This is a genomic window from Lentzea sp. NPDC036955, assembly GCF_055608005.1.
Genome location: NZ_JBVJRC010000013.1, coordinates 176,120 through 225,141 on the forward strand (window position 1 = coordinate 176,120; position 49,022 = coordinate 225,141).

45 protein-coding genes and 1 pseudogene (1 of these 46 cut by a window edge) are annotated in these 49,022 nt (G+C 71.8%); 17 read left to right on the forward strand and 29 right to left on the reverse strand.

The genetic code is table 11. The features are described 5' to 3' along the window. From ACZ7CF_RS37165 to ACZ7CF_RS37210, 10 genes are all read right to left on the reverse strand, one after another. Nucleotides 1-986, reverse strand: partial view of a cellulase family glycosylhydrolase gene (locus tag ACZ7CF_RS37165; RefSeq protein ID WP_458432066.1) — the 5' portion only. 505 nt of this gene lie to the left of the window's left edge; only the first 986 of its 1,491 coding nucleotides appear in the window; it begins with the start codon at nt 984-986; its stop codon lies off the left edge, out of view. A 308-nt stretch (nt 987-1,294) separates the two neighbouring features. Then, complete coding sequence (locus ACZ7CF_RS37170) at nt 1,295-1,555, reverse strand: Atu4866 domain-containing protein (protein WP_470371990.1); 261 nt, start codon at nt 1,553-1,555, stop codon at nt 1,295-1,297. 74 nt (nt 1,556-1,629) lie between these two features. Continuing rightward, complete coding sequence (locus ACZ7CF_RS37175) at nt 1,630-2,328, reverse strand: hypothetical protein (RefSeq protein WP_470371991.1); 699 nt, start codon at nt 2,326-2,328, stop codon at nt 1,630-1,632. Between the two features lie 14 nt (nt 2,329-2,342). After that, nucleotides 2,343-3,524 (reverse strand): FAD-dependent monooxygenase, encoded by a 1,182-nt coding sequence (locus ACZ7CF_RS37180; RefSeq protein ID WP_470371992.1) that lies wholly within the window; start codon nt 3,522-3,524, stop codon nt 2,343-2,345. Between the two features lie 177 nt (nt 3,525-3,701). Then, a complete protein-coding gene (locus ACZ7CF_RS37185) occupies nt 3,702-4,688 on the reverse strand; it encodes an NAD(P)-dependent alcohol dehydrogenase (protein WP_470371993.1) in 987 nt (328 codons plus the stop codon). Further along, nucleotides 4,685-5,347 (reverse strand): DUF2306 domain-containing protein, encoded by a 663-nt coding sequence (locus tag ACZ7CF_RS37190; RefSeq protein ID WP_470371994.1) that lies wholly within the window; start codon nt 5,345-5,347, stop codon nt 4,685-4,687. The genes ACZ7CF_RS37185 and ACZ7CF_RS37190 overlap by 4 nt, the downstream gene beginning before the upstream one ends. A 54-nt stretch (nt 5,348-5,401) precedes the next feature. Then, the gene (locus tag ACZ7CF_RS37195) at nt 5,402-6,115 is read right to left on the reverse strand and encodes a response regulator transcription factor (protein ID WP_360388523.1); all 714 of its coding nucleotides are present in this window, start codon (nt 6,113-6,115) and stop codon (nt 5,402-5,404) included. Beyond that, entirely contained in the window at nt 6,112-7,242 is a 1,131-nt protein-coding gene (locus tag ACZ7CF_RS37200; protein ID WP_470371995.1) for a sensor histidine kinase, read from the reverse strand. The genes ACZ7CF_RS37195 and ACZ7CF_RS37200 overlap by 4 nt, the downstream gene beginning before the upstream one ends. 20 nt (nt 7,243-7,262) lie before the next feature. Next, nucleotides 7,263-8,252, reverse strand: a complete 990-nt coding sequence (locus ACZ7CF_RS37205) for a hypothetical protein (protein WP_470371996.1) — start codon at nt 8,250-8,252, stop codon at nt 7,263-7,265. Nucleotides 8,253-8,288: 36 nt separating this feature from the next. Further along, nucleotides 8,289-8,843 carry a TetR/AcrR family transcriptional regulator gene (locus tag ACZ7CF_RS37210; protein WP_360388532.1) on the reverse strand — a complete coding sequence of 185 codons (555 nt, stop codon included), beginning with the start codon at nt 8,841-8,843 and terminating at the stop codon, nt 8,289-8,291. A 91-nt stretch (nt 8,844-8,934) separates the two neighbouring features. On the opposite strand from ACZ7CF_RS37210, the gene ACZ7CF_RS37215 reads away from it, so the two are divergent. After that, on the forward strand, nt 8,935-9,801 hold the full coding sequence (locus ACZ7CF_RS37215) for an MBL fold metallo-hydrolase (protein WP_470371997.1): 867 nt from the start codon (nt 8,935-8,937) through the stop codon (nt 9,799-9,801). A 132-nt stretch (nt 9,802-9,933) separates the two neighbouring features. On the opposite strand, the gene ACZ7CF_RS37220 is transcribed toward ACZ7CF_RS37215, so the two are convergent. After that, nucleotides 9,934-10,620: a type 1 glutamine amidotransferase domain-containing protein gene (locus ACZ7CF_RS37220; RefSeq protein WP_360388537.1), complete on the reverse strand. Its 687-nt coding sequence runs from the start codon at nt 10,618-10,620 to the stop codon at nt 9,934-9,936. A gap of 93 nt (nt 10,621-10,713) precedes the next feature. Further along, a complete protein-coding gene (locus tag ACZ7CF_RS37225; protein ID WP_360388539.1) occupies nt 10,714-11,082 on the reverse strand; it encodes a VOC family protein in 369 nt (122 codons plus the stop codon). Between the two features lie 63 nt (nt 11,083-11,145). On the opposite strand from ACZ7CF_RS37225, the gene ACZ7CF_RS37230 reads away from it, so the two are divergent. Then, the gene (locus ACZ7CF_RS37230; RefSeq protein WP_360388542.1) at nt 11,146-11,598 is read left to right on the forward strand and encodes a MarR family winged helix-turn-helix transcriptional regulator; all 453 of its coding nucleotides are present in this window, start codon (nt 11,146-11,148) and stop codon (nt 11,596-11,598) included. A gap of 58 nt (nt 11,599-11,656) precedes the next feature. Here the strand turns inward: ACZ7CF_RS37230 and ACZ7CF_RS37235 are convergent, their stop codons facing one another. Continuing rightward, a complete protein-coding gene (locus ACZ7CF_RS37235; protein WP_470371998.1) occupies nt 11,657-12,985 on the reverse strand; it encodes an SLC13 family permease in 1,329 nt (442 codons plus the stop codon). 56 nt (nt 12,986-13,041) lie between these two features. Next, nucleotides 13,042-14,148, reverse strand: a complete 1,107-nt coding sequence (locus ACZ7CF_RS37240) for a PrpF domain-containing protein (RefSeq protein ID WP_360388547.1) — start codon at nt 14,146-14,148, stop codon at nt 13,042-13,044. A 268-nt stretch (nt 14,149-14,416) separates the two neighbouring features. Between ACZ7CF_RS37240 and ACZ7CF_RS37245 the strand changes: the two genes are divergently transcribed. Further along, nucleotides 14,417-15,328 carry a LysR family transcriptional regulator gene (locus ACZ7CF_RS37245; RefSeq protein WP_360388550.1) on the forward strand — a complete coding sequence of 304 codons (912 nt, stop codon included), beginning with the start codon at nt 14,417-14,419 and terminating at the stop codon, nt 15,326-15,328. A gap of 65 nt (nt 15,329-15,393) precedes the next feature. Here ACZ7CF_RS37245 and ACZ7CF_RS37250 read toward each other — a convergent pair whose 3' ends face one another. The 5 genes from ACZ7CF_RS37250 to ACZ7CF_RS37270 all read right to left on the reverse strand — a co-directional run bounded on the left by ACZ7CF_RS37250 (nt 15,394) and on the right by ACZ7CF_RS37270 (nt 20,782). Then, nucleotides 15,394-15,660: an early set domain-containing protein gene (locus ACZ7CF_RS37250; RefSeq protein ID WP_458432051.1), complete on the reverse strand. Its 267-nt coding sequence runs from the start codon at nt 15,658-15,660 to the stop codon at nt 15,394-15,396. An 8-nt stretch (nt 15,661-15,668) separates the two neighbouring features. Further along, nucleotides 15,669-16,556: a cytochrome c oxidase assembly protein gene (locus tag ACZ7CF_RS37255; protein ID WP_470371999.1), complete on the reverse strand. Its 888-nt coding sequence runs from the start codon at nt 16,554-16,556 to the stop codon at nt 15,669-15,671. Beyond that, complete coding sequence (locus ACZ7CF_RS37260) at nt 16,556-17,053, reverse strand: DUF2243 domain-containing protein (RefSeq protein WP_360388558.1); 498 nt, start codon at nt 17,051-17,053, stop codon at nt 16,556-16,558. Before ACZ7CF_RS37260 ends, ACZ7CF_RS37255 begins: the two co-directional genes overlap by 1 nt. Nucleotides 17,054-17,161: 108 nt before the next feature. Next, the gene (locus ACZ7CF_RS37265) at nt 17,162-19,858 is read right to left on the reverse strand and encodes a ricin-type beta-trefoil lectin domain protein (RefSeq protein ID WP_470372000.1); all 2,697 of its coding nucleotides are present in this window, start codon (nt 19,856-19,858) and stop codon (nt 17,162-17,164) included. 261 nt (nt 19,859-20,119) lie between these two features. Then, a complete protein-coding gene (locus ACZ7CF_RS37270; protein ID WP_470372001.1) occupies nt 20,120-20,782 on the reverse strand; it encodes a hypothetical protein in 663 nt (220 codons plus the stop codon). Between the two features lie 127 nt (nt 20,783-20,909). Here ACZ7CF_RS37270 and ACZ7CF_RS37275 point away from each other — a divergent pair, with 127 nt between their 5' ends. Then, complete coding sequence (locus tag ACZ7CF_RS37275) at nt 20,910-22,085, forward strand: thiolase family protein (protein ID WP_470372002.1); 1,176 nt, start codon at nt 20,910-20,912, stop codon at nt 22,083-22,085. Between the two features lie 2 nt (nt 22,086-22,087). Continuing rightward, complete coding sequence (locus ACZ7CF_RS37280) at nt 22,088-22,570, forward strand: PaaI family thioesterase (RefSeq protein ID WP_360388569.1); 483 nt, start codon at nt 22,088-22,090, stop codon at nt 22,568-22,570. Here the strand turns inward: ACZ7CF_RS37280 and ACZ7CF_RS37285 are convergent. After that, on the reverse strand, nt 22,545-23,027 hold the full coding sequence (locus tag ACZ7CF_RS37285) for a winged helix-turn-helix transcriptional regulator (RefSeq protein ID WP_360388572.1): 483 nt from the start codon (nt 23,025-23,027) through the stop codon (nt 22,545-22,547). The two genes, ACZ7CF_RS37280 and ACZ7CF_RS37285, sit on opposite strands and share 26 nt — an antisense overlap. Nucleotides 23,028-23,036: 9 nt before the next feature. After that, nucleotides 23,037-23,909 (reverse strand): alpha/beta fold hydrolase, encoded by an 873-nt coding sequence (locus tag ACZ7CF_RS37290; protein ID WP_470372003.1) that lies wholly within the window; start codon nt 23,907-23,909, stop codon nt 23,037-23,039. A 108-nt stretch (nt 23,910-24,017) separates the two neighbouring features. Here ACZ7CF_RS37290 and ACZ7CF_RS37295 point away from each other — a divergent pair, with 108 nt between their 5' ends. From ACZ7CF_RS37295 to ACZ7CF_RS37315, 5 genes and pseudogenes are all read left to right on the forward strand, one after another. Beyond that, nucleotides 24,018-24,725: a hypothetical protein gene (locus ACZ7CF_RS37295; RefSeq protein WP_470372004.1), complete on the forward strand. Its 708-nt coding sequence runs from the start codon at nt 24,018-24,020 to the stop codon at nt 24,723-24,725. 27 nt (nt 24,726-24,752) lie between these two features. Then, nucleotides 24,753-25,304, forward strand: a pseudogene (locus ACZ7CF_RS37300) (class I tRNA ligase family protein); the annotation flags it as partial. 692 nt (nt 25,305-25,996) lie between these two features. Next, the gene (locus ACZ7CF_RS37305; RefSeq protein ID WP_470372005.1) at nt 25,997-27,808 is read left to right on the forward strand and encodes a class I tRNA ligase family protein; all 1,812 of its coding nucleotides are present in this window, start codon (nt 25,997-25,999) and stop codon (nt 27,806-27,808) included. A gap of 119 nt (nt 27,809-27,927) precedes the next feature. Then, nucleotides 27,928-29,007, forward strand: coding sequence for an NAD(P)H-dependent amine dehydrogenase family protein (locus tag ACZ7CF_RS37310; RefSeq protein ID WP_470372006.1), 1,080 nt, complete (start codon nt 27,928-27,930; stop codon nt 29,005-29,007). After that, nucleotides 29,004-29,498 (forward strand): carboxymuconolactone decarboxylase family protein, encoded by a 495-nt coding sequence (locus ACZ7CF_RS37315; RefSeq protein ID WP_470372007.1) that lies wholly within the window; start codon nt 29,004-29,006, stop codon nt 29,496-29,498. Before ACZ7CF_RS37310 ends, ACZ7CF_RS37315 begins: the two co-directional genes overlap by 4 nt. A gap of 16 nt (nt 29,499-29,514) precedes the next feature. On the opposite strand, the gene ACZ7CF_RS37320 is transcribed toward ACZ7CF_RS37315, so the two are convergent. The 3 genes from ACZ7CF_RS37320 to ACZ7CF_RS37330 form a co-directional block, all read right to left on the reverse strand. Continuing rightward, nucleotides 29,515-31,053 (reverse strand): GMC oxidoreductase, encoded by a 1,539-nt coding sequence (locus ACZ7CF_RS37320; RefSeq protein ID WP_470372008.1) that lies wholly within the window; start codon nt 31,051-31,053, stop codon nt 29,515-29,517. Between the two features lie 209 nt (nt 31,054-31,262). Then, complete coding sequence (locus tag ACZ7CF_RS37325) at nt 31,263-31,640, reverse strand: sunset domain-containing protein (RefSeq protein WP_360388589.1); 378 nt, start codon at nt 31,638-31,640, stop codon at nt 31,263-31,265. A gap of 8 nt (nt 31,641-31,648) precedes the next feature. After that, entirely contained in the window at nt 31,649-32,614 is a 966-nt protein-coding gene (locus ACZ7CF_RS37330) for a hypothetical protein (protein ID WP_360388591.1), read from the reverse strand. Between the two features lie 211 nt (nt 32,615-32,825). Here ACZ7CF_RS37330 and ACZ7CF_RS37335 point away from each other — a divergent pair, with 211 nt between their 5' ends. After that, a complete protein-coding gene (locus ACZ7CF_RS37335) occupies nt 32,826-33,053 on the forward strand; it encodes a hypothetical protein (RefSeq protein WP_470372009.1) in 228 nt (75 codons plus the stop codon). 19 nt (nt 33,054-33,072) lie between these two features. On the opposite strand, the gene ACZ7CF_RS37340 is transcribed toward ACZ7CF_RS37335, so the two are convergent. Together ACZ7CF_RS37340 and ACZ7CF_RS37345 are read right to left on the reverse strand one after the other, a co-directional pair. Continuing rightward, entirely contained in the window at nt 33,073-34,194 is a 1,122-nt protein-coding gene (locus tag ACZ7CF_RS37340; RefSeq protein WP_470372010.1) for an FAD-dependent oxidoreductase, read from the reverse strand. 182 nt (nt 34,195-34,376) lie between these two features. Then, nucleotides 34,377-37,271, reverse strand: coding sequence for an ATP-binding protein (locus ACZ7CF_RS37345; protein WP_470372011.1), 2,895 nt, complete (start codon nt 37,269-37,271; stop codon nt 34,377-34,379). 136 nt (nt 37,272-37,407) lie between these two features. On the opposite strand from ACZ7CF_RS37345, the gene ACZ7CF_RS37350 reads away from it, so the two are divergent. Both ACZ7CF_RS37350 and ACZ7CF_RS37355 read left to right on the forward strand, forming a co-directional pair. Beyond that, the gene (locus ACZ7CF_RS37350) at nt 37,408-38,979 is read left to right on the forward strand and encodes a S8 family peptidase (RefSeq protein WP_470372012.1); all 1,572 of its coding nucleotides are present in this window, start codon (nt 37,408-37,410) and stop codon (nt 38,977-38,979) included. A gap of 21 nt (nt 38,980-39,000) precedes the next feature. Beyond that, nucleotides 39,001-40,548, forward strand: coding sequence for a S8 family peptidase (locus tag ACZ7CF_RS37355; protein ID WP_470372013.1), 1,548 nt, complete (start codon nt 39,001-39,003; stop codon nt 40,546-40,548). Between the two features lie 211 nt (nt 40,549-40,759). Here ACZ7CF_RS37355 and ACZ7CF_RS37360 read toward each other — a convergent pair whose 3' ends face one another. Beyond that, nucleotides 40,760-42,577 (reverse strand): trypsin-like serine protease, encoded by a 1,818-nt coding sequence (locus ACZ7CF_RS37360; protein ID WP_470372014.1) that lies wholly within the window; start codon nt 42,575-42,577, stop codon nt 40,760-40,762. 211 nt (nt 42,578-42,788) lie between these two features. Between ACZ7CF_RS37360 and ACZ7CF_RS37365 the strand changes: the two genes are divergently transcribed. The 4 genes from ACZ7CF_RS37365 to ACZ7CF_RS37380 all read left to right on the forward strand — a co-directional run bounded on the left by ACZ7CF_RS37365 (nt 42,789) and on the right by ACZ7CF_RS37380 (nt 47,068). Further along, nucleotides 42,789-43,160: a hypothetical protein gene (locus tag ACZ7CF_RS37365; RefSeq protein WP_360388607.1), complete on the forward strand. Its 372-nt coding sequence runs from the start codon at nt 42,789-42,791 to the stop codon at nt 43,158-43,160. A gap of 153 nt (nt 43,161-43,313) precedes the next feature. Further along, a complete protein-coding gene (locus ACZ7CF_RS37370; protein ID WP_470372021.1) occupies nt 43,314-45,506 on the forward strand; it encodes a catalase in 2,193 nt (730 codons plus the stop codon). Next, nucleotides 45,503-45,901 (forward strand): ankyrin repeat domain-containing protein, encoded by a 399-nt coding sequence (locus tag ACZ7CF_RS37375; RefSeq protein WP_470372015.1) that lies wholly within the window; start codon nt 45,503-45,505, stop codon nt 45,899-45,901. Before ACZ7CF_RS37370 ends, ACZ7CF_RS37375 begins: the two co-directional genes overlap by 4 nt. A 276-nt stretch (nt 45,902-46,177) precedes the next feature. After that, a complete protein-coding gene (locus ACZ7CF_RS37380; RefSeq protein ID WP_360388616.1) occupies nt 46,178-47,068 on the forward strand; it encodes a hypothetical protein in 891 nt (296 codons plus the stop codon). A 153-nt stretch (nt 47,069-47,221) separates the two neighbouring features. On the opposite strand, the gene ACZ7CF_RS37385 is transcribed toward ACZ7CF_RS37380, so the two are convergent. Next, on the reverse strand, nt 47,222-48,577 hold the full coding sequence (locus ACZ7CF_RS37385; RefSeq protein ID WP_360388617.1) for a maltokinase N-terminal cap-like domain-containing protein: 1,356 nt from the start codon (nt 48,575-48,577) through the stop codon (nt 47,222-47,224). Then, nucleotides 48,574-49,022: alpha-glucosidase C-terminal domain-containing protein (locus ACZ7CF_RS37390; protein WP_470372016.1), on the reverse strand; the 449-nt coding region annotated here is incomplete at its 5' end. The genes ACZ7CF_RS37390 and ACZ7CF_RS37385, both read right to left, overlap by 4 nt.

The window sequence follows — 49,022 nt, forward strand, 5'->3', positions numbered from 1 at the left end:
CCGAGGGTCTTGTTCCAGTCGCTGGCGATCTCCGGGTACGGCTCGTTGAACAGGTCGAAGACCACGGCGTCGTTGCCCTTGAACGCGGTGGCGACGCCGGTCCAGAACTGCGGGGCGTACTGCGCGTCCGGCATCGGCTTCTGGCACACCGCGTGCTCGTCCTTGCAGTGCCAGTCCGGGCCGTTCGGGTAGGCGCCCCAGGTCCAGTGCAGGTCGAGGATCACGTTGATGCCGTTCGACACCAACAGGTCCACGTACTCCTTCACGGCCCGCTGGTAGGCGACGCCGCCGGGCGAGCCGTGGACGCCCAGCCAGCACTCCTCGTTCAACGGGATCCGCACCGCGTGGACGTTCCAGGTCTTCATCGCGTCCACCGACGCCTGGTCCACCGGGCCGCCGTCCCACATGCCCTTGCCCTGCACGCAGGCGAACTCGCCGCTGGACCGGCTCACCCCCAGCAGCCGGTACGGCTCGCCCTGCGCGGTGACGATCCTGTTGCCGGAGACGCGCAGCTCCGGTGCGGAACCGTCGGGCGGCGGGGTGGTCGTGGTGGTCGGCACGGTGCCGGTGCAGTCGGTGCCGTTGACCGCGAAGTCCGTCGGCTTGGCGTTGCTGCCGCTGTAGGAGAAGTTCGCCCCGGCGCTGACGCTGCCGCCCGCGGGGACGGTGGCGTTCCAGCTCATGCTGGTGACGGTGACCTTCTTGCCCGACTGGGACCAGGTGCCGCTCCAGCCGTGCTGCAACGTCTGGTTGCCCGCGTGGGTGTAGGTCAGCGTCCAGCCGTCCACCGCCGCCGAGCTGACGTTCGCGATGGTCACGTCGGCCTTGAAGCCGCTGCCCCAGTCGGTGGTCGTGTAGTCGACCCGGCACCCGAACGGCGCCGCGCTCGCGCCACCCGCGACCGCCGTCAGAGCCGTGCACGCGACGGCCACCGCCGCCCCCAGCACCGCGAGCACGGTACGGCGCTTCTTGGCTGTTCCCGACATCAGCACTCCTTCGTGCGCGTCACGGACAGGCCGCCACCCCAATTCTGGGAGCGCTCCCAGAGCCGACCGTAGCGAAGATGCCGCGGCACGTAAAGAACCGATGTGTGGGAGGTGTCAGTCCAGGAGGCCGAGGCCACTCCTGCTCGTCGATCGACCGAACCCTCCGATGACTTCGTCCTGTCGTCTCCCGCACCTCGGTCTCGGACTGGTGCGGGTGGTCCGGCACGCCCGGCGGCAGGGCGAAACCCAGTGCCGAGTGGACGACTTGGCGCACAGCGGGAACCCAGGCCGCGAAGACCACGCCCTGCTCACGTGCCAGCCGCCGGCTCCCGGTACAGCACGAGGTGCTCGTGGTACAGCACGCCGTCGCGGATGTCGCCGGTCGCGGTGAACCCGGTGTCGTCGACGTAGTCCAGGTGCGCGCCGGTCACGGAGTAGGACCCGGTGTAGGCGCTGCGCCGGGTGCCGCGGGCTTCGTCGTAACGGCCGTCGGCGTGCAGCTCCTGCCGGATGTGGCCGTCCGCCGTGACCCACATGCCCACCACGTCGATGTTGTCGTCGTTGCTCATGACGTCGAGGATCGGCCACTTCTCGCGTCCCGGGCAGGACGCGGTGGTCCTGGGTGTGGCACACCCAGGACTCGTCACTTCGGCGCGGTGTACCCGCCGCAGACCTCGGCGCTCGCTCGCGGGTCGCTGTCGCGCAACGTCGCGATGATGTGCTCGGCCTGGCGTTCGACGGGCTCCTCGGTCACGGGGAACCGCAGGACGAACTGCTTGTGCTCCAACGACTCGCGGGTCGTCCTCCAGCGCTTGTCGACGACGTGCCGCGGTGGCGAGGTGAACGTGACGTCGACCTGGTCGCGGGTGCCGGGGAAGGACTGCGCCCAGTCGACGCCGCTGTCCCACCGGTCCAGCACGGCGGGGTGCTCGCGCAGCCCGTCGCGCACCAGCCGCGCCACCTCCCGGCCGGGCCACTCCCAGAACCGGTCGCGGTCGGCGCGGGCGAGCTCGGCCTCGTACTGCGCCAGGTCGAAGCGGACCTCCGGCAGGGACAGCCCGTTGTCGTCGGGGTTGCGCCACCCGTCCCAGACGACCTCGCCGCCCTCGCGGCGGACGCGGACGAACACCGCGCCGCAGCACCCCCACGTGCAGTCCGCCTCGGCGATCATCACCTCACGCGGCTCGTCACCGGGCAGCAGCGGGCTGGTGGGCCCCAGCAGCACGTCGGGGTCCTCCCGCGGTCCTTCGGAGAACACCGGTTCGACCGGGTCTCGGTCGTCCACCAGGAGCTTCAGCTCGGTCCTGCCCCAGGCGGAGTGCTCCGGCGCAACGACGGACACGCGCAGCAGGCTCGTCACTTCGCCGGCTCCAGAAACGGGTAGTCGGGCAGTTCGACGCCGTTGATCGCGCGGTCGATCAGGGCGGTGAACGCCTCCATGTCCGGTTCGGGGGCGGGCTCGGTCTGCGGCAGGAGGCTGTGGACGTGCATGCGGCCGATCTCCTGGTTGGCCTCCACGAACGGCCGCATCCGCTGCTCGTAGGCCGCGAACCCGGCCTCGGGGTCCCAGCCGGCGGTGGCGAGCTCACCGGCCAGCAGGTGGGCGCCGACCAGCGCCAGGCCGGTGCCGCCGCCGGACATCGGCGACGAGCTGAACGCGGCGTCACCGATCAGCGCCACGCGGCCGTGCGACCAGCGGTCCATGACGACCTGGGCGACCTGGTCGAGGTAGAAGTCCGGGGTGTCGTCGAGGTGCGCGAGGATCTGCGGCGTCACCCAGCCCATGCCCGCCATCCGTTCGCGCAGCAGGGTTTTCTGCGCCTCCACGTCGCGGTGGTCGACGGTGAAGTCGGCCGCGGGGAACGACAGCATCGCCATCGCCCTGGTGTCGTCACCGATGGGGCGCAGGCCGGCGGAGCGGCCGGTGACGCGGTCCTGGTGGTCGATCATCCAGCGGTCCACGCCGAACTCGTTGGGCACGCTGTAGAACGCCAGCACCAGGCCGAGGTGCCGCAGGAACCGCTCGCGCGGCCCGAAGACCAGGGCGCGCAGCGACGAGTGCAGGCCGTCCGCGCCGACCACCAGGTCGAAACGGCGCCGGGTGCCGCTCGCGAACGTCACGTCCACGCCGTCCGCGTCCTGGGTGAGCTCGGCGATGCGGTCGCCGAAGACGTACTCGGCGTGGTCGCGGGTGTCGTCGTGGAGCACCCGGGAGAGGTCTCCGCGCAGGATCTCGATGTCCGCGATGTAGCCGTCGCCGCCGTCGTCCTCGGCGCGGTAGGTCTCCAGCACGGTGCCGTCGGCGTCCACGGTGTGCGCGCCGGCGGTGTCCGTGCGAGCCGCGCGCACCGCGTCCTCCAGGCCCATCCGCCGGATGACCTCCTTGGCGACGCCGCGCGCGTCCACGGCCTGGCCGCCCGGCCGCAGCGCGGGTGCCCGTTCCACGACGGTCACCTCGGCGCCGCACCGGTGCAGCCAGTGGGCCAGCGCGGGTCCCGCGATGCTCGCCCCTGCCACCAAGACCTTGTTCCCGCTCACCGCAGCCCCCATCGTCCAGTCAGGATGGTCCGGAGTATAGGAATGCGGCCGGGTGGCCGCGCGGGGTTTCGGCACCGGAGCGCGGGAGGTCCGGTGAATCCTCGTCGCCCGGCTGCCCGGCACCGCCGGTCCGGCGATCACGGCGGTCACCGAGGCGGTCGCGGCGGCGGGCGGGCTTTAGACAGTGATCACGACCTTGCCGCGGGCGTGCCCGGTTTCCACGTACCGGATCGCATCGGGCGCCTGAGCGAGCGAGAACGTGCGGTCGACGACCGGCGTGACGGCACCGGACTCGGCCAGGCGCCGCAGCTCCGCGAGGACCGTCCGGTCGGGCGCGGTGGTGAGCACGTGCAGCCGGTCGCGGACGAACGCGGACCGCAGCTTCGCCTTCAGCAGGAGCCGCAGCGGACCGACGAGGCTGCCGCCCTCGAACACTCCCCCGCCCGACAGCACGACCGTCCCACCGGGACGGACCACGCGGCGCAGTCCTGCCAGCGGGTGGTTGCCGACCAGGTCGAGGACGAGGTCGTACCGCGTGCTGCCGGTGGTGAAGTCGGAGCCGGTGTAGTCGATGACGTGGTCGGCGCCCAACGAGGTCACGAGCTCGGCGTTCCGCGTCCGGCACACGCCGGTCACGGTGGCGCCCACCGACTTCGCGATCTGCACGGCGAACGTCCCGACGCCGCCGGACGCCCCGTTGACCAGCACGTGGTGACCGGGTCGCAGTCCCCCGCTGTCGCACAGGCCCTTCCACGCGGTGAGCCCGGCCAACGACAGCGCGGCCGCCTGCTCGAAGCTCAGGCAGGCGGGCTTGGGTTCGACGAGGTCCTCGGCCACGCGCAGGTACTGTGCGAAGGCCCCGTCGGCGGGACCGAGGTCGCCGAACACCTCGTCGCCGGGGCGGAAGCGCCGCACGTCCCTGCCCACCGCCTGCACGGTTCCGGCGAAGTCGCGGCCGCGGATCTTGGCGCGGGGAGCGGTGAACCCGATCCCGGTGAGGCGGGCGAGGTAGGGGTCTCCGCGCATGATGTGCCAGTCGTAGGCGTTGACGGCGGCGGCGTGCACTCGCACGAGCAGCTCGCCGCTGCCGGCCGACGGCGGTTCCACGTCACGCAGCGCCAGCACGTCCGGTGAGCCGTACCGGTCCTGGACGATCGCCTTCACCGCGTCACCCCGAGGGCGAGCGCGGGGCGGGCGGACCGCACCGGGCGGCGGACGACCCACTCGGCCACGGCGAGGTTGACGAGCCAGGCGGCGAGCATCAGCACCGCCTTGGTGAGCTGGTCGAGCGGGCCGCTGAAGGCGATCCAGGGTCCCATCAGCACGGCCTGCGTGCCGGCGCTCAGCCCGATCGCGAACGCGCGGACCATCCACGCGCGGTGGCCGGCGAGGTCCCTGCGCAGGGCCGCGGCGACACCGAGGACGAGGAACACCGCCCACGCGGTGCCGAACACCAGCCGGGAGCCGGTGAGCAACGCGCCCACGTCGGCCGGTTTGGGGTAGAACACGGTCATCCACAGCCCCGACAACGCCCCCAGGAGTCCACAGAGGACCAGAATTCGGCCGGAGACGCGGTGCCACCCCGGTCTGCGGCGGCGGAAACCGGGAGCGAACTGGAAGGCGCCGAGCACGCTGTAGACGCTCACCGTGACGGCGTGCACCACGACGGGCACGGGTGAGGCGAAGAACCGCGCGTTGTCCGGCGTGATCTCCGCGCCGGTTCCGAGCTCGGTCAGCCGCAGTGCGCCGCCGAGCACGGGGACGAGGCTGAACAGGATGATCGCGGCCGGGACGAGCAGGTCCCGCCGGGTGGTGGAGGTCATGCCCCAGATCGTGGCGCGGGAGGCGGGGCCGGCTCATCGGGAGAAGGTCTTCGGTCATCCTGGCCGATGGTCGGGTGCGGTCGTCGTACTTTCGGCTGACCGCTGCCGGAGACCGCCGCGCACGCGCCTGGTCTCGTAGGCCCAGATGGCGATCTCCACCCGGTTCCTGGCGCCGATCTTGGCCATCAGGCTGGCGATGTGGGACTTCACGGTGCTGAGCGTGATGTGCAGCTCGGCGGCGACCTCGCCGTTGGTGCGCCCGCCCGCGACGGCGGCGAGGACCTGCTCCTCCCGTTCGGTGAGCGGGTCGGCGAGCTGCGCGGCGGGACCGGCGGGACCGGTGTCCGCGAAGGCCTCGATCAGCCGGGCGGTGACGCTGGGGGCGATCAGGGCGTCACCGGCGGCCGCGGCGTGGACGGCCTGCGACAGCAGCGCGGGGCCGGCGTCCTTGAGCAGGAACCCCTTCGCGCCCGCCCGCAAAGCGGCGTAGACGTAGTCGTCGAGGTCGAAGGTTGTGATCACGACGACGGCGAGCGGGTCGGGGACACCGGGGCCGGCGAGGAGGCGGGTGGCCTCGATGCCGTCGATGCCGGGCATGCGGATGTCGAACAGGCACACGTCGGGCCGCACGTTCCTGGCGAGCTCCACGGCCTGCCGCCCGTCCGGTGCCGCACCGACGACCTCGATGTCCGGCTGAGCGTCGAGGATCATCGCGAGTCCGGTGCGGACGATCTCCTGGTCGTCCGCGACGACGACGCGGATGCTCATCGGGCGGCCCCCGTGAGCGGCAGCACGGCGGTCACGGTCCAGCCGCGGCCGGGGTTCGGGCCCGCCGCGCAGGTGCCGCCGAGCAGGTCCGCGCGTTCCTCCATGCCGATCAACCCGTGTCCGCGGGTGGTGCGTGCGGTGACCGGGTCGCCGTCGTCGCTGACCCGCAGCCGCACCGCCGAGCCGCCGACGTCGACGTGCACCTCGATGCGGGTGGCGTGCCGGGCGTGGCGGCGCGCGTTGGTGACCGCCTCCTGGCTGAGCCGGTAGACCGCGGTTCCCACCGACTTCGGCAGGTCGTCGGCCGCCCCCTCGATCAGCACGGCCACCTCGGGACCGGGCCGGCCGGGGCTCGCCAGCAGGGCGACGTCGGCGATCGCGGGGCTGGGCGCCAGGTCCGCGGAGTCGGTGCGGCGCAAGGCCCGCACCATCGTGCGCATCTCGGTGAGCGCCCGTGAGGCCTCCGACTCGATCAGCACGAGCGCCTCGGTCGCCGCCTCCGGGCGGGTGGCCGCCGTCGCGAGCCCGGCCTGCGCCCGGATCGCCATGGCCGACACGTGGTGGGCCACCGTGTCGTGCAGGTCGCGGGCCAGCCGTTCCCGTTCGAGCAGCTTGACCTGGTCGAGCTCACGGGCCCGCGCCCGTCCCCGGTAGCGCGCCGCGGCTCCGAGCGCACACGCCGCGGCCAGCACGGCACTGCCCGCCACCGCGTCCCCCGCGCCGAGGAACCCGAGCGCCACCGACAGGCCGACCTTGCCGAGCATGACCGCCAGCCCGACGACCGCCTCCCGCCCCGATCCCCAACGGAACAGGGCGAACGGGAACAGCAGCAGGAACACCAGGGTGTTGAGGTCCGGCTCGCCCCAGAACACCAGCGACGCGACCGCGGCCACGCCGAACGCGGCACCGGCGGCGAGCAACGGCCTGCTGCGGCGCACCAGCAACAACGGCAGCAGCACCACGGCCAGCACCACCGAACCGGCCCGCCAGCTCAGGTCCGGCCGCAGCACCGCCTCCAGCACCGCGACCGGCAGGAGCACGGCGACCAGCGCCCAGTCCCACCACAGCCGCGCGGCCCCGCGCACCGGCCGGGGCTCGTCCCACACCGACCGCAGAAGGGCGAACACGGCGTCATCCTACGAGTCGGCTACTGCATGTTCGTGACGTGCCGGTGCGCCGGGAAGTCGGCGCAGGCGTAGAACTGCAGGTTGTAGCTGCGGCCGATCGACAGCATCGTCGGCTCGTTGTCGTGCGGGAACAGCGCACCGCCGGCGTCGGCGTCCTCGACCGGCCGCCAGCTCGTGGTGCCGTCCCACTCGCTGGTGGCGAGGGTCAGCAACGGCGTGACGGCCCCGCCGCAGTCCGGGCAGGACAGGGGGAACGGGTCGGAGAAGCTCCACGGACCGTGCCCACCGGCCTTGCAGCCGGAGGACACGGACAGCGCGTACTGGTAGTGCTGGTCCTCCTGCTCCTCCCACCGCCGCACCCGTTCGCGGAGCTCGGCGGGCAGGCAGTGCGGGGCCGGGTACTCGGTGACCTCCTCCGGGTGCAGCACGCACGGCTGCGGCAGGTAGTGCTCCTCGACCGCGGCCGGCTGCGGGGCCTCGGCCAGCGGGTCGGTCACCTCGGCCGCCTTCCGCCACCGCAGCGCGGTGCGGGGCGCGCACCCCTCGTCCTCGTGGTCGAACGGGCACCACAGCACCTGCAGCAGATCGGCACCGTCCGGGCGGGGCAGGCCGGGGACGTCCCGCGCGTACAGCTGGGCCACCGGCACCATCGGTGCGGGCCCGTCCTGCGCGATCCCGGTGCCGTGGTCGACCCCGTCCACGACGACCTTCTCGTCCGCTGTCAACAGGTTCACGCCCTCGGCCCGCGGCCGTGCCCACGCTTCGGTCAGAATCCGCCGCCGTGCGAACACGTCCGCCACGCTCGCACCGTGCAGCTCGGGGCCGGCGTGCTCGGCGCAGGCCGGCCACTCCTCCCCCGCGGGCCACAGCAGCGGGCCGCCGATGGAGCTGTCCGCGGCGGTCGGTGCGCCGGGGCGCGGGTGCAGTCGCACGGCGGTGCGGGCCAGCGGTGCGAGTTCGGGGAAGTGCGCCGTGACGTCGACGGGACGCGGCGGAGTGGTGCGGACCATGGCCGAAGATGGTATTCGCGGCGACCGGGCGTTCCCTCAGCTCCGCAGGAGGTCGTCGACCAGTCCCTCGGCGTAGCCGGGACCGATCGCGGTGGGACGGCACAGGACCCGGTACACGATCGGCGCGACCACGCGGTCGAGCACGGTCTCGGTGTCGACGGCCGGTTCCCCGCGCGCGGCGGCACGGCCGAGGATCACGCTTATCTGGTCGGCCGCGTAGTCGGAACACCGCAGGGCGTTGACGCCCGGATCGCCGATGAGCGCGTCACGCAGGTAAGCGCGGCCGGGTGCGGACGACATCTCCTCCAGGAACTGCCCCGCCCACGCCCGCAGGTCCGCGATGAGGCTCCCCCGGTCCTCCGGAGGCGAGTCCGGCCGGAGGCGTTCGACCGCGATGTCCGACAGGAGCGCCTGCAGGTCGCCCCACCGGCGGTAGATGGTCGAGGGCGTGACACCGGCCCGCGCGGCGACGAGCGGAACGGTGAGCTTCTCCCGTCCCAGCTCGGGTTCCAGCTCTCGCACGGCGGCGTGCACGGCCTCCTGCACGCGGGCGCTCCGGCCACCCGGACGTGCTGTCCCTCTGCGGTCCACGACACCAGCCTAAAGCAAAGATGTTGCTTTAACGCCGATGCCAAGACTACCGTCCGCTTAACGCGAAGAATTAGCTTCAGGAGGTCGGCCTGTGCCCACCTGGACCGTCGGGGACCTGACCGTGCACCGGGTCGACGAAGCGATCGCACCACCGGAGACCGGACCGTGGCTGCTCCCGGCGGCGACGCCCGACCTCGTCCGGCGCCACGACTGGATGCACCCCGACTTCGCCGCGGCGGACGGCGCCTTGCGGCTCGCGACCCACAGCTTCGTCGTCGTCGGCAACGGCAGGCGGATCGTGATCGACACCGGTGTCGGCAACGGCAAGCAGCGGGCCAACCCCGCGTGGCACGACCTGCGCACCGGCTACCACGACCGGCTGGTGGACACCGGGACCACGCCCGACGCCGTCGATCTCGTCCTGTTCACCCACCTGCACACCGACCACGTCGGCTGGAACACGCACCTCGTGGACGGCGAGTGGGTGCCGCTGTTCCCGAACGCGCGGTACGCCACGTCGAGGCTGGAGCGCGAGTTCTGGGCCGGGCAGGTGCTGGACGAGCCGCGGCAGCAGGTGTTCCGCGACTCCGTGCACCCGGTCGAGGACGCCGGCCTGCTGGACCTGGTCGAGGTCGGCGCGCACGGCGCAGAGGTGGCCGAGGGGGTGCGGCTCGTCCCGACGCCGGGGCACACGCCGGGGCACGTCGCGGTGGAGCTGACCAGCGGCGGCGAGACCGCCCTGGTCACCGGCGACTGCCTGCACCACCCGGTGCAGGTCGCGCACCCGGAGGTGACCAGCTGCGCCGACGTCGACCCGGTCCAGGCCGAGGCCACCCGGCGCGCGCTGCTCGAGTCGCTCGCGGACACCGGCACCCTCGTGCTGGGCACGCACTTCCCGCCGCCGACGGCCGGCCGGATCGTTCGCGGGCCGGACGGCCTGGTGCTGACGGTCAGGTGAGGAGCTCCCGGATGACGGCGGTGGCGGCGGTCCCGCCGCTGTCGGCCTGGACCGCGGCGGCTCTGAAGAGCACCACCGTCGAGCAGCACCGGCTTGCCGGGACGGCCCCCGCCGGAGCCGTCCCGGCGGCAGTCAGACGCCCTCGCGCAGCAGGGCGACGAGGGCGTCGGCGGCCTCCGCGGACGAGGCCGGGTTCTGCCCGGTGATCAGCAGCCCGTCCCGCACCACGTAGGAACCCCAGTCCGGGCCCTTCGAGTAGTCGCCGCCCTTGGCCTTCAGCTCGTCCTCCACGAGGAACGGCACCACGTCGGTCAGCCCGGCACCGTCCTCCTCGCCGTTGGTGAACCCGGTGACCGACCGCCCCTTCACCAGTGGCTCACCGTCCTCGCCGGTCACGTGCCGCAGCACGCCCGGCGCGTGGCACACCAGCGCGACCGGCTTCCCGGCCCGCAGGGTGTCCTGGATGACCCGGATCGAGTCGGTGTCCTCCGCGAGGTCCCACAGCGGCCCGTGCCCGCCGGGGTAGAACACCGCGTCGTAGTCGGCGGGGTCGACCGCGCTCAGCGCGACGGTCGAGCTCAGCGCTGCCTCGGCCTCGGGGTCCGCCGCGAACCGGCGGGTGTCGTCGGTCTGCGTGTCCGGTTCGTCGCTCTTGGGGTCCAGCGGCGGCCGGCCGCCCTTCGGGGACGCGAGCGTGAGCGTCGCACCGGCCTCCTTGAGCCGGTAGTACGGCGCGGCGAGCTCCTCCAGCCAGAAACCCGTCTTGCGGCCCGTGTCCCCCAGCTCGTCGTGCGAGGTCAGAACGATCAGCACGTTCATCGCGGAACCCTTCCGTCGTCGTGGGGCCTTGAGGGTCAAAGCCGGTCCGCCCACCACCCTGGACGACGGGCCCGCTCCCGGCGACTCGGGCGGTCAGCCGCGGTCGTGCAGCGTGATCCGGTACCCGTCGGGGTCGGCGAAGGTGAACGTCCGCCCGAAGGGACCGTCGACCGGCGCGGCGACGATGGTGTGCCCGTCGGCGGCCAGCGCGTCGTGGATGTCCTGGACGTCGGTGGCGTGCAACCAGATCGCGGCACCGATGCCGGGCTGGGCGACGGCGTCGAGGTCGGTGCCGGGGACGACGTCGCGGAGCGCGAACGCGATCGGCTTCGTCTCGAAGACCACCGCGTGCGGCGGCCCGGCCGGCGAGCGGACGAGACCGAGGTAGCGCTCGTAGAACGCTTGCGAGGCCGTGAGGTCGCGGGCCTGCAGCGAGATGAAGTCGGGTCCGGTGACGGGCATGGCGTGGCTCCTCCACTACGTGTCAGTTTTCTGACACGCACCACGTTATGTCAGAATACTGACATGAGTCAAGACGACGCGGGCATCGACCTCGACACGTCACTCGGCTACCTGCTGAAGGAGGCGTCGAGCGTCCTGCGCGCGGCCATGGAGCAGGTGCTGCGCCCGCTCGGGATGACCGTGACGCACTACTCGTGCCTGGAGCTGCTGGCCCAGCGGCCGGGCCTGTCGAACTCCGAGCTCGCCCGCCGCGCGTTCGTGACGCGGCAGTCGATGAACGTGCTGCTGCAGAACCTGGAGCGGGACGGGTACGTGACCCGGCCCGCGGCGGCGCCGGTCGGGAAGGTGCTGCCCACGCGGCTCACCCCCCGCGGGCGGCGGAGCCTGGAGAAGGCGTCGGCGGCGGTGCGGGCGGTGGAGGTCAGGATGCTGGCGGGGCTCACCGAGGGCGAGCGGGCGGAGGCGTTCCGGGTGCTGCGGAGCATGGTGCACGCGCTGCGCGACGAAGGCGCCTGAACCGGGCAGCCCTCGGGGCGGACGCCGTGGTGACGTCCGCCCCGAGGGCTGTTCCGGTTCAGAACGAGCCGGGCAGCACCAGCACCGCCCACGCCGCGATCGGCCCGAGGCCGACGATCACGCAGGTGTAGGAGATGACCTGGCGGTAGAACCGGGTGCGGTCGACGCCGCGGGCGTTGGCGAGGACCAGGGCGCCGTTGGTGGAGAACGGGGAGACGTCGACGATCGTGGTGGAGATGGCCATGGCGGCGACGACGCCCGCGACCGGCAGCGCGTCGGTGAGCAGCAGCGGGATCGCCATCGGGATGGTGGCGGTGAGGATGGCCGTCGAGGAGGCGAACGCCGAGGTGACGCCGACGATGACGCACAGCACCAGCGCCACGAGCAGCGGGGCGCCGAGGCCGACCGCGCCGTGGGCGACCCAGTCGATGGTGCCGGAGTGCTCCAGCACGCCCACGTAGGTGACCATGCCCGCGACCAGCAGGATCGTCGGCCAGCTGATGCCCTCGACGGCCTTGCCGAGGTGCTCGCGGTCGAGCAGGGCGAGCACGGCTCCCGCGGCCAGGGCGAGGAAGCCGATCTGCAGGTGGAACGCCAGCGCGCCGATGACGAGCACCACCAGGGCAGCGAGGGTGGCCCGCTGGCGCCAGGTCACCGCCACCGCCTCCGGGCGGACCGCCGTGGCGACGCCACCACCGGTCGGCTCCGCCACCCCGCCACCGGACACCCCACCACCGGACACCCCGCCGCCGGAGGCCACGTCGTCCGGGCGTTCGACGAAGCTCTCCTCACCACGGCGGCGCAGCATCACGTAGGTGACGGCGGCCAGCAGCACGTTGAAGCCCAAGCTCGCGAAGAACAACGCGGCGTGCGAGATCGTGAGACCGGACTTCGCAACGATGCCGTAGACCAGCGCGCCGGACACCGCCATCGGCGAGAACGCGCCGGCGTGAGCACCGCAGATCACCATCATGCCGATCATCAGCGGGCTGATGCGGTAGGCGAAGGCGAAGCTCATGCCGATCGGCACCAGCAGTGCGACCGCGGCCGGGGTGAACGTGCCGAGTGCGGTCAGCGTCGCGGCGACGGCGAACAGCACCCAGGGCACGAGGATCGCCCGGCCGCGCACCAGCCGGATCCCGCCCTCCACCAGCAGGTCGATCGTGCCGTTCAGCTTGGCGACGGAGAACAGGTAGGTCACGCCGACGACGGTGATGAACAGCGAAACGGGGAAGCCCTCGAAGATCTCCTTGTCCTCCAAGCCGAACACGAACGTGCCGACGAGGAAGGACGCGACCAGCGCGAGGATCCCGATGTTGACGGGCAACACGGTGGCGATGACGAACATGCCGCCCAGAACCAGGATGGCGATCAGCTGTGATGACATCATTGTCCTCTTGGGTCATGCGGCCCCGACGGTTCCGCCCGGGCAGGACGGTCGGGTCAGGAGGCCGACAGGGCGGCCAGTTCCGTGAGCGGGAGCTCCAGCGGTTCGTCATCGGGCAGGACCAGGGTCGCGTCGCCGATGCGGCGCGTCGTCCGGGTGACCCCGATGGCGAGCTGTCCGTCGCGGGTGTCCGCGCGGGTCGTCACGACTCCGGCCGGGGTGTCCAGGCGCAGCACCTCCTCGTCACCGGCGGTGAACCGGGACAGGACGGTACCCGCGGTGCGGGCGGCGGCGGTGAGGGCGACGCTGCCGGTGACGGCCAGCGCGGGGTGGGTCCGGCCCATGGACATCATCCGCACGGTCACGTCCGAGCGGCCGGGGCGGCCCTCGCTGACGAGAGCGATCTTCGGGGTGGCGCGGGCGGCCTGCTCGGCCTCGGCGGCGAGGCCCATGCGCACGGCGGCGGTGCGGCGGATGCGGTCGAGCCGGTCCAGCAGGTCCGGCTGGGCGTCGAGCGCGGCCGGGGACGCCTCCCCGTTCGCGCCGAGCTCGTCGGCGGGCACGAGGACGACCGGTGCTCCGGCGTCGAGGAGCGTGACGCGGACGCCGTCCACCACGTCGACGGCGTTGCCGGTGGGCAGCAACGCGCCGGTCGTGCGGCCGGCCGGGTCGACGAACCACAGGTGCACGCCGAGACCGGGCTGGGCGACACCGGGGATGCGGTCGGTGCCCTGTTCGGTGACGCGGCCCGCCGGCGTCGGCACGTCGACCACGATCAGCTGGCCGGTGTTGGTGTTGTTGATCCGCACCGTCGTCACGTCTCCGGTGGGCGTCACCCAGCCGCGGCGCAGCGCGTACGGGCCGACGACGGCCGAGCAGTTGCCGCAGTTGCTCGTCCAGTCCACGCGCCCGTCGGCGATGCCGATCTGGGCGAACGTGTACTCGACGTCGATGCCCGGCCGATCGCTCCGCGCGAGCACCACGGCCTTGCTGGTCGTGGACGTCGCCCCGCCGACACCGTCGACCTGGCGCGGGTCGGGGCTCCCGTACAGCCGCAGCAGGACCTCGTCCACGCTGCGACCGGGCACCGCCAGCACATCGCGCTCGAACACCCAGCACTTGCTGGTGCCTCCGCGCATCCACGTCGCCGGTATCTCTCGCACAGCCACTCCTTCGCGGGCGGTGGCAACACCGCCGTGACAACCGGGGAATGACGGCAACCGTGACGTGCACCGAGGTTGAACACAATCACGAGAATCTGCACACCCGTGAAGCCCTCCTTCACGCTCAAACAGCCTAATCAATGCCCATGGATCAGCATCGAGGCCGAGAAACGCTGTTCAATGGCTATGGCTAGCCTGAAGCACAGCTGTACGGAAGTCATCGCACAGTGAAACGACCGCATCGAACTTTTCTGCCGAGGAGCGCCCCATGCTGGACGTCCGACGCCTCGCACTGCTCGCCGCCGTGGTGGACACGGGCTCGATGACCGCCGCTGCGGAACAGCTCGGCTACACGCCGTCGGCGGTCTCCCAGCAGCTGCGCCGGCTGGAGGTGGAGGCCGGTCAGCCGCTGTTGCACCGGCAGGCCAGGGGCGTGCGGCCCACCGAGGCCGGAGCGGTGCTGGCCGGTCACGCCCGCCACGTGCTGCGCCGGCTCAGCGCCGCCGAGGCCGACCTCGCCGAGCTGGCGGGCCTGCGCCGCGGCACGATCGCGGTGGGCGTGTTCCCGACCGTCGCGAGCGCGCTGCTCCCCCAGGTCGTCAGCCGGTTCCGCCGCCAGTACCCGGACCTGCGCCTGGACGTGCGCAGCACGCGGTTCGACGAGCTGGTCGAGCTGCTGGAGAACGGCACGGTCGGCATCGCGCTGCTGTGGGACTACGCGTGGAACCGGGTCGACGTGCCGGACATCTCGCTGACGCCGCTGCTGGACGACCCGACCGTGCTGGTCGTCGCCGCCGACCACCGCCTGGCGCGCAAGAGGTTCACCACCATGGCGGAGCTCGCCGACGAGGAGTGGATCGTGCGCGCCCACGACCACCCGGTCGCCGAGGTGCTCGAACGCAGCTGCCGCGCGGCCGGGTTCACCCCGCGGATCGCGTTCGAGGCCAACGACTACCAGGAGGCGCAGGCCATGGTCAGCGTCGGCCTCGGCGTCGCGCTCGCCCCCAGGACCGCGGTGCGCAACCCGAACCCGGACGTCCGCGTCCTCGCACTGGGCAGCGACGTGCCGGCCCGCCGGGTGCTGCTCGCGCACCGCCAGGACCGGCTCCGCGCACCGGCCGAGCTCGCGATGCACCAGTTGCTGGTCGACGTCGCCCGCGAGTACCAGACCAAACCCTGACGCCGCCGCCTCACGAGGCGGTCAGGGCTGCGCGCCGGTCACGCCGAAGGTGCCCGGTCGCGGGCTCAGACCGTGATCAGGCACCCGTGGTCGTCGCGGGCGGCGGCGTCCTCGTCGTCGAACCAGTGGCCGTCGGAGCCGAGGTAGCGGAAGCGCAGGGTCGTGCCCCGCGGGACGACGACGGCGGCGGTGCGGCGGCCGTTGGACCGGGCGCGCAGCTCGGTCACGCCCGGCGTCCAGCCGTTGAAGTCGCCGACCACGCTGACGGGTCCTGACGGCTCGTGCCGGGGCAGCGCCCAGGTCACCCGCACTTGCTGGTCCTTCGCAGGCACGATTCGGATCATCGAGACGTCGGTCCTCTCAGGCTTTCCGGTCTTTGTGCCGTGACAGCCTGTCGAGGAGTGCCGCGTCTGACGAGCCGACGCGCCCGAGTGGACAGTCGCTGGATCGGGTGGTTCGTCCGCCGGGCACGGCGCTCGCCGAGCAGCGGTGTGATCATCGCGGCGAGCAGCAGCTCGGCGATGTCGCCGCCGTAGTACATGATCTCCGCACCGGTGCGGACCTCGGCGGCGGGTGCGTCGACCCGGGTCCAGAAGCCGCCGTAGAGCAGCTGGGAGACCACGGCGTGCACCGCGATGGCGCAACCGAGGTAGACCAGCCGGGTGCGGACGCCGGGTCGGGCCGGAGCGGGGTCGGGGCCGGCGATCACGTGGGCGAACAGCAGCCCGGCGGCCAGGAAGTGCGCGTGCAGCAGCCAGTGCCCCGCCGGGTCGGCGGTGATCACGTTGTACAGCGACGTGAAGTAGAGCGGCACGAGACTGCCGGTGCTCAACAGGAACGCGACCGCCGGTCGTGCCGCGAAACGTGCCGGCGGGCTGTGCAGCACCGCGACGAGCCGACGCGCCGCACGGACCGGCAGCGTTCGCAGCAGCAGTGTGACCGGTGCGCTCAGCACGAGTGCCAACGGCGCGTACATGCCGATCAGCAGGTGCTGCGCCATGTGGCCGCGGAAGTCGGTGTGTGCCCATGGTGCGACCGGCGGCAGCAATGCGACGGCCAGCAGGGCGATGCCGCCGAGGAACCCGGCTGTGCGCCACGGGCTCCACCCCAGGACCGGGTTCGACCGTCGAGCGCGGCCGACGAGCAGCAGGTAGACGACCGCGCACGACAACAACGGGACGATGGGCAGCCACGCGCCGATGCTCGGGCCGTGAGCGTGGTGGTCCATCAGGAGTCACGCCGACTGCGTTGCAGCAGATAGCCGCCCACGACCAGAACCGCGCCCAGGGCCAGGAACGCGAGGTCCCACCACAGCTGGTGCGGCCCGCCGCGCACGTGGTGCACGCCGAGGAGGTGGTGGTCGAGCACGCCCTCGACGAGGTTGAACGTGCCCCAGCCGACCAGGACCCACCCCCACAGCGCGCGGGAGGTCCACGTCCCGCGCCGGTTCTCGGTGACCCTGGAGTGCAGGACGGCCAGCCCCAGCAGGACCGCCAGCCAGCAGACCGTGTGGAAGATGCCGTCCCACGCGGTGTTCATCCGCAGCCCGGAGACGGTGTCCGGGTCGTAGAAGTCGATTCCGGCGTTGTCGGTGTTCGTGCTGCTCAACATGTGGTGCCACTGCAGGAGCTGATGCAGCAGGATGCCGTCGGCGAACCCGCCGAGGCCCACCCCGAGCAGGATTCCGGGGGCTTTCAGGCTCGTCCGCTGTTCGACGGTGGTCACCTGGGCCGTCCGTTCGACCGGGCTTCTTCGTCGAAGATCGGTGCTCTAGTCATGGCTGCCACTCTGGTGGCCCCCCACGCCGCCGCGTAAGGGGCCACTTCGAGCCGGTCAGGAACGCAGGCTCCACTGCTGGTTCGCCGCACCGTTGCAGGTCCAGAGGATGATCCTGGTGCCGTTCGCGGTGGCCGCGCCGTTGGCGTCGAAGCACAACCCGGACTGCACGCCGGTGATCGTGCCGTTCGCGTTGACGTTCCACTGCTGACTGGTCTGGTTCGCGCAGTCCCCGATCACGACCGCGGTGCCGTTGCCGGTGCCGCCGCCGCTCGCGACCAGGCACTTGGTGCCGTACACCTGCAACTGCTTGGCCGAGGTGAGGGTGAAGCGCTGGTTGGTGTTGCCGTGGCAGTCCCACAGCTGGGCCGCGGCACCGTTGGCCGTGCTCGCGCCGTTGATGTCGACGCACCGGCCGGACTGGCCGCCCACGATCGTGCCGCTCTGCTGGCTGCCACCGCCCTGGCGCCGCACCAGCGACTTCGACTCGGCCGACCGCACGCCCTGCGCGTCCACGACGAACAGCCGGTAGTCGCCGTTGGTGGCCGGGACGTCGATGGTCGTCGCCGTGCCACCGGCCCTGGTCATCGTCGGTCCCACCGCGAAGTTCGTGGTGCCGGAAGGCGCCAGCCACACGGTCCTGGTCGCGTCACCGGTGCTGCGGATCGAGATCGAGGCCGTGCCCGCGCCGACGAACGTGCTGGCGGGCAGCGCGTAGTCGGGCCGGGAGAGGTTGGCGGCGGGGACGATGTCGCGGTAGGCGTCCTCCAGGCCGGAGCGCACGGCGATGCCGTAGGCCGCGGCCGGCCACACGTAGTCCGAGGACACCAGGATGTCGTGGATGGTGCTGTTGGGCAGGACCTTCTGCGAGACCTTGTTGATCGGCCCGTAGGTCTGCGTGATGCTCAGGTCGTGCTTGCGGCCGAAGTCGTCGGAGTTGACCAGCCAGGTGACGTTCTTGTCGACGCTGAGCACGTTGTCGCGGAAGGTCATGAAGGCCGACCCCTCGTCCGGGTGCAGGCCGTACTTGTGCCCGGACGGGACGCCTTGCAGGTAGTTGTCCGTGATCGTGGTGCCCGGCTGGCTGCCCAGCGTGTAGATGGGCGCGGTGTCGTTGAGCCGCTGCACCGTGTCGATGATGTGGTTGTGGCTGACGGTGTTGTTGCGGGCCGTGGTCGTCGGCCGGTTCGGCGCGATGGAACCCGATGAGCCGTCGAAGTTCCACCAGCCCCAGCCGAGCGTGATGCCGTTCCACGGCGCCTTCTCGATGCGGTTGTGCTGCACCGTCAGCGTGTCCGCGAAGTAGGCGGAGATCGGGCTGTGGCCGTTGAACAGCACCGCGCTGTCGTAGAGGTAGTTGTTCTTGATCTCGATGTTCTTCGGCAGGCCCTCGGCCTGGGCGGTGTACTTCTCGCGGTTGGACGAGGTGTGGTCGCCGATGTAGACGTGCTGCGGGTGGCCGACGACGATCGCGGACCCGGCGACGTCGTTGGTGACGTTGCCGACCAGCTGGGTGTTCAGCACGTCGTTGACCATGCTGATGCCGTCGACGCCGGTGTGCTGGACCCTGTTGCGCAGCAACGCGATGCCTTCGGCGTTCTCCAGCTGCACGGCGCCGGGTGCGGTGTCGACGTTGCGGTAGTAGTAGACGTGGAAGTTGCCCTTGGCGTAGGCGGTGTTGCCGAGGTTGCCCTGCTGGGCCTGCTTGAACGACGACCCGGCCACGGTGAACAGGTTCCAGTCCGAGTGCTGCACGGTGATGCCGGAGAACGTGATGTTGCGCGCGCGGTTGGCCGTGGAGGTGCCCGCGATCCGCAGCAGCGTTGAGACGTTGTTGGGCGCGAAGATCGACGCGGTCGCCATGTTGTCGGAGTCGGCCTTGTAGTAGAACACCGTCTGGCTCGACCGGTCGAAGTAGAACTCGCCCGGAGCGTCGAGGAACTCGTAGGCGTTCATGAACTTGTGGCTGCCGCCCGACTGGAAGTTGCCGTTGAACGCGCCCTGGGCGATGGCGCCGCCGGGCTGCTGGAACAACGCCACCCGGCTCGCACCGTCGCTGCTCGTGGTGATCTGGCGGACGCCGGCGATGGCCGTCGTCCACGTCGTGGCGGTCTCGATCTCGATGTCGGCGGGGTTGCGGGTGATGGCGGGCAGGTCGCCGGGGTTGTAGCGGGCGCCGTCGCACTGCGAGCCCGACTCCCACGCCCACGGCGCCTGCCCTGCGGTCACGGTGTAGGTGCCGTAGCAGCCCTGCGAGCTGATCGTCTTGGTGGCCATGAAGGCGCGCTTGTCGTTGACGTACAACGCCCGCAGCTTGTTCGCGCGGCTGAGCGGCGCCTTCCAGATGTTGCCGCTGTGCTGCGTCCAGCCGGTCACCGGCACGCCGCCGCTGAGCACCGGCACCTCGTCCTGGTACGCGGAGTACAGGACCCGGTGGCCGTTCGTGCCCGAGTCGCCCGGCGTGAACTCGACGGTGCTCGTGACCGGGTAGTTCCCGCCGCGCAGGTGCACCTGGATGTCGCCGGACATGTTCGCGTTCACCGCGCGCACGGCGTCCCGTGCACGCGGCAGCGTCCGGAACGGCGCCGTGAGCGTGCCGGGGTTGGAGTCGTTCCCGTCCGGTGCGACGTAGAACGTCTCCTGCACGGCGGCGGAGGCGCGGAGCTGACCTGCCGAGGCCGGCAGCAGTGCGGCGGACACCAGCACCGCGAGGGCGACCAGCGACCTCGCGGCGTTCACGGCTGTGCTCCCCATGCTCTCCCCTTCGCTCACCCCGCGAACCGGCCGGGAGCCACCCGCGGATCACCGCCACCTTCCAGCACGCCGGGCGCGGGCGGGCAGCCGATGGCAGATATCTGCCACGATTGTGAGCGCTAACGTTTTAGCAAGGGCCGGATGGAGCACGGCACCGCGCTAGTGGCTGTTGAGCAGGCGAGATCTGCGCAACAGTTTCGATGTGAGCGTTGTGCAACCCGGTGGTCCGCCGTCGCTGTGGCGGACCACCGGCGCGTACGGTCACGCCTTCGCGAACGTCTCCGCGAAGATCGGCACCGCGGAGGTCAGCTGCGCCTCGGCCGCCGCCTGCGTCGGGCCGAACGCCACCACGACCGTGATGAGCGTGCCGCGGCCCATGACCGCGTGGCACGACCAGTCGATGAGCGCGGGGTCCTCGGTCGTCTCGCAGTAGGCGTAGAAGTCGTCGACGCCCTGCGGCTTGGTGAGCGGGAGCTCGAGCTTGATCTTGTCGGCGCCGCGGTACTGGGTGCACTGCTGCGCCCAGGTCCGCACCCGCTCGACCAGCGTGGCCGCCGGGCGATCGGCCGTGGCGTGAACCCGCTGGAACAGGTCCACCCGCCCGTCCCAGGTGCGCGTCCGCGAGACCGACATGCCGTCGGCGAACAGCTCACTGGTCTTGCAGACGAAGGTGACCGGCTCGCCCTCCAGGCCGGGGTCGGTGTCGGTGGCGGGTGTGCTCGACCCGACCTTGCCGCCCAGGGCGTCGAACGCACCGGGCGGGGCGATCGCCGCCTTGGCGCGCAGGTCCAGCTCCGCCGCGGTCGGCGGCGCCGTCGTCGTGGTGGTCGTCGTGACCGGCGGCGCCGCAGCCGGCTCACCACCGCAGGCGGTCGTGGCCAGGGCGGCGATCGCCACGACGGCAGCACAAATGCGCTTCTTCAACTTGTTTCCCCCAGGAGTCACGCGCCCGGCAACGGGCGCACGGAGATGATCTAACCAAATCCGGCACAGCGGTTTTCCCTCGCAACCTGGCTTGGCTTGAGCACAGTCAGGGGGTAGCGTCCTGACTATGCCTTCCACTAGTCAGGCTGTCGTCGTCGACGCCGTCCGCACCCCGCTGGCCAAGGGCAAGCCCGGTGGCGCGTACTCCGAGATCCACCCGGTGGACCTGCACAGCGCGGTCCTCAAGGCACTCGTCGACCGCACCGGGCTCGACCCGGCCGCGGTCGACGACGTCATCAGCGGCGCCGTCGGCCAGGTCGGCGAGCAGTCGGGCAACACGGCGCGGTGGGCGGCGCTCGCGGCCGGGTTCCCGGAGTCGGCGCCGGGCGTGACCGTGGACCGGCAGTGCGGGTCGAGCCAGCAGGCGCTGCACTTCGCGGCGCAGGGGGTGCTGGCCGGCGCCTACGACGTGGTGGTCGCGTCCGGGGTCGAGTCGATGAGCCGCGTCCCGATCGGGTCGCAGGCGCTGGGCAGGGACTTCCTCGGGACGAAGGTCGCCGCGCGCTACCCGGAGGGGCTGGTGCCGCAGGGCATCAGCGCGGAGCTGATCGCGCGGAGGTGGGGCCTGTCGCGGGCGCGGCTCGACGAGTTCTCCGCCGAGTCGCACCAGAAGGCCGCCGCGGCGTGGAAGGACGGGCTCTTCGACGCGCAGGTCGTGGCGGTGACCGACCTGGCGGTGGACGAGACGATCCGCCCCGACACGACCGCCGAGGTGCTGGCCGGGCTGCGACCGGCGTTCCGGGCAGAGCACTGGGAGACGCGGTTCCCCGAGCTGGACTGGCGGATCACCGCCGGCAACAGCTCACCGGTCAACGACGGCGCCGCGGCCGTGCTGGTCACCAGCGAGGAGGCGGCGGCGCGGCACGGGCTGCGGCCACGGGCCCGCGTGCACTCGTTCGCCGTCGCCGGCGACGACCCCGTCCTCATGCTCACCGGCATCATCCCCGCCACGCACAAGGTGCTGGCCCGCGCCGGGCTCACGATCAACGACATCGACGTGTTCGAGGTCAACGAGGCGTTCGCGCCGGTCGTGCTGGCGTGGCAGGCGGAGACCGGCGCGGACCCGGCGAAGGTCAACGTCAACGGCGGCGCCATCGCGATCGGGCACCCGCTGGGCGCGTCCGGGGCGCGGCTGATGACGACGTTGCTGAACACCCTGGAGCAGACCGGCGGCCGGTTCGGGTTGCAGGTCATGTGCGAGGCGGGCGGACTGGCCAACGCGACGATCATCGAGAGGGTCTGACGGTGGACCGGACCCGCACCTACGGCTGGAGCGACCCGCGGCTGCTCGCCCGGGCGGCGAGCGAGCTGGACGGCGCCGAGTTCCTCAAGAAGATCGGCAGCGGCGACCTGCCCGCTCCCCCTGCCGCCGAGACCACCGGCCTGAGAATGGCCGAGATCGGTGACGGCTACGCGCGGTTCGAGCTGACACCGGCCGAGTGGCACTACAACCCGATCGGCTCGGTGCACGGCGGTGTCCTGTCGACGCTCGCCGACACCGCGCTCGGATGCGCGGTGCACAGCAGGCTGCCCGCGGGCACCGGCTACACCTCGCTGGACCTCACGATCAAGTTCACCCGCCCGGCCACGCTCGGCAGCGGCACGCTCACGTGCGAGGGCCGGGTGGTGTCCAGCGGGCGCCGCACCGCCACGGCCGAGGGCCGCGTCACCGACGCATCCGGCCGCGTGATCGCGCACGCCGTCACGACGTGCCTGCTCCTCGGTTGATCCGCACCTGCAACCCCTCCGGCGTGAGCGACCCGGCGCCGGAGGGGACGACGTGCACGCTCACCGGTTCACCGGTCTCGGCGGCCACCACCTGCAACGGGCCGTCCTCGCGCAGGTAGGTGTCGCCCCACTGCATGAGGGCGACGACCACCGGCAGCAGCGCGTTGCCCATGTCGGTCAGCACGTACTCGTACCGCGTGCGCGCGCCGGGCTCCCGGTACGGGCGTTTGGCGAGCACGCCGGCCTCGACCAGTTCCTTGAGGCGCTTGGCCGCGACGGCCTCGGTGATGCCCACGCGCCGCACGAACGCGTCGAACCTCGTCGTGCCGTAGAAGGCCTCGCGCAGCAGGAGGACCGCCGACTTCGTGCCGATGACGTCCAGCGCCAGCGCGATCGAGCACCGGTCCGGCTGCCACTGGTCCAGCGCGGCCAACGGGCCCTTCATCTGCATGGGCATGCAGGGAGCCTACACCTGGCTAGTGTCGGACATACCCAGCTCGGCGGGGCGGTCCGCCAGCGTCGCGACCAGGAACGGCAGGCACAGCGCGAGGACCTCGTCCGGGGTCTGCACGTGCGGGTAGTGGCCGGCACCCTCGATGACGGCCAGCTCACCGCGACCCCGGGGCAGGCCGGCGAGCACCTTCTCCCCCTCGGCCCGCGGGTCGGCCCAGTCGGGGTCGGCGTCGCCCATGACGACGAGCACCGGGCAGGTGACGTCGGCCAGCCGCGCACCGGCGTCGGCGGGGCTGGTCTTGCACATGGCCCGCAGCACCCCCATCCGGCCGGGTTCGCCGAGCTTGGCCTCGATGCGCGCGAGCTCCGCGGTCCAGTCGGCCGGCTTCACCGGCACCGCGAGGTCCAGGTACCTCGTCCAGCCCGGCAGGCTGCCCGCGATCATGACCTTCGCGAGCTGCGCGTACCCGGCGCGGAAGCGGCGCACCCGCAGCAGCCCGCCCACGTCGAAGGACTGCGCGCGGGTGAACGGCGCGAGCTCCACGACACCGGCGACGACGTCGGGCGCGGTGGCGGCCGCGATCGTCGCCGCACCGCCGCTGATGGACTGACCGATGATCACCGCCGGGCCGCCCAGGTGGCGGATGACGGCCACCAGGTCCCCCGCGATGTCGGTGCGGCTGTAACCGTCCCAGCCGACGCCGGAGTCACCGCAGCCGCGGAGGTCGACGTTCGCCACCCGGTACCCCCGCGCGGCCAGTGCCGGGGCGAGGAAGCGGTAGGAGTGGCGGCTGTCGCCGATGCCGTGGGCGAGCACGACGAGCGGCCCCTGCCCGATCAGGTCGTAGGCGAGGGTGTTGCCGTCGATCTCCAGGTGCTCGGTCACGCTGTTCTCCAGAGCCTCGGCTAATGTCGTTAGCCAAAAGCTAATGCCATTAGCCTGCGTTGTCAAAACCCGGCGGTCCCGGCCTGCTTCGTCGACTACGCTCCGCCCGTGAAGCGACTCATCGCGGCCGTCCTGTGCCTGGCAGCGGCTGCCTGCACCACCCCGGCTCCGGACGCCACACCGCCTTCGACCGGGGCGTCCAGCGGCGCGCCGACGACCGTGCCGACGACCGTGCCGACGTCCGCCGGTGATCCGCAGGCCATCTCCGCCGCCTTCGAGACCTACCGGGAAGCCGCGCTGGCCAAGGACGGCGCCGCCGCCCTCCCCGTGCTGCTGAGCAACACCTTCAAGATCTACGACGGGATCAGGCGGGAAGCGGTCACCGGCACCGAGCAGACGGTCGCGACCCAGCGGCCGAGCGCCCGCCTCCTCACGTACGCGATGCGCGCCGAGCTCGACCACGCCGTGCTGCGCACCGGCTCGCCGCAGGACCTCGTGAAGACGATCATCGACCGGGGTCTGGTCAACGCGGACGACGCCCGCGACATCGCGCTGAGCCGGCCGACGATCCACAACGGCGTCGCGCTGGCCCGCTACGCCGTCCGGGGCGAGCAGGCGTCGGGCATGATCGGCTTCGGCCTCGAGGACGGTGTGTGGAAGTTCGACCTGCCAGCCCTGTTCGACCTCTCCGACCTGGCGTTCAACCAGCAGAAGAACCGCGAGGGCCTGACCTCCGAGCAGCTGGTCGACCAGCTGCTGACCACCAGGTACGGAGCAGCCAGGGCCGCGAAGCTCCGCACGCCGCTCGGCGCCTGACCGCGCGACTGGAGGATCATGGCCGGCATGAGCGAGAACGCCCGCCCGCTGCCGTCCAAGGTGGACCTCGGTGACCTGGACCGCCGGATCATCCGGTGGTGGCAGGACAACGACGTGTTCGCCCGCAGCGTCGAGCAGACCGCCCAAGGGCCCGCGTGGGTGTTCTACGAGGGACCACCGACCGCGAACGGCATGCCGGGCACACACCACGTCGAAGCGCGCGTGTTCAAGGACGTGTTCCCGCGCTACCGCACGATGAAGGGCTGCTCGGTGCCGCGCAGGGCCGGGTGGGACTGCCACGGGCTGCCGGTGGAGCTGGCGGTCGAGAAGGAGCTCGGACTGTCCGGCAAGCCCGACGTCGAGCGGATGGGCGTCGCCGAGTTCAACGCGCACTGCCGGGAGTCCGTGCTGCGGCACGTCGGCGCGTTCGAGCAGCTCACCGAGCGGATGGGCTACTGGATCGACCTGGCGCACCCGTACGAGACGATGACGCCGGAGTACGTCGACAGCGTCTGGTGGTCGTTGCAGCGCATCCACGCCGACGGCCGGTTGGTCGAGGACTTCCGGGTCACGCCGTACTGCGCGAACGACCAGACCACGTTGTCCGACCACGAGGTGGCGCAGGGGTACGAGACGGTGACGGACCCGTCCGCCTACGTGCGACTCCCCCTCGTCGAGCCGCTGCACGGCATCGACGGCGCCGAGCTGCTGATCTGGACCACGACGCCGTGGACGCTGGTGTCCAACACCGCGGTCGCCGTGCACCCGGAGGTCACCTACGTGGTCGCGCGCACCGGGGACGGCGTGTTCGTGGTGGCCGAGCCGCGGGTCGAGGCCGTTCTCGGCGACGCCGAGGTGCTGGCGGCGCTCACCGGTGCGGAGCTGGCCGGGCTGCGGTACGAGCGGCCGTTCGAGCTCATCGACATCCCCGACGCGCACCGGGTGGTGCTCGCCGGCTACGTGACGACCACCGACGGCACCGGTCTGGTGCACCAGGCGCCGGCGTTCGGCGCCGAGGACCTGGCCGTGGCGAGGGAGAACGGGCTGCCGCTGGTCAACCCGGTCGGGCGGGACGGGCGGTTCCTGGCAGAGGTGCCGCTGGTGGGCGGGAGGTTCTTCAAGGACGCCGACCCCGTGCTGTCGAGGAGCTGCGCCGGACCGGCCGGCTGTTCCGCTACGAGGACTTCGAGCACCCGTACCCGCACTGCTGGCGTTGCCACTGGCCGCTGCTCCACTACGCGCAGCCGTCGTGGTACGTCCGCACGACCGAGGTGCGCGCGGAGCTGCTGCGGGAGAACGAGGCGACGAACTGGTTCCCCGAGCACATCAAGCACGGCCGCTACGGCGACTGGCTGGTCAACAACGTCGACTGGGCGCTGTCGCGGACGCGCTACTGGGGCACGCCGCTGCCGCTGTGGCGCTGCGACGGCGGGCACGTCACGGCCGTGGGCTCGCGGGCGGAGCTGGGGCGGCTGGCCGGGGCTGATCTGTCCACACTGGACCCGCACCGGCCGTTCGTGGACGCGGTCACGTTCGCCTGCCCGGACTGCGGCGAGGTGGCCACGCGGGTGCCGGAGGTCATCGACGCCTGGTACGACTCGGGCGCGATGCCGTTCGCCTCGCTCGGCTACCCGCACCTGCCCGGCAGCGTCGAGGCGTTCGAGGCCACCTACCCGGCGCAGTACATCTGCGAGGCGATCGACCAGACCCGCGGCTGGTTCTACACGCTGATGGCGATCGGCACTCTGGTGTTCGGCAAGTCGCCGTACGAGAACGTCGTGTGCCTGGGCCACATCCTGGCCGAGGACGGCCGCAAGATGAGCAAGCACCTGGGCAACATCATCGAGCCGATCCCGTTGATGGACACGCATGGCGCGGACGCGTTGCGGTGGTTCATGGCCTGCTCGGGCTCGCCGTGGTCGGCACGCCGCGTCGGTGCCGGGCCGCTGGACGAGATCGTGCGCAAGGTGCTGCTGACGTACTGGAACACCGCCTCGTTCTTCAGCCTCCACGCCTCGGGTGCCACGTGGACCGCAGGCTCCGACCGGCCGGTGCTCGACCGGTGGGTGCTCTCCGAGCTGCACGCGCTCATGGCCGCCGTCGACGTTGCGATGGAGCAGTACGACACCGCGCAGGCCGGCCGGTTGCTCGCCGGGTTCGTCGACGACCTGTCGAACTGGTACGTGCGCCGGTCGCGGCAACGGTTCTCGCGCGGCGACGAGAACGCGCTGGCGACGCTGCACGAGTGCCTGGAGGTGCTCACCCGGCTGCTGGCGCCGTTCGTGCCGTTCATCACCGAGGAGGTCTGGCAGCGGGTGATCAGGCCGCACGACCCCGCCGCCGCGGACTCGGTGCACCTGGCCACGTGGCCCGTCAGCGATCCCGCCCGCGTCTCCCCCGAGCTGTCCGCGCAGGTCGCGAGTGCCCGCGTGGTCGCGGAGCTGGGCCGTGCCGCGCGCAAGTCCGCGGGTCTGCGCATCCGCCAGCCGTTGAGCCGCGCGCTGGTCAGCGTTCCGTTGCCGCGGGAGCTGCTCGACGACGTCGGTGACGAGCTCAACGTCAAGGTCGTGCTGCCGCTCGACGCCGCGAGCGAGGTGGTCGACATCGAGGTGCGGCCGAACTTCCGCGTACTGGGCAAGCGGTTCGGCAAGCGCACCCAGGAGGTGGCGGCGGCGATCACGGCCGCGGACCCCCGCTCGTTGGCGGAGGCCCTGCGCGCCACGGGTGCGGCCGAGCTGGCCGGGTCCGTCACGCTCTCGCCGGATGACGTGCTGGTCACCGAGGCGCCGCGCAGCGGTTGGGTCGTGGGTGCGCAGCAGGGCGTGACGATCGCGCTCGACACCGCGCTCACGCCGGAGCTGGAGGCGGAGGGCCTGGCGCGGGACGTGGTCCGGCTGGTGCAGCAGGCCCGCAAGGACTCCGGGTTCGACGTCTCCGACCGCATCGAGGTCGTCCTGACGGCACCCGAGGACGTCGCGGCGGCCGTTCACACGCACCGCGATTTCGTCGAACGCGAAACGCTGGCCGTGTCCCTTCTCCTGCACCCAGGCAAGGAGCTGACCGTCCAACTCCACAAACCCTAGCCCCACCCCGCTTGTTGCAGATGCCGTGGAAGGCAGGGGGTTACGCCCTGCGGGTGGATTTGGGAGCGGGAACGGGACTGCACTAGAAACTGGAACGTGTTCTAGTTAGGCTACAGCGCATGATCGCCACAGTGGTGTGGGGCACGGGCAACGTCGGGCGTGCGGCAATTCGGGCCGTGGAGGCCCATCCTGGGTTGAAGTTGACCGCGGTGGTCGTACACGACGCCAACAAGGTGGGACGCGACGCCGGTGAGCTTGCTGGAACCGGTTACAACACAGGGATCGTCGCGACCGACGACATCGGCGCGGTGCTCGCCACGGGTCCGCGGGCCGTCGTCTACGCGGCCTCGGGTGACGTGCGGCCGGCCGAGGCGCTCGCCGACATCACCAGGGCGATCGCGGCGGGCGCGGTGGTGGTGACGCCGTCGCTGTACGCGCTCTACGACCACCGCAGTGCGCCGCCGGAGCTGCGCGACCCGGCGCTGAAGGCGATCGCGGACGGCGGCGGGTCGCTGTTCGTGTCGGGTGTGGACCCCGGCTGGGGCAACGACGTGCTGCCGTTGCTGATCAGCGGACTGGGCAGCCGGATCGACGCGGTGCGCTGCCAGGAGATCTTCGACTACTCGACCTACGACCAGCCCGACGCGGTGCGGTGGCTGATCGGCATGGGCCAGCCGCTCGACTACCAGGCGCCGATGCTGATGGCGACGGTGCCGACCATGGTGTGGGGCGGCCAGATCCGGCTGATGGCCAGGGCGCTGGGCGTGGAGGTCGACGAGATCCGCGAGACCGTCGACCGGCGCGCGCTCGACGAGACGGTGACGACGCGGACCATGGGCGAGTTCGAGGCGGGCACGCAGGGCGCGATCCGGTTCGAGGTGCAGGGGGTCGTCGGCGGCGAGCCGTTGATCGTGATCGAGCACGTCACGCGCATCCACCCGTCCTGCGCGCCGGACTGGCCGATGCCGCCCTCCGGCGACGGCGCGCACAAGGTGATCATCGAGGGCCGGCCGCGCATCGAGGTGTCCGTCGAGGCCGACGACGAGGGCGAGAACCGGTCCGCGGGCGGCAACGCGACGGCGGTCGGGCGGCTCGTGAACGCCATCGACTGGCTGGCCGCGGCGGAACCCGGTCTCTACGACGCGTTGGACGTGCCGCTGCGACCGGTGGCGGGCAAGCTGGGGAGGAGTGCGCGGTGAACGTCGACATCCCGCAGGGCAAGGACCCCATCGGGTACGTGTGGGGCGAGATGGTGCCGGGCATCGGTGTCGCCGCGGCGAACTTCTCGCTCGCTGTCTACCAGCACACCACGCTCGGGCTGCGCGAGTTCGAGGCGGCCCGGCTGCGGACCGCGCAGATCAACGGGTGCCTGTTCTGCCTCGACTGGCGGACCGAGCGCGACGGGCAGAAGGTCGAGGACGGGTTCCTCGACGCGGTGACCCAGTGGCGCACCACCGACGCCTTCGACGACCGCACCAGGATGGCCGCCGAGTACGCCGAGCGGTACGCACTGGACCACCACGGTCTCGACGAGGACTTCTGGTCCCGCATGACCGCGTCGTACAGCCAGGTGGAGATCGTGGAGCTGACCATGAGCATCGGCGCGTGGCTCTCGTTCGGCCGGTTGAACCACGTGCTCGGGCTCGACGCGGTCTGCGTGCTGCCGAGTCAGCTGGGAGCGTCCACGTAGGACTTCACAGACCCGGTCACAGGTCCGTGGCGATGATCTTCTCGATGTTGCGTTCCGCGAGCGCGGTGATGGTGACGAACGGGTTCACCACGGTCGTGCCGGGGATGAGCGACCCGTCGATGACGTACAGCCCCGGATAGCCGCGCAGGCGGCCGTAGGCGTCGGTGGCCCTGCCCAGGACCGCGCCGCCGAGCGGGTGGTAGGTCAGGTGGTCGCCCCAGATCTTGTACACGCCGAACAGGTCGGTCCGGTAGATCGTCCCCTCCTTCGCGTTGATCTTGTCGAAGATCGTCTTGGCGGCGGTGATGGACTTCTCCTTCCACACCGTCTGCCAGTTGAGGTCGACCTTGTTCGCGGCGGCGTTCCAGGAGAACTCGGCGCGGTGCGGGGTCTTGGTGATCGACAGGTAGAACGAGGCGTAGGTCTCGATCCCGGTCGGTAGCGGCGCCACCTCCGCGAACGCTCCCCCGGCCGCCCAGTTGTCGATGCCCAGCGTCGGGATGGACGACTGCAGCGCGCCCGTGGCGTCCCACATGTGGTTGGCCCGGCCGCACATGACGTTGCCGTTGTCGCCCCAGCCCTTGCCGACCTCGCCGTTCAGGTTCGGCAGCGCACCGGTGGCCCTCAGCTTCACCAGCAGCTTGCTGGTGCCGACGCTGCCCGCTGCGAAGAACACCTTCGCCGCGGTCACCGACTTGGTCGCGATGACGTCACCGGTGGTGTTGAGCTGCTCGACGGTGACCGCGTAGCCGCCGGTCGTGGGCCGGACCGAGGCGACCCGGTGCAGCGGCGAGATGGTGACCCGCCCGGTCGCCCTGATCTTGGGCAGGTAGGACTTCTGCAGGGACTTCTTGCCGTGGTTGTTGCCGTAGAGGATCTCGCCGGCCAGCGCGGACTTCGGGACGGTGCCCGCCGCCTCCTGTTCCATGTAGCCCCAGTCGTACACGGTGGGCACGAACACGTACGGGAAGTTGCTGCGCTGGGCGTGCTTGCGGCCGACCCGCGCGTACTGGTAGCACGCGGTGCTGTCGAACCAGGCCGGGTTGACGAGCCCGGCGCCGAGCTCGGCGTTGGCCCGCGGGTAGTAGGTGCCGTACATCTCGTCGGCGTTCACGCCGGGCAGCACGTCGCCGAAGGTCTCGCGCCGGGGCGTGACGGCCATGCCGCCGTTGACGAGCGAGCCGCCGCCGACACCGCGGCCCTGGTAGACGGTGATGCCGCCGAACTCCTCGGCGTCGAGGATGCCGGTGTACCTCGGGATCGCCTTATCGATCGGGAAGCCGAGGAAGTTGCTCAAAGGCTGTTTCGTCCTGGTGCGCAGCCAGAACGAGCGCTGGTCCGGCGTGGTCGTGTTGGCGAAGACCTTGCCGTCGGAACCGGGCGTGTCCCAGGCCATGCCCATCTCGACCATGTGGACGTCGACACCGGCCTGGGCCAGGCGCAGCGCCGCGACGCACCCGCCGTACCCGGTGCCGATGACGAGCGCCGGAACCACCGCCGCGTCGGCGATCGTGCTCGCCCTGGCCGCCGGTGCGAGACCGGCACCCAGGGCCATGCCACCTAAAATAGAACCTGTTCCAGTCAAGAACGAACGTCGAGAGGGACCCTTGAAACCGTTATCACACGTCATTGTGTGGTTCATGTGATCATCCTCACTCTTGCCGCATGAGAACAAGTTATACCTGCGCTTGTGCGGCAAGTCACTACCTGCTAGTCAGATCGACGGGGCCTTCCTCGACGTCGGAGGGGTCTGGAGAAGTGCGATCAGGCCTTCACGCGGGCCTTCGTCGTCCACATCCGGTACCCGGCCTTCAGCGCCTCGGTCTCGGTCCCGAACATCACGTCGCCCTTCATCCGCCGGTAGTACGGCGAGTCCGGCGTGTGGTAGACCATCGTTCGCGAGTTCCCCTTGACGGGCAACGCTTCCTCGTCATCGGCGGGCACCGTCACCACGGGTTCGTCCGCGACCTGGAGCAGCGGCTGCTGGCGCACGATCGGGTTCTCGGTGCGGGGTGCGGGCAGGGCGAGGCGGGGCTTCGGGGACTCGGCGTGGCGCTTGCGCACGGCCAGCCAGGTGAGCAGGCAGCCGGCGGCGAAGGACGCCAGGCACAGCAGGAACATCTGCGAGAACAACCAGAGCACGGGAACTCCTAGCGGACTACGACGTCGACCTGGCGGGTGGCCGGGTCGTACTCGCCGTCGGGGGCGGGGCGGGTCTCAACGGCGATCAGGGCTGGGGAGACGCCCTGGCCCACGAGCTCGTCGCGGACCATCTGGCCGCGTGTGGTGGCCGTTACCGGGTCGGTGCCGTGGGCGACCAGCGTGACGGAGGCGCGGGGTGCGACCAGGAGCATGCGGCCGACGCGGTGCACGAGCACCGGGCCGTGGCCCTCCCAGGCGGTGGTGCCCTGCACGAACCGGATCGCGCCGTTGCCGTTGACCATGCGGCTGATCGAGTCGTGCAGGGCCGCGACGTCCAGGTCGCCGGCGGTGGTGGACGGGCCGACCTCGACGCGGTCGGTGACCCGCAGGCCGTTCGCGGCCTGGCGGATGGCCTCGCGGACCGCGGTGGCACGTTCCTCGTCCGGCACGCGGGCAGCCACGGCGACATGTCCACCGTGGACGGTCGTGGTCACCTCGGACACCCTGGCGGACAACGCGGCCGACACCAGCCGGCCGACCACCGCGGGCGGGATCGGCAGGGTGCCTCCCAGGCGCAGTGCCGCGGTGACCCGGTGACCGGGGGTCTGGACGGCGTCGACCAGCGCGCGGCGTTCCGCGTCGTCGGCGACCGCGCCGGACACCAGGACCTCCGCGCCGCGCACGGCCACGAGCAGTTGCTCGGGGCCGGCCGCGCGGATCTCGGTGGTGGCGACACCGTCCACGTCGGACACCACGGCGCGCACGGCGTCGGCCGCGCGCGGGGCCACCTCGCTGACCACCACCGACCGCCCGTCCACCGCCACGACGCCGTGGTAGCCGGCCTTGGTCAGCGCCGAGCGGACATCGGCGTCGAGCGACCGTTCGACGCCACTGCCGTAGACGAACACACCGGTGGCGGCGAGCAGGGCGGGCACCAGCAGCCCGCCGACCCAAACCGCGTGAGGCAAACGCACGCCGGAGGGCTTACCGGACCGCGCGGCCGAAAAGCCAGCCGCTGCCGTCGTTCGAGCGGAACTTCACCCGGTCAGGTGGCCGAAACGGGGTGGTGGACTCCGCGCACGTCGCCGGTCGTGAAGACGTGCTCAGCCGGTGGCGCGGGCGTTGCACACCGCGGTGCGGTTCGTCCACTTCGGACGTTGAGCGGCTCCTGCTACCGTCGGCGGCGTGTGCCGGTACGCGTTCGCGGGCCACGACTTCACGGCGCCGCGGCGCACGGAAGACTCCGGGTGGAGGGCCGTGGCCGCGGCGCTGGCGGCCGGGCTGCGCTACGAGGGCTTCGAGACCTGCGGGTGCGACCGGCGTTCCGGCCGCGCACGGCAGGTCCGGGGACGGCGGCTCGGCGTGGCGGACGCGGAGGCGCTCGCGGCCCGTGCCCCGGCGGACCTGGTCTGACGGACCGGCTCCTCGTGGGTCAGGATGCCTGGTGCTCGGCGAACAGGTCCACCAGGTTCTGCGGCGCGTTCTCCCCGAACAGGCTTTGCAGCAGCTGCTCCTCGTCGACGCCCGCCTCCACGCGCCCGAACATCTTCCGCTCGTACTCCGCCAGCGCCGCCTCGACGTCGTGCGGGTGCGCGGCCAGTGCCTGCGCGAGGTCGGCGCCGTCGAGCATCGCGAGGTTGGCGCCCTCGCCGTCCGGTGCGGCGACGTGGGCGGCGTCGCCGACGAGCGTCACGCCCGGCACGCGCTCCCAGCGGTGGCCGGAGGGCAGGCCGTAGTGGGGCCGCCACAGCGGCGGGGTGTCGGTGTCGGTGATCAGCGCGACCAGTTCGGGGGCCCAGCCGTCGAACTCCCGCGCGAGCGCGGCGGTGGCCGCGGCGGGGTCGGTGAAGTCGAAGCGGTCGAACCACTCCTGCGCTTCGGTGAACATCACGTAGACGTGCAGCGTGCCCCCGCGTTCCCGGTGGGCGTGGATGCCCTTGTTCGGCGCGGCGGCCATCATCATGCCGCCGCCGACCAGTGCGGCGGCGCCCGGGTGGCGGGTGTCGGCGTCGAGCAGGAAGGTCTCGACGGACGACGTGCCCGCGTACTCGGGGGTCGCAGGCGTCAGCAGCGGGCGGATGCGCGACCAGGCGCCGTCCGCGCCGACGAGCAGGTCGGTGGCGATGACGGTGCCGTTGTCGAACGTGACCTCATGGCGGCCGTCGTCGAGGGTGCGCGCGCTGCTGACCTTGTGCCCCCATCGGACAGTGCCTTCGGGCAGCGAGTCGATGAGCAACGTGCGCAGCTCGCCGCGTTGCACCTCCGGGCGGCCACCGGTGCCGTCGTCGGCCTTGTCGATCAGGACGGTGCCGTTGCGGTCGACGACGCGCATGGCCTCGCGGCCCTCCAGGACGATGGCGCGGAACTCGTCCATCAGCTCGGCGGCGGTGATGGCGAGCTGGCCGTTGTAGTCGTGGATGTCGAGCATGCCGCCCTGGGCGCGGGCGGTCGGTGACGGCTCGGCCTCGTAGACCGCGGCCTCGATGCCGTGCACGTGCAGCACGCGGGCGAGGGTGAGGCCGCCGAGACCGGCGCCGATGATCGTGACGTGCATGGGGTGGACTCCTGATCAGCTCTGGGGTGTTCGCCCAGAAGGCTGGTGGGAGGCGCTGGCACCGGGCGCACGTGCGACTGGCAGGGCCTGACAGCCGCTGACGGGCCCTGTCAGCGGACGACCGCGACAGCATGGCCAGGGCGTGCGCCAGGCTGCTCGGCTGAACACCACCGCGCAACCGGTCAGCCCAGGTCCTCCGCCTGCAGCTCCGCCCGCGACGACACCCCGAGCTTGCGCAGCACCCTGGCCGCGTGCTGTTCCACGGTCCGCGGCGACAGGAACAGCACGTCGGCGATCTTGCGGTTGGTGTGGCCGGCGGCGAGCAGGCGGGCGACCTCCTGTTCGCGCGGGGACAGCTCGTTGCCGTAGCCGCGGCGGCCGCGGCGGGACGGTTTGCCGCCACCGATGCTGCGCAGCAGGTGGCGGCACCGGGCGGCGTCGCGGGTCGCGCCCAGCGCGTCGAAGGTGTCCACCAGGGCGGAGAGGACCTCGGTCGCCTTCTCGTGGTCGGTCGGGAGCAGGCAGACGGCCTCGCGTTCGGTCACCAGGGCCGTGAAGTACGGCGCGGGCAGCGCCGCGTAGCGGTCGGCGGCTTCCCGGTAGAGCGTCATGGCGACGTCGAGCTGACCGCGGGCCTCGGCGAGGCGGGCGCGGCACTGGGCCAGTGCGGCCACCGCCATCGGTGCGTCGCGGCCCTCGATGCCGCGGGCGATGTCGGCGATCAGGGTCTCGGCGTCGGTTTCGCGGCCGGCGGCGAGGAACGTGGCCACGGCGACCGGGCCCAGCTCGGTGGCCCACACCCAGACGCCCTTGGCGCGCACGACGGCGAGGCCGCGGTCCACGTCCACGCAGGCGCGGGTGACCTCGTCCTGCGACAGCACCGTCCACGCCAGTGCGGCGCAGCCGGCGATGGCGACCGGGGCGATCGACTCCTCCGGGGCGAACGCGCCGGTCTCGGTGAGGTGGCTGGTGGCCTCCGCCCACTCGCCGCGCGCGGTGGCCAGCGAGCCGAGCACCAGGTTCAGCTCGCTGGCCACCGGGAACAGGTCGCGGTACTCGTCGAGCAGGGTCTGGGCGCGGTCGGCGAGGCCGTCCCAGCGGCCGGTCAGCCAGTCGAGGCGGACGCGGGTGGCCTGGGCGGTGCTCACCACGAACGGGGCGCCGCACTCGGCGGCGAGGCGCAGGCCGTCGCGCAGCAGGTCACCGCACAGGTCGAGGTGGCCGGTGGTGGCCAGCGCGTCGGCGAGGTTGCAGTGGGCGCGGGCGAGCTGGCGCAGTTCGCCGGGGGTCGTGGCGGGGGTGAAGTCCAGCTCGCGCAGCACGGACGGGTCGCCGGTGTGCATCTTCGAGCCGAGCTGGTTGGCGTAGAGCGACAGCCGCAGCTCGGCGTCGCCGGTCGACGAGCGGTGCTCCTCGACGAGGTCCAGCCACGGCATGCACTCGCCGACCGGGGTGGTGCCGAGGTAGGGCAGGCCCAGCACGGCGGCGCCGCGGGCGGCCAGGTCGGGGCGTTCGCCCAGGTCGGCGACGGCGCGTTCGATCTCGACGCGGGCTTCCTCCAGGCCGCCGGCCTGGCGGATCAGCAGCAGGCCGCGGAACAGGCGCACCTCGCCGCGCGCCGAGACGGACAGCCGCCGGTCGGACAGCAGGCGTTCCAGCGCCTCGGTCGGGGCGTGCTGGTCGAGGCCGCGGTGGGCGACCTCGCCGAGCTTGATCGCGAGCCGGTCCACGTCGGCCGCGGGCACGGCCGGGTCGAACAGCAGCCGTTGCAGCAGGGCGGTGGCGGTCCCGGCCTCACCGCGCTCGGCGGCCCGGTCGGCGGCGGCCTCGCCGAAGCGCAGCCACTCAGCGGTGTGACCAGCGCGTTCGCTGTGCTCGGCCAGCTGCACCAACGGCAGCGGCTCGACCTGCGACAACGCCTCGACGGCCCGGCTGTGCAGCTGCTGGCGGTCCGGTCCGCTCAACGTGTCGTACACGGCCTGGCGTGCCAGCGCGTGGCGGAAGCCGTAGGTGCGTGCGTCGGCCTCGTGCAGAACGTGGCCCGTCAGCGCGTGGGTCAACGCCGTGCGCACCCGGTTCTCCCCGATGGCGGCCACCGCACCGAGCAGCTCGGCCGTCGCGGGTACCCCGAGCACGGCCGCTGCCTGCACCAGCCGGGTCGCGGTCACCGGCAACGCGGCCAGCCGCTCGGCCATCGCGTCGCGCAGCAGCACCGGCACGTCCACGTGGTCGAGCAGCCGCCGCGCCGTGGCACCGTCGGCGTGCACGGCACCGGCCGGGTTCCGCAGCGCGCGCAGGGTCTCCTCGACGACGAACGGGATGCCCGCCGTGCGTTCGTGCAGCTTGGCCGCGAACTCCGCGGACACCGGCTCGCCGTCGAGGATGGCCGAGGTCAGCGCCCGCACCTCGGCCACGTCGAGCGGCTCGAGCTCCAGCACCGCGCTGGTGGTCCCACCGGGCGGCCGGTACGCCGACCCCAGCGGCACCCCGCCGGGCACGTCCTCGCGCCGGTAGGTGACCACGATCGAGAGGTTCGCGGGCGGGTCGCCCATCAGGAACCGCAGCAGCTGCCGCGACCCGTCGTCGGCCCAGTGCAGGTCCTCCACGACCAGCAGCACCGGCCCGAGGACGCTCACCAGCTCCCGCACCGCGCGGAACACCCGGTGCCGCTCGGCCCGCGGGTCCCCGGTCGGCGGCGGTGGCGGCGGCAGGTGTTCGGCGATCTCCGGCAGCAACGCGCCCAGCACACCGGTCACGGGGCTGAGCCGCGGACCGCGCGCGAGCCGTTCGGCGCAGTCGCGCAACGCCTCCAGCACCGCCCCGTACGGGAACGGCTCCCCCACCGGCTGGCAGTGCCCGATCAGCACGGCGATCGGCCCGAGGTCGGAGTCGAGCAGCTCGCGGACCAGGCGGGACTTCCCCACACCGGCCTCGCCCTCGACCATGACCACGGCGGGGTGCCTCGGCACGGCGGCGCGCAGCGTGCCGAGTTGGTCCCCCCGCCCCACGAGCACCGGGGAGCTGGTCCGCACCAGTGCGGCGGGGCCGGGCCGGCGCTGGCTCGGTGTCCGACTCATCCGGACTGATCTTAGGCGAAAGACGGGTATCCCTACGTAGCGATATCCGGATTGTTCGCGGTGCGCACGCGACCGATGGTGATCCGCACGTGGCCGCCCACTCCCTGCCGAGGCGGCCCAGAACGGAGAACCTCAGATGCGACTCGATCGCACATCCCGCCGGCTGGTCACGGCCGGACTCGGTGTGGCCGCCCTGTGCGCCGCGGCTGCGGCGGCGACCCCCGCCTTCGCCCAGCAGGCCGAGGTCAAGGCGGTGGCGCAGCCCGTCGCAGGCAGCTACATCGTGGTGTTCAAGGACGGGGCGAGCGACGCGCCGACCACGAACGCCAAGGCACTCGACCTGGCCCGCAAGCACGGCGGCAAGGTCAGCAACACCTACGTCGCCTCCGTGCGCGGTTTCGCGGTGAAGCTCGACGAGGCGGCGGCCCGGCGGCTCGCGGCCGACCCGCAGGTCGCCTACGTGCAGCAGGACGGCTGGGCGCGCATGTCAGAGACCCAGACCAACCCGACCTGGGGCCTCGACCGGATCGACCAGGCGAACCTGCCGCTCGACCAGCGCTACACCTACCCGAACACCGCCTCCAACGTCACCGCGTACATCCTCGACACCGGCATCTACAAGGCTCACCCGGAGTTCGAGGGACGTGCCAAGGACGGCTACGACTTCATCGACAACGACCCGGACGCCTCGGACTGCCAGGGCCACGGCACGCACGTCGCCGGCACGGTCGGGTCGAAGACCTACGGCGTGGCCAAGAAGGTCAACCTCGTCGGTGTGCGCGTGCTCGACTGCTCGGGCAACGGGCAGTACTCGCAGATCATCAAGGGCATCGACTGGGTCGCCCAGAACGCGAAGAAGCCGGCCGTGGCGAACATGAGCCTCGGCGGCGGCGCCGACTCCACTGTGGACAGCGCGGTGAAGCGGGCGATCGCGGCGGGCGTCACGTTCGGCGTGGCGGCGGGCAACAACAACGGCGACGCCTGCCAGACCTCCCCCGCCCGCACGCCGGAGGCCATCACGGTGGCCGCCAGCGACTCGGCCGACAAGCGCTCGATCTACACCGGCGGCCAGGCCTCCAACTGGGGTTCGTGCGTCGACATCTTCGGGCCCGGCTCGAACATCACCTCCACGAAGAACGGCGGCGGCACCACGTCGATGGGCGGCACCTCGATGGCCACCCCGCACGTGGTCGGCGCGGCCGCGCTGTACCTCTCGGCGAACCCTTCTGCCACCCCTGCCCAGGTCCGCGACGCGCTGGTGAACAACTCGACGCCGGACAAGATCTCGGACACCAAGGGCTCGCCGAACAAGCTGCTCAACATCTCCTTCATCGGTGGCGGCGGCCCCGACCCCGAGCCGTGCGCGGCGGCCACCAACGGCGACGACGTGTCCATCCCGGACACCAACACCGCCGTCTCCTCCTCGGTGACCGTCTCGAACTGCACCGGCAAGGCGTCCACCACCACCAAGGTGAAGGTGGACATCAACCACCCCTACACCGCTGACCTGGCCATCGACCTGGTCGGCCCGTCCGGCGCGAAGTACGGCCTCAAGAAGGCGGGCGGCGCGTCGTCCACGACCGGTGTGCACGAGACCTATACCGTCGACGCGTCCGCGGAGGACCGCAACGGCACGTGGAAGCTGCAGGTCACGGACGTGTGGAGCTACGACAGCGGCACCATCGACTCCTGGACCCTGACGTTCTGACGACGCCCGGAAGGACCTGTCATGCAACGCACCGCTCTCGGGCTCGCCGTGCTGGCGTCGCTCTCGGTCATCACCGCCCCGGCGGCGCACGCCGCTGAGGCCGACTTCGTCCGGGCCGAGCACCCCGCCCCCGGCGACAGCTTCATCGTCTCCCTCAAACCGGCCGGCGGCATCTCGCTGGCCGGTGTCCAGGCCGCCTCCTCCACGCTGGTCCAGCGCTACGGCGGCACCCTCGACACCGTGTTCTCCCGCGCCATGCAGGGGTTCCAGGTCACCGGCCTGAGCTCGCAGCAGGCCCGCAGGCTCGCGGCCGACCCCGCGGTCAAGGCCGTCTACCAGGACGGCACGGCGCGGGCCACCGAGGTGCAGAGCAACCCGACCTGGGGCCTGGACCGGATCGACCAGGCGAACCTCCCGCTGGACAAGAGGTTCAGCTACCCCGACGGGGGCGCGTCGAACGTCACCGTCTACGTCACCGACACCGGCATCAAGACCGGCATCGCCGACTTCGAGGGCCGTGCCACCGTCGGCGCGGACTTCATCGAGGACGGCCAGAACGGCCAGGACTGCTCCGGCCACGGCACGCACGTGGCGGGCACGGTCGGGTCGAAGACCTACGGCGTGGTCAAGAAGGCGAAGCTGGTGTCAGTGCGGATGCTGGGCACCAGCTGCACCGGCAACGGCCCGGACTCCGCGGGTGTCAAGGCGATCGAGTGGATCACCGCGAACGCCCGCAAGCCCGCGGTGGTCAACGCCTCCTGGACGTTCGACACCGCCGACATCGGCAATGACGCCATCGCCGGCATGGTGAGCTCGGGCGTGCAGATGGCCGTCGCGTCGGGCAACAGCTCGACCGACGCCTGCTCCACCGGCCCCGCGAAGATCGCGGCGCTGATCACCGTGAACGCGACCTCGTCGAACGACGCCCGTGCCTCGTTCTCCAACTACGGCACCTGCACCGACATCTTCGCGCCGGGTGACAACATCACCTCGCTCGGGCTGAACGGCGGTGCCACGAACATGTCCGGCACGTCCATGGCCACCCCGCACGTCGCGGGGGTCGCGGCCCTGTACCTGTCGGCCAACCCGTCCGCGAGCCCCCAGGCCCTGCGCGACGCGCTGGTGAACGGCGCCACGAGCGGCAAGGTCACCAACCCCGGTTCCGGTTCGCCGAACAAGCTGCTCCACAGCGGGTTCATCGGCGGCGGCCCGGCACCGGAGTGCGGCCCCGGCACGAACGGCGAGGACGTGTCCATCCCGGACAACGGCACCGCGGTCTCGTCCTCGGTCACGATCTCGGGCTGCACCGGCAACTCCACGGCCTCGGCAACCGTCAAGGTCGACATCAACCACACCTACACCGGTGACCTGGCCATCGACCTGGTCGGCCCGTCCGGCCGGTCCTACGTGCTCAAGAAGGCCGGCGGCGCGTCGTCTTCGGCGGGGGTCCACGAGACCTACACCGTCGACCTCTCCTCGGAGACGCGCAACGGCACGTGGAAGCTCCAGGTGAAGGACGTCTACACCTACGACGTCGGCACCATCGACTCCTGGACTCTCACGGTCTGAACACCCGGGGCCAGAAGTCTTGTCCGCCCCTCCCCTCCTTGCTTGCCCAAGGCGTCTGCAAGTACCAGTTGGTGGTACTTGCAGACGCCGGCAGAGCCAGGGGCGGGAACTCGGGGGCGAAGGCACGACAGCTGGCAACCTGCTCAGCAGCGAGAACACGTGTGGGGTGTGACCGCGGGAAGCGGTCACACCCCACACGTCGTTGTTGCTGCTAGCGGGTGACGGTCAGCGTGAACGTCGTCGTGCCGGTCTTGCCGTCCGCCGAGGTGGCCTTGACGGTGATCGGGTAGGTGCCGGGCGGGGTGGAGAAGTTCGTGAAGATCCAAACGTTGCTGCTGCCGTTCTGGCCGATGGTGGCCGGGTTGAACGACAGCTGCGCGCCCGCGGGCACCCCGGACGCGGTCAGCGTGAGGTTCCCGGTGCCGCCGGCGGCCTTCACCAGGGTCTGCGCGAGCAGGCCCTGCTTGACGGTCGCTGACGACGGCGTCGCGGTGACGGTGACCTCACCGGTCGGCGGTTCGGTGCCCTCGACGGTGAGCGAGACCGTGGTGGTGGCGGTCTTGCCGCCCGCGTCGGTGCCGGTGACCGTGATCGACGAGGTGCCGGCGGCCGCGGTGGTGGAGACGTCGAGCGTCAGCTTGGCCGCGCTGCCCGCGGCGATCGACGACGGCTGGAAGGCCGCCTTCACGCCGGTGGGCACGCCGGAGGCTGAGAGGGTGATGGTCTGGCCGTCGCCGGTGCTGCCGACGGTGGTCGAGACGTACTTGCCCTTGGCCGCCTTCACGCTGCTCGGGGTCGCCGCCAGGGTGAAGTCGCCCGGCTGCGGGTCGCCGCCGCCGGTGACGGTCAGCGAGTACCTGCCGGACGCGGTCTTGCCGCTCGACGTGGTGCCGGTGACGGTGATCTCGTAGGTGCCGTTCGGAGCGGTGGTGCTCGCGTCGAACGTGACCTTGCCCGAGCCACCGGTGGTGACCGACGTCGGCTGGAAGACCGCCTTCACGCCGCTGGGCAGGCCGGAGGCGGACAGCGTCGCGTTCTCCGCACCACCCGAGCCCGCGGTCGTGTTGACCGCGGCGGACAGCGCCTTGCCGGCGGCGACCGAACCGCTGCCCGGCGCGACGGTCAGCCCGAAGTCACCGACCGGGGGCTGCTCGCCGACCTCGGTCTTCACCCAGTCGCCCATGTCGTTGTCGAGGCGGCCGTAGATCGAGTACCACTTGAAGTCCGACCGGCTCCACGACGCGACGCCGTAGACCTTGCCGTCGACGACCAGCGGGCCACCGCTGTCACCGGGCAGGATCGTGGTGCGGCCGTCGGAGTAGCCGGCGCAGATCATGGTCGCCGACTTGAAGCCCGCGCCGACGCCCTGGCAGACCCGGTCGCCGTCGACGACCGGCAGGCTCGCCTTGTCCAGCGTGACGTCCTGCGAGGTGTCGTTGAAGTCCTTCTTGCCGTAGCCGAAGCCCTGGCCCGTCTTGCCCGGTGCCGCGCCGCCGGCATCCGCCGAGGTGGCGAACTTCGGGTAGGCCGCCCCGCCCTTGAGCGCGATGTCGCGGTCGACGGTCACGACCGCCACGTCGTAGCCCTGGTCGAAGTTGACGTACCGCGGGTGCTTCTTGTAGCTGACGACGTTCACGGCGAACCCGGAACCGGCGCCGCCCCGGTAGTCCTTGAGGTCGTCGAGGCCGTAGACGAACTTCTTCTCCCCCTCCGCGTCCGCGCAGTGCGCCGCGATGAGGATCTTGCGCGGGGCGACGACCGTGCCGGTGCAGGTCTGGCCCTCCGGCCGGGAGCCACCGGCGCGGATGCCCGCGACGATGCCGGGGAACTCGCTCACCGTGGCGTTCTGGCCGCCGGCGAACATGGGCGAGACGTCACCGAGGTTCGCAGGGACGGTGTCGCCGAGGTAGGTGGCCGCCGGGGCGGTCCGCTGGGCGTTCTCCGGTGCCGCGTGCGCGGTGCTGACCGGGGCCAGCGCCGCCGCGGCGACCAGGGCCAGCAGACCCCAGGACCGTGGTGTTCTGTTCACTTCAGTTCCTCTCGGATCAGGAACGCTCGCCTTCAGGCAGGGACGGCGGCAGTTCACTGCCGATCACTGTCAGGCGGTGTCCGGTGAGGAACAATCAGGGTCCGCATCCGTAGGGGTACGGCACTTTATCGGCCGGTCGCCCGGATCGCGGGACTGAGAACCGCAGCACGTTCACACCCCTCGCGGCCGGTCGGTGGGTAGAACTCAGGGCATGACGCCCAAGATCACCGTCTGCCGGGGGTGCTGCTGCGGTACCGCGCGCAAGCACCCCGACGTCGACCACGACCACCAGCTCGCGGTCCTGCGTTCCCGCCTGTCCGGTGTCCGGGTCGCCGACTGCCTGGACGCGTGCGAGGTGTCCAACGTCGTGGTCGTGCTGCCCGGCGCGCGGGAACGGGCCGCGGGCGCCCGGCCGGTGTGGGTCGGGTCGGTGCTGGAGGACGAGGTGGTGGACGGCGTCGTCGAGTGGGTCGAGGCCGGTGGACCGGGGCTGGCCGCCGCGCCACCTGCGGTCGCGGAGCGGATCGTGCCCGCGCCCGCCGCGAAGGAGAAGAAGGCGAAGGAGAAGAAACGGCGGCGCTGACCAATACTCGGACGGGTTGTCACGCATAGATGGCGTTTAGGCGGGTACTGCCTGGCTGACGTTCAAGCTCCGAGGAGGAAGCAAGTGGCGACCCAGAAGCCGGGCAAGCGCGTGAAGGCGGCGTTGGAGAAGGCGGTCGACAAGGTCACCGAGATGGTGAACCCGCCGATCCCCGGCGTGCCGAACAGCGAGCCGCCTTCGCTCGAGGAGCCGACCGAGCCGCGGGGCCCGTTGCCGCCCAAGCAGGACCAGACCGGTCCGGAGACGGTGTCACCGACGGGAGCGCCCACCGGTGCCCCGAAGCTCGCCAACGGTCAGCAGGGCGAGTTCCTCACCACATCGGCCGGCGCGCGGCTGTACGACACCGACCACTCGCTCAAGGCCGGTGACCGCGGCCCGACGTTGCTGCAGGACCACCACCTGCGCGAAAAGATCATGCACTTCGACCACGAGCGCATCCCGGAGCGCGTGGTGCACGCACGCGGCTACGGCGCGCACGGCGTGTTCGTCGGCTATGGCACGGCCGCCAACGTCTGCAAGGCCGCGTTCCTGGGCGACGGCGTGGAGACGCAGGTGTTCGTGCGGTTCTCGACCGTGCTGGGCTCGCGCGGTTCGGCCGACACGGTCCGCGACACCCGCGGGTTCGCGACGAAGTTCTACACCCAGGAGGGCAACTTCGACCTGGTCGGCAACAACATCCCGGTCTTCTTCATCCAGGACGGCATCAAGTTCCCGGACATCATCCACGCCGGCAAGCCCCACCCGGACCGGGAGATCCCGCAGGCGCAGAGCGCGCACGACACGTTCTGGGACTTCGTGTCCACCCACACCGAAGCCACCCACCACGTCCTGTGGAACATGTCCGACCGCGGCATCCCCCGCTCGTACCGGACGATGGAGGGCTTCGGCGTCCACACGTTCCGGCTCGTCAACGCCGAGGGTGAGACCGCGCTCGCGAAGTTCCACTGGAAGCCGAAGCTGGGCGTGCACTCCCTGGTGTGGGAGGAGGCGCAGATGGCCAACGGCTTCGACCCGGACTTCCACCGCCGCGACCTCGCCGACGCGATCGAGTCCGGCGCGTACCCGCAGTGGGAGCTCGGCCTGCAGATCTTCCCGGACACCCCGCGGCAGACGTTCGAGGGCATCGACCTGCTGGACTCGACGAAGATCGTGCCGGAGGAGCTCGCGCCGGTGCAGCCGGTCGGCCTCCTGACGCTCAACCGCAACACCATGAACTTCTTCGCCGAGACCGAGCAGGTCGCGTTCCACCTCGGCAACCTGGTGCCCGGCATCGACGTCACCGACGACCCGCTGTTCCAGTCGCGGCTGTTCTCCTACCTGGACACCCAGCTGACCCGGCTGGCAGGGCCGAACTTCAACCAGATCCCCATCAACCGCCCGCACGTGCCGGTCAACGACATGTTCCGCGACGGCTACCACCAGCACGCGGTGCACGCCGGGGTGGCGCCGTACCGGCCGAACACGCTTGACGGCGGCAACCCGTTCACCGCGGGCGTGGAGGACCGGGCGTTCGTCGAGGTGGCGCAGCCGCTGCCGAAGTCGGCGAAGGTGCGGCAGTCGCCCGTGTCGTTCGCCGACCACTTCACGCAGCCGCGGCTGTTCTGGCTGAGCCTGTCGCCGGTGGAGAAGGAGCACGTGGTGCGCGCGTTCACCTTCGAGCTCGGCAAGTGCTACGAGCAGGCGATCAAGGAACGCCAGCTGCGGGTGCTCGCCAACGTCGACCCGACGCTGTGCGCGGAGGTCGCCCGCGGCCTCGGCCTGCCCGCGCCCGAACCCACCGTGCGGCCGAGGAAGGTCACGCCGAGCCCGGCGCTCTCCCAGGTCGGGAAGACCTGGCCGACCGACGGCCGCCTCATCGGCATCGTGGTCGACCCGGCCGACCTCGACGGCGTGCGGACCGTCCGCGAGACGATCCTGGCCGGCGGGATGGTGCCGTTGCTGATCGCGCCGACCGGTGGCCCCATCGGCGACTCCGGCCTGGTCGCGCAGCGCACGTTCCTCACGGCCCGGTCGATCGAGTTCGACGCCCTGCTGCTCGCCGCGGCTCCCCCGCCCGGCCCGGACGCGGTGCCGGCCAGGGACGCGAAGGCGGGCGCGCCGGGCACGACCGTCGACCCGCGCGTGCTGCTGATGGTCGAGGAGTGCTTCCGCCACGCCAAGGCCATCGGCGCGTGGGGCACCGGCCGCGCTGCCCTGGAGGCCGCCGGGATCACCGGTGCCGCGGGCGTGGTGGCCGGTGAGGACGCGACGAAGGTGTTCACGGAGCTGATGACGCTGCTCGGCGCCCACCGCGTGTGGGAACGGTTCCCGGCGACGATCGCATGACCGGGGCGCTGACGGAGGAGGAGCTCGCGTTCCTGCAGTCGATGTTCGACCTGGCCCGCACCGGCGACACCGAGCGGCTGGCCGAGGCACTCGACGCGGGCGTGCCGGTGAACCTCACCAACGGCGCCGGTGACTCGCTGCTGGTCCTGGCCGCGTACCACAACCACCCCGACACCGTCGCCGCGCTGCTGGAGCGCGGCGCCGACACCGGGCGGGTCAACGACCGCGGGCAGACCGCGCTCGGGGCGGCGGTGTTCCGCCGCTCCGAGCGCTCCGTGCGGCTGTTGCTGGAGGCCGGGGCGGACCCGGCACTCGGGCCGAGGTCCGCGCTCGACGTGGCGCGGTTCTTCGACCTGCCGGAGATGCTGGAACTGCTGGGGTCCCGGACGGCCTGAGCCGGGTCGGCCGGGAGGTCGGCGGCGGTCGTCCCCCGGGGAGATGACCGCCGACCTGCCGTCATCGGGGTTGCGGGTGCTCCAGCTCGCGCGTTCTTCAGGTCGTGTCCGGTCAGCCGGACACGACCTGAAGAACGCGACCTCGCCGCCCCTGTACGGCGCCTCAGCGGCAGGGCGCGGACCCACGTCCGGGTACCGGAATCCGGGAAGGCGTTTGACGAACCCCGGGAGGGGTAAGTGATCACGGGATCGCGATCACCCCCGTCGGAGGCACTGATGTTGTTGCCCACCGCCCGAGGACCGTTGAGCGCCGGCGTCATCGCCGCACTGCTCGACGTCCGCACGGCACCCCCCGCCCTCACGGCGGTCGACGAGCCGGCGCGGCTGGTGGCCGACCCGGACTTCCAGCTGGCCCTGTGGATCGCCCTGCACGAAGGCGAGTTCGACGGCGTCGGCGCCGAGCGCGCGGCCGAGCCGGAGGTCGTGCGGTGGCGTGCGCTGCTGAGCGAGCGGTGGCTGGCCGCCCTGCGGGAGATGACCGCGCCGATGGTCAGGGACGCGGGCGGTGACACCGCCTCCCCCGCCCGCATCGGCGACCACCTCATCAGCCTGATGCGCAGCAGCCACACCGCGCTGTACACGTTCATCGAGACCAAGGCCACCACCACGCAGCTGCGCGAGCTCGTCACCGCGAAGTCGCTGCACGAGCCGCAGCCCGCGATCGACCGCGTGCCCGCCGTCGCCATCGCCGCCCACAACACGATGAGCGCACTGGCCCTCTCCACCGCCACGGCCATCGGCCACCGGACCGCGGCGGCGGGCATCGCGCTGCTGTTCGACCGCCGCCTCACCGCGGGCCTGCACCGCGTCGGCGGCCGCCCGGTCCGGTCCGTCGCGGAGGCGCCGGACGAGCGCTGGGCCAGGATGCTGAACGAGAGCCGCGAACACCTGTCCGCCCACCCCGGCCGGACCCAGGACCTCCTGCACGCCGCTGCCGCCGCGATCGCCCTGGAGGCGTCCCTGTGCCGGCACCTGCTGCGCAGCTGGACCCAGGCCACCCCGGTGCTCGAACCGGTGCGGACGACGGCGGTGCCGTTGATCGGCACGGACGCGACCGTGGGCACCCAGCGGCGGGGCGACACGCAGAACCTGCTCAAGTCCGGCTGAGCCGCGGGCGGCGGTGCCGAACGCGGAGAGCCGACGACGACCTGGCTCGCGGTCCCACCACGAGCTTGCCGACAACGACCGCACCGACGATGCGATCACGCCGGCCGTGGACGGCGGCCGGACCGCTGAGGCCCGCCGCCGTCCGAAACCCGGCTACACCAGCCAGGCGGGCTCGCCGGTCACCGCCTCCGCGATCGCCGACAGCGGGATGACCGTCCACTCGGGACGGTAGCGCTGCTCGTGGCACACCTCCAGCACCGCCCGGTCCAGCTCGACCGCGGCCAGCAGCGCGCCACCGGGACGGCGGTCCGGCGCCACCTCGGCGTAGCCGTCGCAGAACGCGCCGCGGTTGCGGTCCAGCCACCGAGCGGCCCGCGGCAGCAGGGTGGCCACGTCGTCCGCGCCCACCAGCAGCTGTGCCGCCGCGTAGTGCAGGGACCGCAGGGCGGTGGCCACGTCGTGTTCCGCGGGACGTGGCCGGGCCCGTTCCGCCGCACCGCCGTGGGGTTCGCCCTCGAAGTCGACGAGCACCCACGTGTGCGGTGAGCGCAGCACCTGGCCCAGGTGCAGGTCGCCGTGCACCCGCTGCAGGCGGACCGGCTCCGCGGCGGCCAGGACGGCGTCGAACCGGGCGCGCAGGCCCGCCTCGAACGGTGCCAGCGCGGGGACCTCGGCCAGTGCCGCGTCCAGGCGGTGGTGCAGGGCCGCCACGAACTCGGCCTCCTCGTCCGGTCCCGCGGTCTGCTCGCCGAGCGTCTCGCGCAGGTCGGCGTGCACCCGCGCGACGGCCCGGCCGAGCCGGCGCGCCTCCGCGGCGAAGTCACCGCCCGCGGCCTGCGGGTCCGTGCCGGGGCTCGCGAGGAAGTCCCGCACGCTCGCGGTCGCCATCGGCCAGCCCAGGGCGCCGAGCGGGACGAACTCGTGCAGCACCGCGAACGTGGTGCGCTCCCCGTCCAGCTCGGACTCCAGCGCGCCCTGGGGCGGTGCGATGTGCGGGTCGTCGATGGAGTGCAGGGCGGTGTGCAGCACGAGCTCCGGGTTGTCGCCCGCGACCAGCTCGCGGAAGAACTTCAGCACGTGACGCTGGCCGTAGACGATGGAGCAGTTGCGCTGCGGGCCCGGGAACGGCCGCCCCACCGGCGCGTCGGTGTAGCGCGGCGGCAGGTCGCCGCGGAACCGCAGGCCCGCCACCTGCGCGGACTCCTCGAAGTGCCGCAGCAGCACGGCGGTGAGCTCGGGGTCGTACACCGCCTCGTACACCTGGCGGTCGCCCGCGGCGCCGATCCTGGCGTGCACCAGCCGTTCCGGCAGCTCGTCGCGCACGCCCAGCAGCAGCTGGTAGCGGCGTCCGCCCGCCGCCAGCACGACGTGGGCCAGCGTCGGGTCACCGTCGCGCAGCACGGTCACGCGTTCGCACTCCACCGGCCCGCGGCCGCGGAACCAGGGCTGGGTCACCAGCCAGCGGTCCAGCTGCTCCGGCACGACCTCGACGGCCTCGCTCGTCGTCACTTCTTGTCGCCACCTTCCACGTCGGAGGTCAGCTGGAACCAGTAGAAGCCGTGACCGGTCAGGGTGAGCTGGTACGGCAGCTCCCCGATCGCCGGGAACCGCACGCCGCCGGTGAGCTCCACCGGCACGCTGCCCACGTGCTCGGCCAGGTCGAGCTCGACGGGCTGGGGGAAGCGGGAGAGGTTGTTGACGCAGAGCACCACGTCGGCGCCGAGCGTGCGGCGGTAGGCGAGCACGGTGGGGTTCGACGCGCCGAGCTCGGTGAAGTCGCCGTGGCCGAACGCCCGGTGCTGCTTGCGCACCGCGATCAGGTGCCGGGTCCAGTTCAGCAGCGAGGACTGGCTGCGGGCCTGCGCCTCGACGTTGAGGCCCTGGTAGCCGTAGACCGGGTCCATGATCACCGGCAGGTAGATCCGGCCCGGGTCGCAGGAGGAGAACCCCGCGT

Bases quoted from the DNA above. Each gene is read 5' to 3' on its own strand.
- ACZ7CF_RS37170 (WP_470371990.1), bottom strand. From the start codon at position 1,555: ATGAGCAACGACGACAACATCGACGTGGTGGGCATGTGGGTCACGGCG.
- ACZ7CF_RS37190 (WP_470371994.1), bottom strand. From the start codon at position 5,347: ATGACCTCCACCACCCGGCGGGACCTGCTCGTCCCGGCCGCGATCATC.
- ACZ7CF_RS37195 (WP_360388523.1), bottom strand. From the start codon at position 6,115: ATGAGCATCCGCGTCGTCGTCGCGGACGACCAGGAGATCGTCCGCACC.
- ACZ7CF_RS37205 (WP_470371996.1), bottom strand. From the start codon at position 8,252: ATGGTCCGCACCACTCCGCCGCGTCCCGTCGACGTCACGGCGCACTTC.
- ACZ7CF_RS37220 (WP_360388537.1), bottom strand. From the start codon at position 10,620: ATGAACGTGCTGATCGTTCTGACCTCGCACGACGAGCTGGGGGACACG.
- ACZ7CF_RS37225 (WP_360388539.1), bottom strand. From the start codon at position 11,082: ATGCCCGTCACCGGACCCGACTTCATCTCGCTGCAGGCCCGCGACCTC.
- ACZ7CF_RS37230 (WP_360388542.1), top strand. From the start codon at position 11,146: ATGAGTCAAGACGACGCGGGCATCGACCTCGACACGTCACTCGGCTAC.
- ACZ7CF_RS37235 (WP_470371998.1), bottom strand. From the start codon at position 12,985: ATGTCATCACAGCTGATCGCCATCCTGGTTCTGGGCGGCATGTTCGTC.
- ACZ7CF_RS37245 (WP_360388550.1), top strand. From the start codon at position 14,417: ATGCTGGACGTCCGACGCCTCGCACTGCTCGCCGCCGTGGTGGACACG.
- ACZ7CF_RS37255 (WP_470371999.1), bottom strand. From the start codon at position 16,556: ATGGACCACCACGCTCACGGCCCGAGCATCGGCGCGTGGCTGCCCATC.
- ACZ7CF_RS37265 (WP_470372000.1), bottom strand. From the start codon at position 19,858: ATGGGGAGCACAGCCGTGAACGCCGCGAGGTCGCTGGTCGCCCTCGCG.
- ACZ7CF_RS37275 (WP_470372002.1), top strand. From the start codon at position 20,910: ATGCCTTCCACTAGTCAGGCTGTCGTCGTCGACGCCGTCCGCACCCCG.
- ACZ7CF_RS37285 (WP_360388572.1), bottom strand. From the start codon at position 23,027: ATGCCCATGCAGATGAAGGGCCCGTTGGCCGCGCTGGACCAGTGGCAG.
- ACZ7CF_RS37310 (WP_470372006.1), top strand. From the start codon at position 27,928: ATGATCGCCACAGTGGTGTGGGGCACGGGCAACGTCGGGCGTGCGGCA.
- ACZ7CF_RS37320 (WP_470372008.1), bottom strand. From the start codon at position 31,053: ATGGCCCTGGGTGCCGGTCTCGCACCGGCGGCCAGGGCGAGCACGATC.
- ACZ7CF_RS37340 (WP_470372010.1), bottom strand. From the start codon at position 34,194: ATGCACGTCACGATCATCGGCGCCGGTCTCGGCGGCCTCACCCTCGCC.
- ACZ7CF_RS37345 (WP_470372011.1), bottom strand. From the start codon at position 37,271: ATGAGTCGGACACCGAGCCAGCGCCGGCCCGGCCCCGCCGCACTGGTG.
- ACZ7CF_RS37350 (WP_470372012.1), top strand. From the start codon at position 37,408: ATGCGACTCGATCGCACATCCCGCCGGCTGGTCACGGCCGGACTCGGT.
- ACZ7CF_RS37355 (WP_470372013.1), top strand. From the start codon at position 39,001: ATGCAACGCACCGCTCTCGGGCTCGCCGTGCTGGCGTCGCTCTCGGTC.
- ACZ7CF_RS37365 (WP_360388607.1), top strand. From the start codon at position 42,789: ATGACGCCCAAGATCACCGTCTGCCGGGGGTGCTGCTGCGGTACCGCG.
- ACZ7CF_RS37370 (WP_470372021.1), top strand. From the start codon at position 43,314: ATGGTGAACCCGCCGATCCCCGGCGTGCCGAACAGCGAGCCGCCTTCG.
- ACZ7CF_RS37375 (WP_470372015.1), top strand. From the start codon at position 45,503: ATGACCGGGGCGCTGACGGAGGAGGAGCTCGCGTTCCTGCAGTCGATG.
- ACZ7CF_RS37380 (WP_360388616.1), top strand. From the start codon at position 46,178: ATGTTGTTGCCCACCGCCCGAGGACCGTTGAGCGCCGGCGTCATCGCC.